Origin of the sequence: uncultured Flavobacterium sp. (genome assembly GCF_963925185.1) — a bacterium.
Taxonomy (GTDB): Bacteria; Bacteroidota; Bacteroidia; order Flavobacteriales; family Flavobacteriaceae; genus Flavobacterium.
The window spans coordinates 57,672-115,342 of record NZ_CAWURC010000008.1 but is presented as its reverse complement, the minus strand read 5'-3'; the positions used below and the strand labels follow the sequence as shown (position 1 = coordinate 115,342).

Genomic DNA, 57,671 nt, shown 5'->3' with positions numbered 1-57,671 from the left:
ATGTGGAGGCAACCACACGTTGCTTTTTTGAATTAATTCGTACCGAAGTTTTTATGAAGACGGAGCTCGAAGTGAAACAGGAATATTTTGAGGATTTCCAATTAAAAAATCCGAAAATTATTCAGCTCATTGGCTTACAACATATCAATTTAAAAGAAGCATCTGATAAAATTCGCCAGCAATTGGGTAGTCAACAAACCGCCACAATATCGAAACAGGAACTTTCAGATAACACCCAAAGTTTAATCGGAACTGATTTTGTGCATTTGCATAATCACACCCAATTTTCGGTTTTGCAATCCACCATTAGCGTTGCAGCATTAGTCAAAGCGGCTTCACAACAAAAAATGCCTGCTGTGGCGATGACAGATCACGCTAATTTAATGGGAGCTTTTCATTTTGTTCGTGATATTTTATTCCATAATAAAGCGGCTGAAGCCAAAAATAAGGAAGTGATTGCAAAGGGCGAAGAACCAACCGAAGTTTCGATGAAACCCATCGTTGGTTGTGAATTTTTCGTTTGCGAAGATCACAAAAATAAGTCGGTAAAAGACAATGGCTATCAAATTGTGCTTTTGGCGAAGACTAAAAAAGGTTACCATAATTTAGCTAAAATGTCTTCGATTGGTTATACCGAAGGTTTTTATTATGTGCCAAGAATTGATCGAAAAATAATTCAAAAATACAAAGAAGACATTATTGTTTTATCGGGAAATCTCTATGGAGAAATTCCAAATAAAATCTTGAATTTAGGTGAAAACCAAGCCGAAGAAGCTTTGCTTTGGTGGAAACAAGAATTTGGTGAAGATTTCTATATCGAGTTAATGCGTCACAATCAAGAAGACGAAAACCGCGTAAACGAAGGCTTAATTTCATTGGCAAGAAAAAACGATGTCAAAATAATTGCCACTAATAATACTTTTTACATCAATAAAGATAACGCTAATGCGCATGATATTTTATTGTGTGTAAAAGAAGGCGAAAAGCAATCCACGCCAATAGGTCGTGGTAGAGGCTATCGATATGGCTTGCCCAATCAGGAATACTATTTCAAGACGGGCGAGGAAATGAAGGAAATCTTCAACGATTTGCCAGAAGCAATTTCGAATATTTCCGAAATTGTGGACAAGATTGAAATTTACAATTTGTCCCGCGAAGTTTTACTTCCGAAATTTGAAATTCCAGCTCAGTTTAATGTACCGCAAGATGTAATAGACGGAGGAGTACGAGGTGAAAATGCGTATTTGAGACATCTTACTTTTGAAGGGGCGAATAGAAGGTATAAAGAAATCACACCCGAAATTCAGGAAAGATTAGATTTTGAATTACTTACCATAGAAAATTCGGGATATCCTGGATATTTCTTAATTGTTCAGGATTTCATTGCCGAAGCACGAAATATGGGTGTTTCAGTAGGACCTGGTCGGGGTTCTGCGGCTGGTTCTGTAGTGGCTTATTGTTTAAAAATAACCAATATCGACCCGCTTTTATACAATCTCCTTTTCGAAAGATTTTTAAATCCCGATCGTGTGTCACTTCCCGATATTGATATCGATTTTGATGACGAAGGCCGAAGCAGCGTAATGGATTATGTGATTCGAAAATACGGTTCGAAACAAGTGGCACAGATTATTACCTATGGCAAAATGGCGACGAAATCAGCGATTCGAGATACGGCTCGCGTACTGGATTTGCCTTTATTCGAAGCAGATAAAATAGCAAAGTTGATCCCGGGAATGATGCCCTCAAAATGGAATTTAGCTCGTTTTTTAAACGAAAAAGAAGACCTAATAAAGAAGGCTGTTCGTCCAGAAGAATTCGATAAAATCAAGGAATTAATTGGTCTTGCCAATGAAGATGATTTGGCTGGAGAAACCATTCAGCAAGCCAAAGTATTAGAAGGAAACCTTAGAAATACTGGGATTCACGCTTGCGGTGTGATTATTACGCCTAGCGATATTACTGATTTTGTTCCTGTGGCAACCGCCAAAGATTCGGATTTGTATGTGACGCAATTCGACAACTCGGTCGTAGAAAGTGCTGGTTTATTAAAGATGGACTTCTTGGGTTTGAAAACCCTGACTTTAATAAAAGACACTGTCAAATTAGTAAAATACAGAAACAATATAGACCTCAATCCCGATGAATTTCCAATTGATGATTTAAAAACATACGAACTTTTTCAGCGTGGAGAAACAGTGGGGATTTTTCAATATGAATCCGCAGGAATGCAGAAATATCTGAAGGAATTAAAGCCAACAGTTTTTCCTGATTTGATTGCGATGAATGCCTTATATCGACCAGGACCTATTGCCTATATCCCAAGTTTTGTCAAACGAAAAAATGGAGAGGAAAAAATTATTTATGACCTTGAAGCCTGTGAAGAATTGCTGAAAGACACCTACGGAATTACCGTTTACCAAGAACAAGTAATGCTATTGTCGCAAAAACTAGCCAATTTTTCAAAAGGGGATGCGGATGTTTTGCGTAAAGCAATGGGAAAAAAACTGATAGATGTTTTGGCAAAAATGAAACCCAAATTCATTAGTCAAGCAATGGAAAATGGTCATCCACAGGACAAACTAGAGAAAATCTGGAAAGACTGGGAGGCCTTTGCGGAATACGCGTTCAACAAATCTCACTCTACTTGCTATGCTTGGATTGCGTATCAAACGGCTTACTTAAAAGCGAATTTTCCGGCTGAATATATGGCAGCGGTTTTGTCGAATAACATGAGTGACATCAAGCAAGTTTCGTTTTTTATGGAAGAATGTAAACGCATGGGATTGCAGGTTTTGGGACCCGATGTGAACGAATCTTTTTATAAATTTACCGTAAATGATGATTATGCGGTTCGTTTTGGAATGGGAGCCGTGAAGGGTGTTGGTTCTGGAGCCGTGGCAACAATTGTCGAAAGCAGAAAGGACGGAAAATACAAATCAATTTTTGATTTAACCAAGCGCATTGATTTGCGTGCCGCCAATAAAAAAGCATTAGAAAATATGGCTTTGTCTGGTGGATTTGATTCGTTTTTGGGAACCACAAGAGCGCAATATTTTCATGATGATGGAGATGGAATTACCTTTTATGAAAAAGCCATTCGGTATGGAGCGAAGTTTCAGGAAAACGAAAATTCGTCGCAGGTCAGTTTATTTGGCGAAAGCAGCGATGTTCAAATAGCAGAACCTGTTGTCCCGCCTTGCGAGGATTGGAGTACGATGGAAAAATTGGCAAAAGAGAAAGAAGTTGTCGGAATTTATATTTCAGGACATCCTTTGGACGATTATAAATTCGAGATGAATTATTTCTGTAATTCGAAATTGGAATCATTGAAAAACTTGGAATTGCACGTGAATAAAAACCTAACTTTTGGTGGAATCATAAATAATGTGCAACACCGTGTGGCAAAGAATGGCAAAGGATGGGGAATATTTTCACTTGAAGGTTATGACGAAAGTTATGAGTTCAGAATTTTTGGTGAAGAATATTTAAAATTTCGCCATTTCTTGATTCAAAACAATTTTACTTTTATCAAAGTAATGGTAAAAGAAGGTTGGACTGACAAGGATACCGGCAAAAAAGGAGAGCCAAGATTACAGTTTATGGTGATCCAATACTTGCAGGATGTTTTACCAAGTTTTGCTAAAAAGTTAATTATTCATATGAATATAAAAGACTTACAGACTAATTTAATTCATGAATTGAGTTCGGTTCTTCAAGCTAATAAAGGAGAAAATCAAGTTACATTTGAAGTTATGGAATTAGAAACTATTAAAAAACAAATTGAGATAATGCCAACAGAAATCGATGTAGACGAAATTATTTTAGATGAAAATGGAGACACTTTCGATCCTGAAATTTCGGAAGAAAACCCTGAAACAATCCTCACTACGGAAATCGAAGAAACAAAAATTATCACGAGATTGTCAATGGCAAGCAGGAAATTAAAAATTAAAATTTCGAATGAGTTATTGGTCGAATTAGAGAAGATGCAGATAAATTTTAAATTGAATTGATAAGTTATAACAATTGAAAAATAGCTAAAAGTGATAAAAGTTACACTTCTTAACCCAAATGTTTCTTTATCTTTGCATTACAAAAACAAATAAATTTAAACAAAAAAATATGGCATTAGTAATAACAGACGCTACTTTTGAGGAGGTAGTTTTGAAATCAGACAAACCAGTAATGGTAGATTTTTGGGCTGCTTGGTGCGGTCCGTGCAGAATGGTTGGACCAATTATTGACCAACTTGGCGAAGAATACGAAGGAAAAGTGGTGGTAGGAAAAGTAGATGTTGACGCAAACCAAGAATTTGCTGCAAAATACGGAGTACGAAATATTCCAACCGTTTTGGTTTTTCACAACGGAGAAGTAGTGGGAAAACAAGTTGGAGTTGCTCCTAAACAAACTTATGCGGATAGTTTAGACGCATTGTTGTAGTTAAAATCATTGTAAGTTCGGTTGATTATCGGAACGAGGCAATCTCACGATATTAAGAAAGGTTTGGCGAAAGTCAAGCCTTTTCTTAATTATAATCCATTAATTTTTTAATCATTCCATCTTGTATTATATTTGAATGATGAAGATCGAATCGCAAATAGAAAAAATTTCCAGTTTCCAGCATCTTGAATTGCTGGCTAATCAAATCGTGGAAGGTTTTATTTCGGGAATGCACAAAAGCCCTTTTCATGGTTTTTCTGCTGAATTTGCCGAGCATAAAGTCTATAATGTTGGCGAAAGTACGAAACACATCGATTGGAAATTGTTTGCCAAAACCGATCGGTTGTTCACTAAGCGATTCGAAGAAGATACTAATTTACGTTGCCACATTATTATTGATAATTCGTCTTCGATGCATTATCCAAAACTCGAAGACAAAGAAAAGTTTTTCCAAAATAAGATTGGATTTGCGGTATTGGCTTCAGCTGTTTTGATGAATCTTTTAAAAAAACAGCGCGATGCCATTGGTTTAAGCGTGTTTTCGGACTCATATGAATATTATACCCCCGAAAAAGGAAGTGATCGCCACCATCGAATGATTTTGAATACTCTAGAAAATCTATTGGAGAAACCAAAAGTCCAAAAAAGTACGGACACAATTACCTTTCTGCATCAAATTGCCGAAAAAATTCATCGCCGATCGATGATTATTCTGTTTACAGATATGTTTCAATCAGGCAATGAGGAAAAATTATTTACGGCTTTGCAACATTTAAAACACAACAAGCACAAAGTAGTTTTGTTTCATGTTATCGATAACAAAACCGAAGTGAATTTCGACTTTGACAATGCCCCAAGGAAGTTTATAGACCTAGAAACTGGAGATGAAATAAATATTTTTGCCAATAATGTGAAGGCCGAATATGAAAAAGGAGTGAATACCTACTTCAAAAAGTTAGCATTAACTTGTGCACAAAACAAGATTAAGTATGTTCCTGTTGGGGTTGGCGATAATTTTGAAAAAGTATTGACCACATATTTAGTTGAAAAACAAAACTTTGGGTAAAACATATAAAATTTATGAAATGTTTTTGGCAGAAACACTTGTAGAAACAAAATTCTATAGTATATTTGCAACCGCAATAAAGCAGAGGTTTGGTAGTTCAGTTGGTTAGAATACATGCCTGTCACGCATGGGGTCGCGGGTTCGAGTCCCGTCCAGACCGCTAAATTGGGGAGAAGCGATTCAGAGATGAATCGCTTTTTTGCCCTTTTAAAGCATTTAAGAAAGTTGTGTTGTTTCGTCACGCCCTTGTAAAGCGTGACACGGTTTAGTAGTTAGACCAATGAAAAGCTTTCCACTTTTGTGGATAGCTTTTTTGATTTTAGTGCTGTTTCTCATCTCCTTTTTTAGCTATTTTTTTTTATTCTCTTCGGTGATATTTGCAAAAAAGGACATCGTTAGATATCCTAAATCAAAAGAAAAAAGCGTCAAAATATTGAAGTTAATTAGAGACTAAAAAAAGTTTAGTTCATACTCTGTTTTTAGAGAATTGATTTGTTCAAAAATCTGGAAGATTGCGCTGCTAGAACCCATCTGAAATTAGAATCAGACAAAACAAACAATCAACAAAAGGGATGTTTTATAAAATCAAAAGATTTTTATACTTTTAAACAAAAAAACCTCATAATGAAAAAACTCCTATTTTTAATCCTATTTTTTTCAGGATTTGTACAAGCCCAAAAAAACGAAACGATGCTTGTAAACGACCTGTTAAACGCTTGGCATAAAGCCGCCTCCGAAGCTAATTATCATACTTATTTTAATTTAATGGCCGAAGAAGCTGTTTTTATTGGGACTGATGCCAATGAAAACTGGAATAAAAAAGACTTTCAAGCATACGCAAAACCTTATTTTGACAAAGGAAAAGCTTGGAATTTCACCCCATTGGAACGCAATGTTTATTTTGACAAAACCTTTAAAATTGCTTGGTTTGATGAATTATTGAACACCCAAATGAAAATTTGTAGAGGTTCCGGGGTACTCGTGAAAATTAATGGACAATGGAAAATTCAACACTACGTTTTGTCGATGACAATCCCAAATGAAAACTCAACCGAAATTATCAAAATCAAGACCCCTATCGAAGAGGGTATTATAAACAAAATTCAGATGAGATAAAGAGGCGGAATCTTCGGGTTTTTTCAAATAAGCCAATTTATTTGAAATCATAAGAAAGCGGCATCTCTTACGAATGCATCTGAGTGAAAATTATTTTTTTAGAATTGTTTTTCTAAGTTGACAAACAGCCTTTGTAGATCCAAATTTTATTTTTTAGGATGTAAATTGGCTCCTTTTCAACTTTCACAACATCATTAATGTAGTCAATAAGCTATTCAGGGACGTTATTTAAAATCAAAATCACTACAGGTTTTGATTGTCAAAAAAGTGACTCAAATTCAATTATTTCTCTTGGTTTTATCAACAAAACAGAATAAACCACTACCCTTGAAAAGGAGTTTAAAATTTATTTTAGGAACAATTAAACGGTCAGTTCTATTAATTATCAAACAACAAGGAAGCTAATTGCTCGTCTCTTTGATACACGCCTTGGTGGAAATGGATATCCTTGTTGCTGTCTGACCAAGCGGTGAAATAACCAATATAAATAGGGTTTTATTTTTGAGGGTGTGCCAAGTTTCTACTCTGCTATTCATGGCGGCATCAATTTTTTCGGATGTCCAATTTTCGTCGTCCCTCAAAATAAGGTTGGCTAATTCTTTAGATTTTCGATTCGAATACAACCGTCGCTAAAGGCTCTTTTTTTCTCATCGAACAAATTTTCAGAAGGCGTGTCGTGCAAGTAAATAGAATTCGAATTGGGAAATAAAATTTAGCTAAACCAAGGGAGTTATAAGGTCCGTGTCTTTGTCTAAGATTATTTCCATTCCATTTGTTGATGTCTAGCAAGATAATAACTGTTTTTAGCAATAGCCGGTAGAATCTATTTTCTAATAATGCTCTTGGGAACATTCATTTGGGCAATATGCTTTGGTGTAATGGAAGAATCGGGATTAAAATTAAACCTTTTTTTAAATTTTAAAATTCCTAATTCCGGTTCAGTGTCATATCGATTACTTTTGGAATCATTAGAAACATCTCCGGCAACATATAACCATTGTCTAATTTAGACAATCGTTCTTGAAGTGTCTCCGGGTTTTAATGATTTTAACTTTTGATTAAAATCTATGGTTTTCCATCCGCCTTTTATTTAATTTTCTATATTCTTGAAGAACCACTTTGAGACGTTAATATTGACTTAACCCTTCTTTTTCATCTTTATTAATTAGAGAAGGAATGACATTAAAAGTGAATCTAAATAATTAACATATGATAGTTTTTTTTCGGGACAAATACCAACCCATTCCCTTAGATTTTTTGGTGTCAAGCCCTTTGTAAACTTTGTCGGCATAAAAAAATAGAGTGATGATATTAAGAGTTCTGGTTCCAGATTTGGTGTTTCGGACTCAGTGGGAAGCTGATAAAGTCAACTAATTTTTGTTTATAAGAACCCAAAATCCCTCCCTCTTGCAAATTGTTGATTTTATCACACAACAAATTCCCCACTTCATTAATGCCATTATCATTAAACCATATTTGTAAACAAAAATCCAAAAATAATGATTAAGGTTGTTACAATTAATTTTTTCATAATTTTTTGATTTCCTAATGAATCACAATATAAAAATACGCAAAAAAGAGATGCTTAGCTATCATATTGCAGCAACCTTTCCCAATTAAGAGCGGAATCGTTGTTCTCCATAAAAAGTTCTAAATTACAGAAATTTAAATTTTCAGAAACGATATCAATTGGTCTTAGATATTTCCTTAATTTTGCCGAAATATTTAAAAAAGCGTGGGAAGTAAAAACAAATTAAAAAGGTTCAGGGAAAACGAAACATTCAATAATGTTTTTCAACCAACAAGGGAAGAAGTAGTAGGCGATTTGTTTCCACTTAAAGGAAAATGGAATACTGATTTTTTTAAAAATGACAATCCATTAGTACTCGAATTGGGTTGTGGGAAAGGCGAATACTCTGTTGGCTTAGCCGAAAAATATCCGAACAAAAATTTCATTGGAATTGACATCAAAGGTGCCCGTTTTTGGCGTGGTGCAAAAACTGCCGTTGATACCGGTTTGAATAATGTAGCTTTCATTCGCACCCAAATTGAATTAGTCGATCATATTTTTGCTGGGAATGAAGTCGACGAGATTTGGATTACTTTTCCAGACCCACAAATCAAATACAAACGTACCAAGCACAGAATGACCAACTCTGAATTTTTGCAATTGTATAAAAAAATTCTTAAGAAAAATGGCGTCGTAAACCTGAAAACTGACAGTGAATTTATGCACGGTTACACGCTAGGATTGCTTCATGGCGAAGGACACGAGGTGTTGTATGCCAATCACAATGTATACGTAAACGAAGGAAGTCCAGAGGAAGTTACTGCTTTTCAGACCTTTTACGAAAAACAATATTTGGAGATTAACAAATCAATTACGTATATTAGATTTAAAATTAAAGAATAATGTTTTTTTTAATCTGATAAGTTGTTAGTTTTTTAAACGCTTGACTCACTATAAATGAATTTTATAACGCCGCTTTTTTTAGGTTTCATTACAGCATTTATAGGCATTACTCCTCCGGGATTAATCAACATGACTGCCGCTAAAGTGAATCTTAAAGAAGGCAAACGACATGCTTTGTGGTTTATTATTGGCGCAGTAGTCGTTATTATTTTTCAAGTTTTTCTTGCCGTATTATTTGCAAAAATCATAAATCGTCGCCCAGATTTAGTCACTTTGTTGCGCGAAGTAGGACTTGGAATTTTTGCAACCCTAACGATTTATTTTTTATGGTTGGCAAAAAAACCAAAAGACAAAACCAAAAAATTTAAAAAAAATAGTAAAACCAATCGATTTTTTCTAGGAATATTACTTTCGGGGCTCAATTTCTTTCCTATTCCTTATTATGTTTTTGTTAGCATAACCCTAGCTTCCTTTAAATTATTTTCTTTTGACATGACTTCTATTTTTGTTTTTATAATTGGAGTTGTTATTGGTTCTTATTCCGCCTTTTATTGTTATATCATTTTCTTCAGCCGGATCGAAAACAAAACGGATTTTGCTTTAAAAAATATGAATACCATAATTGGAATTATTACGGGATTAATTTCAATAATCACGTTGTTGAATATTATAAAATATTATTGGCAATAATAATGACCAATCTAACTGACAATTTTTTCAACAAGGTCTACAACATTGTTCGACAAATCCCATACGGAAAAGTGACTTCTTATGGAGCTATTGCTAAAGCATTAGGAACCGCTCGATCTTCTAGAATGGTAGGTTGGGCAATGAATGCAGCCCACAACATTGATGATATTCCGGCGCATCGAGTCGTTAATAGAAAAGGTCTACTCACAGGAAAACACCATTTCGACGGAACTAATTTGATGCAACAATTACTCGAAAACGAAGGGATTAAAGTGGTAGACAATCAAATTATAGATTTTGAAAAGCATTTTTGGGAGCCTATGATTCAGTTTTGATTTTGTGAAAAGTTTTTATTAACAACACGCGTTTCAAGCAATAAATCATCTCCAAAACCTTTATAATAAGAACTTTTCACAGTATCTTTGCTGTCGATAATTCTTAACTTAATTAGTATAAATAAACACAATAGTTCAATTGATAATCATCAACTGAAAACCATAAATAGAATATGAAATTAGACAGAAAAGAAATTCTTAAAGCATTGGAAACCATAACCATTGCTGGCGAAGGAAAAAACATGGTAGAAAGCGGAGCAATTGCAAACGTATTGACTTTTGGTGAAGAAGTTGTAGTTGATTTAGTACTTCATGTACCTGCTATGCACATCAGAAAACGTGCGGAAGATGATATTAAAAAAACCATTCTCGAGTTAGTTTCACCTGACGCCAAAATAAAAATTAATGTTAAAGTTGAAGCTCCTCAAAGTACAGAAATTAAAGGAAAATCTATTCCTGGAATTAAAAATATTATTGCCGTTGCTTCTGGAAAAGGGGGGGTCGGAAAATCTACGGTTACAGCAAATTTATCAGTAACACTAGCTAAAATGGGGTTTTCGGTTGGAATTCTTGATGCCGATATTTATGGCCCATCAATGCCTATTATGTTTGATGTTGAAAGTGCAAAGCCGCTTTCTGTAGAAATTGATGGCAAATCAAAAATGAAACCTATCGAAAACTATGACGTTAAAATCCTTTCAATAGGCTTTTTTACTTCTCCAAGCCAAGCCATTATATGGAGAGGTCCTATGGCTTCAAAAGCATTAAACCAAATGATTTTTGATGCTGATTGGGGGGAATTAGATTTTTTACTTATTGATCTACCTCCGGGAACTGGAGATATTCACCTTTCGATAGTTCAGGCTTTGCCCATTACTGGCGTAGTCGTTGTAAGCACTCCACAAGCCGTTGCTCTTGCAGATGCCAAAAAAGGGGTGTCTATGTTTATGTCAGAGGCTATAAATGTCCCTGTTCTTGGAATCATTGAAAACATGGCTTATTTTACTCCTGAAGAATTACCTGAATATAAATATTATATTTTTGGAAAAGAAGGCGCTAAAAATCTTGCCGAAGATTTAGCTGTTCCGTTTTTGGGGGAAGTGCCAATAGTACAATCTATTCGTGAAGCGGGTGATTTTGGCCGACCTGCAGCGCTGCAAACCGGATCGATAATAGAAGCTGTTTTCGAAGAAATCACAAGAAATGTAGTTCAGGAAGTGGTAAGCAGAAACGAAAATTTACCCGCTACCGAAGCTGTTAAAATAACTACAATGGCGGGTTGTTCAGCAGTAAAAAAATAATTATTCAATTCGAAAATTTAGAAAAAAAATAAACATTCAAATGATCCCGTTTTCAATCCTCAAATAAAAAAAAATGACAACAGAAGAATTAAATATCGAAGTTCTAAAAGCACTCGAGGAAATTCGTCCTTTTTTGAATGGTGACGGCGGAGACATATCGCTCGTGTCTATTGAAGACGGAAAACACGTAACAGTAAGACTCGAGGGAGCTTGCACTAATTGTAGCGTAAACCAAATGACACTTAAAGCTGGAGTAGAAACGACCATCAAAAAATTTGCTCCTCAAATAGAAACTGTTGTTAATATTGAATAAAAATTATTGTACTAAGCTTTCGAAGAAGTGGCCAAATAGTATATGCAATATCTTTTGTTGCATAACGATCTGACTTAGTTGTATCCATTAGAACATATTAAATGAAGTTTATTTAACTTCAAAAAAAGTGGTATTGTAAAGCAATCCTGTGCACAAATAGCAAAACCCTAGAACTAAATAATGGATATTAAAATTAAAATTACTGACCGAAAAGGGGTAACTCACGAAGTAAAAGTCCCTACCGATATGGGGCTAAATCTAATGCAAGTTGTTCGTGCTTATGAACTTGAACCCAACGGAACAATATGAGTTTGTGGCGGAATGGCAATGTGTTCTACTTGTCAATGTTATGCCATAAAAGATGTTAATCTACCTAGAAAAGGGGAAGCAGAAGAAGTTATGCTTGCAAAATTATTGCATGTAAAACATAACAGTCGTTTGAGTTGTCAAATTTCAATCGTACAAGAATTAGATGGTTTAGAGATAGCAATGGCACCAATGATGTAGTTATTATAATCCCATAAAAAAAGGCTTTTCGGAAACGAAAAGCCTTTTTGTTTTTTTAGAAAGGCAAATCATCTGGTTCGTCTTCGTTTAAGCTAGCCGCAGGCGGGAACGCAGCTGCTGCTGGTATTGGAACAGATTGTGTAGGTTCTGCCTCAGCTTGAGCTTTCCCAATTCTCCAACCTTGGATTGTATTAAAATAAACGGCTTCTCCTTGTGGATTAATCCATTCTCTACCTCTTAAATTAATGTCGATTTTTACAGCATCTCCAACTTGGAAGTTATTCAACAAATCGCATTTATCTTGAACAAACTGTACCAAAATACTTTGTGGGTATTGTTCGTCAGTTGTAACAACAACATCTCTTTTTTTGAAACCTGCTGATCCAACCTCTTTGGTTTGATCAATCATTTTGATTTTTCCTGTAACTTCCATTTTATCTATTTTTATTATTGTTGTTTTATATTTAAATTCCTTTGGCAGAAGCGTTTTATATGTAACGGAACCTCTAAAGGGAAAATTTGATTTACAAATATATCAATTTCTTCAATAGTAGGCAAACTATTAATGTTGTCAATTTTTATCCAATATGGTGCTAATTTTAATTTAAACAAAAGTAGTAAATAGGAATAAGAGTGTGAAATTTTAGAAAAAAAATTATTAAAAAAACGACTGCCCTAGCCCTGATGGAAGGGAAAATACTTTTTTTATCAAACCTCAAAGGTTATAAAAACCTTTGAGGTTTTTTTGATAAAAAAAGATTTGGAATGACAGCGGGAAAAAGCTCCAGAAAAAAAATTCAGCCATACTTCTATAATTTCGTTATATTTATGCCACAAAAATTAACTTATGAAGTTTTCTAAAAGTAGAAACGCAACTCGCTGGATCATCATCTTTGCCTCCTTTTTAATCATTTCATTAATTCTTTGGAATACCTATACTTTTTTCCAAATTTTTAAAAATGAGGAGCGATTGAAAATGGAGGTTTTGGCCGAAAGCATAAAAACCATTAATAGGGCGAATCTTGAAACGGACGATATTGAGTTGCCTAGACAAATCATTAGTAACAATAAAACAATACCTGTTATTGTAACAACCCAAGAGGGAACAATTGTCAATACAGCAAATATTGACGAGGACATTTCCAAAAATCCAATAAAAATAAAATCTCTTTTGTCAAAATTAAAAACTGAAAATAGTCCAATTATTATTGAACTTTCGGGGGAATTTCAATATCTATATTACGGAAATTCTACTTTAATAAAAAAACTTAAATATTATCCTGTGGCATTATTGCTCATCATCGTGCTTTTTACCGGACTGGTTTATAATTTCTACAGAAGTACTAAGATGGCAACCCAAAACAAACTTTGGGCGGGAATGGCGAAGGAAACGGCGCACCAAATAGGAACGCCGCTTTCCTCATTAATAGGTTGGGTAGAACTCCTAAAGGTCGAAAATGTTTACAAAACCATTACTATCGAAATAGAAAGAGACATAGAGCGGCTGAAAACCATAACAGATCGATTTTCAAAAATAGGCTCGGAACCAAAACTAGAAAACAGGGATGTCGTTCAGGAAACGCAAGAATCTTATGATTATTTACAGTCCCGATTTTCTAAACAAGTCGAGTTTTCATTCAAGGCGCCAAACAAACGTATTACTGTTTTGATGAATCCCACTTTGCACGGTTGGACGATTGAAAACCTAGTTAAAAATGCCATTGACGCGATGAAGGGAAGAGGGAAATTAGCGGTTTTCATTGAAGAAGATGGAGAATCCGTAAAAATAAAAGTCTCGGATACTGGATATGGAATTCCCAAAAAACAATTTAAAAACGTTTTTGAACCTGGATTTACAACCAAGAAACGGGGCTGGGGTTTAGGGCTTTCGTTGACAAAAAGAATTGTCGAGGAATATCATAAAGGAACGGTAAAGGTTCTGAGTTCTGAGATTGGAAAAGGAACTACGATGCAGGTTAGTTTTAAGAAAAGTAAAGCGATTGTTTAAAAAAGTTAGCCCCGAATTCACGAATTAAATATTTATTCGTGAATTCGGGGCTATACCTATTTTATGAATTTGAACTTATTGCTTTGGCCAAAGTTTCAAATTCTTCTTTATTCATTGACACTTTTTTCTGAAAACGCATTTCATCCATTTCGTTCAAAGGAATCAAATGAACATGTGCGTGGGGAACTTCAAGTCCAATGACGGTCATACCAATTCTTTTGCAAGGAATTGTTTTTTCGAGTGCCATGGCTATTTTCTTGGAGAACTGCATCAACCCAATATACAAATCGTCTTCAATATCGAAAATCTTGTCGATTTCCTGTTTTGGAACACATAAAGTATGTCCTTTTGCATTTGGATTTACATCCAAAAAAGCAATAAAATTATCATCCTCGGCTATTTTATAGCAAGGGATTTCTCCTTTTATAATTTTTGTAAAAATGCTTGACATTGTGATTTGTGATTTAGCCCTTCGACTGCTCTCAGGGGGACAATTAACAATTAATCGCGAGAAATTTCAAGAATTTCGAATTTCAACACTCCGTTTGGAACCGTAATTTCGGCAATGTCTCCAACGGAACTTCCTAGTAAACCTCTACCAATGGGAGATGTTACTGATATTTTTCCTGTTTTTAAGTCGGCTTCACTTTCGGCAACGAGTGTGTATTTCATTTCCATTCCATTGGAAAGATTCTTTATTTTTACGCTAGACAAAACCAATACTTTGGAAACATCTAATTGTGTTTCGTCAATTAATCTGGCGTTAGAATGTACATCTTCTAGTTTGGCAATTCTCATCTCCAACATACCTTGCGCTTCTTTGGCAGCGTCGTACTCGGCATTCTCGGATAAATCGCCTTTATCCCTTGCTTCTGCTATATCAGCGGATGCTTTTGGACGCATCACACTTTTTAAGTAATCTAATTCTTCTCTTAGTTTTTTTAATCCTTCGGCTGTGTAATAAGATACTGTACTCATAACGTCATCATTTATATAAAATAGAAAAAATCCCATCAGGACGGGATTTGTTTCCACAAAGATATTATTTTTATTTTTTAATTTACAATTTTATGCTAATCATATATAATTCAAAGTTAAATAAATTAAATTTGTTTCGCTAATTCTTTTAATATATTTTAAATAATGAAAAAGTATTTCTTTCTGTTGGTTGTTATTCCTCTTTTTTTTGGATGTACCCCCAATAATTTTAACAATAAAAACCCACATTTACCCAATTACACATTTACAGTAGATATCAATATGAATTTGCCTTCGTATTCCATTCTTCTATATCCAAGTAATGCGATTTATTACTCTAGTCAAGGTGTTCGAGGCTTATTTATTTTCAACACAGGAAGTGGTTACAATGCTTTTGATGCTGCTTGCCCTAATCAAGCTTTGGGAGCTTGTTCTACGATGACTATAAAAGGAATAAATGCTATATGTTCTTGTGATAGTGCTGAATATAGTTTATTTACGGGGCAATCCGCTGGAAAACAATATCCATTAAAACAATATCGTGCAGAGGTTAACGGGAATGTACTTCGGGTGTATAATTAAAAAATCCCGATAGTTAATCAGAATTTTATACAATTTATTACAAAAAGGTTTAGAACTTCAACGTCAATCCTGCCAAGAAATTGATTCCTGCTTGCGGATAATAATAAGGATATACATCCCACATATAGCCATTTGAAATATATTTTTTGTCTAAAATATTATTCACTAATCCTGTTATAAGAATTGATTTAAAGATTAATTTGGGTTTAAATTCATAACCAATATTCAAATCGTTCACAAAATAGCTCTCCAGTTTTGCATCAGCCAATTCAATGTTATTCATATATTGTTCACCAACAAATTTTTGCAAGAGTGAAATTTGCAAGCTTTCTATCGGTTTGTACACCAAAATATTTCCCGCAACAATCGAGGGTGAATAGGCAATAGTTGTGATTCCATAATTTTGACCGGCTACGTCCAAATCACTATTTTTATTTGTGCTTAAAGTAAAATTAGGTCTGATAATAAACTTTTCTGACACTGCAATTGTAGCATCAACTTCTAATCCTAAGCGGTAACTTTTATCGCTGTTAGAGCGAATTGGATTTCCTACATCGTCCAGTTTTCCAGTCAAAATTAGTTGATCTTTATAAGCCATATAATACATATTCGAATTGAATTTTACTTTCTCGGCAACATATCGCCAACCCAATTCAAAATCATTCAATTTTTCTGGTTTTGGACTTCCATTTTCATAGTCTGTTCGATTGGGTTCACGATTGGCTCTGGCATAAGAAAAATACAAAGCATTATTTTTATCAACATCAAAAGTGATTCCTGCTTTTGGATTAAAGAAATTAAACGTGTCATTCACTAAACCGGTATCGCTACTATTGGCCTTGTATTGCACATTTCTTAATTGCAAATCTCCGTAAAAACTTAAATTTTCCAACAATTGATAATTTGCTTTTGCAAATACATTCCCATCGGTTTTTGTTGCAAAGTCATGATAATAATGATCTCCCAACTCACTCTTAAAAGCGAAACGGGCCCAAATTACTTTACCAAAATGGTCGCCTTCATATTTATTATATCCTCCACCCAGGATTAAATCCATTTTCTCTTTTTTGTAAATCGCTGAAAATGTGGTTCCGTAGAAATCATTATCCAACCATTTTTGACGAATTAAATCGGTTGTACTGACTCCTGGTGCAGCTAAAACAGCAACTAATCCATATTTTGAAAATTTCTGGTTTTCTTTATATTCTTCATAATACCCTTTCCCTTTGGTGTAATGAAAGGCTAAATTTGTATTCCAATTCGCTGCGACTTTTTCATTCCAATGCAATTGATAATGATCTTGCTGGTAATTATCGGTTTGATTGTCATAAAACCGATTAGCACCAAATTCATCCGTAAATGCACCTGCAGAATTGAATGTTCTATCACTTTCCAATGTTGCTTTATCAATACCGTACCATGCTTGATAGGTTTTTTCTTTTCCGCCAAAAGCCAATGCTTTTATTAAGGTTGTTTTACCAACATAAGTACCTTGCAAAAAATACGATTTCAAATCAGAACTCGCTCTATCCACATAGCCGTCAGATTTTAAAGCAGACAAACGACCTGCAATTTCAAAATGGTTATTCATAAGTCCCGTACTGAATTTAACCGTATTTTTTTTACTATTAAAACTCCCCAAGGAGTTTGAAATCTCTCCAGTTGAATTATCAGCATAGGAATCCGTAAGCATATTTAGGCTTGCGCCAAAAGCACCCGCACCGTTAGTGGATGTTCCTACACCTCGTTGCAATTGCAAACTTTCTACAGAAGAAGCAAAATCAGGCATATTAACCCAATACGTTCCATGGCTTTCTGAATCATTATACGGAATTCCGTTGATAGTAATATTTACTCTAGTTGCGTCGCTTCCACGAACACGAATTCCTGTATAACCGACTCCATTTCCAGCATCGGAAGTGGTGACTACTGATGGCAAATAATTCATCAAAATGGGAATATCTTGTCCCAAATTTCGCAACTTGATTTCCTTTTTGTCCAAGTTGCTGAAACTAACCGGCATTTTTGAGGTGACACGAACTGCCGAAACCAAAACTTCATCAAGTTGGTTGACTTTTGTTGTGTCTTGTTGTTTCTCTTGCGAAAAAGAGAAAAAAGAAATTAGAAGAAAGAAGCTGATTGCTAAAAATCTACTCGAGTTTTTGGCAATGACTCTTGGCTCTTGGCCTTTTTTGTAAAATAAAATGTTCATCCGTAAAAGTTTTACGAATAAAAGGGGGAATTATTCTTTTGTTAAATTAAATTGATTGTTCCTATGACAAATAGATAGTGTGCACACTATTTTTTATCATTTTTTCCCTTGGCAGCATTACCCGCCCAGGTTCTTTGGGTATAATCTCAGCTCGTTATTTAGAGCACCCCTTTGAGACGGAACAAAAGTAGTTTTTTTCACCATTATAAAAAACAAAAAACACACTATTTTTCATTGCGAGGAATAACAACTAAAAGTCAGGCTTTCTCCGAGTTTTCTTAATTTCCGACAAATTCTTTTTGTCTTTTATCCGTTTTCGGATGACCGATTTTGGGATTTTTGTGGCTTTCCTGATTTTTGGAATCACAAGAGTGGCAGTAATTATATCCAGAAAACGTTTGGTTACAATCGTTTTGTTTTTAAATTGACTTCTATCTTCGTCACAGCTTAAAATCAGAATTTGTTCCGAGGTTAATCTCGAGGATAATTTAGCTTCCAACCTCATTTTTTCCTCATCTGACAAGGATTGGGATTTATTTAGATCAAAAGACAAGACTACTTTCGAGGAAACCTTGTTTACGTTTTGACCACCAGCACCACTGCTGCGAACGGCTTTGAACAGTAATTCGGATATGATTTTATGAGGTTTCAAATCTATTGTGGTTGATGTGCAGGCTTCAATAAATCGTTAACTGTTTTCACGGGACTGAAGGTAATCAACGGGACTTGAATAAAAATGGTTATCCATTTTGCCATTGCTCCATTCCATAAACCAGGTAATTCATAGCCTTTCAACGGTGTGCCATCTTTGTTTTTTTCGACAATAAAACCGCTATTTGGATCAATAAACTGAGTTAAATTGAATCTTTCTTTTTTATAATTTTGAATCCCGCAAACCAAATCCACAGGGTTGAAATGTGTCGCATCAGCAAGGATTTTAGCTTGGTTTGTATTCGTTAAATCTACTTGTGGAGTTTCAACAATTTGCAGGGAAACAACTCCTTTTGAATCTCGAACCCAGTATGGTCCTCCGCCAGGTTCTCCTTCGTTTTTTACCATTCCGCAAACACGAATCGGTCGGTCAAGAATATCTTTTATATAGGTAATTTTATTTTCTAAAGTATATTTCTGGAAATTACCAATTATTTCTATGTTCAAATTGTCTTTGGCGAAAGCGATGATTTCATCCAACTTATCTTCCTTCGTTTTTTCAATTTCTCTCAAATATTTAAAAATTTGTTGTTGTAACTCGACCATAATTCCTGCCAATGCCTTTTTGTACAAAGCGATACTTTCGATGTGATTTTGAATGACGTTGTCAATGTTTTTTATGAAAATAATATCGGCATCCAAATTATTCAGGTTTTCAATCAACGCCCCGTGACCTCCGGGACGAAAAACTAATTTGTTGTTTTCATCTCTAAAGGGATTGTTTAGCATGTCAACCGCAATGGTGTCTGTTGATTTGTTTTGATATGAATAACTAGTATTTATTGTGGTTCCTAATTCTTTTTCTACTTTTATTTTTACCGTATTTATGATGCTTTCAAATTGATTTTGATGTGCTTCCGAAACTGTAAAATGCAAATGAGAGGTGCCGTTTGAACTTGCATAATGAACACATTCATACAAATGTTCTTCGATAGCAGTTGCAATGTGGGTTTTATATATATGAAAAGGAAGGACTCCTTTTGGTTTATTGGCAAAATTAAAATACCCAGATGACAAAAGTAATTTTATAAAATAGTAGTTTTTATAATCTGTTTCCAATTCGTCATAATTGGGAAACGCTTCTTTCAATTTTATATTAACAGACTTATAAAACGGAAATTTTTCCAAGCCAACGATAAAAATAGAGAGTTCGCTATCTTCTTTTCTATTTATATATGCATTGATGCTTTCGTTTTCAACATCAAATTCATTCAAAAACGTACTCAAAAATTGAAACATTCTACTGGCCGCTCCAGAAGCTGGGACGAATTTTTTTAATTTCAAAGTTGATTTATTGGCATCAAAAAAATTTGCTTTTTGTTGAAAATCGTTTTCCGATAGTTTTAAAATTCCTTTGAAACCTTTAGCTGCTTCAACCAATACCACTTTGAAAATTCCATTTTTAAAAAAAGTTAATTGATTTTGTATGTTTACTAATGGGATTCCGTGTTCGTAAATTTGCACAAAATCAATAGAAGAAAATCCCATTTTTTTAGCTTTTTCCAAATCATTTACGATGGAAACAGCCTTGTTTAGACGCAAATTTTTATCTCCGGAAAGCGTAATAAAAGGTTTATTATTATCAATTAACGTTTGTTTAAAAACCGCAAAAACTGATTCCCGGCCTTCTGCTTTATCTCGCAACTCATCCTTTTCCCAAGGAACATCGATGTCTGTAAGAAAAAATAAATCGTATTCGTGTTCTAAAGCAGCTTGTTCTAATAAAGGATCACAAAAGTTGTAATACACTTCCGAAAACACTTTGGTTACCATTAAATTAGTATCGCAAAAAAGAAATTTATTGGCAGTTGATAGAATGTTGTTTTCTAACTTAGTTTGACCATAAGCTATTGGTAACATATCACCAACATCACAAATTTGGGCTGTATTATCCCATTTTTCCTGGAGATAATCCCGCGCAAATTCAGGAATCCAAGCCGTTTTAAAATGCTTGGCAAGTTGTATCGCTAATGTGGTTTTTCCGGTAGATTCGGGACCAAAAAGGACAATTTTTATTATTTTTGAACTTCCAATATTTGGGAGTTGTTTAAGATTTTCTTCCATTCTAAATAAGCTGAAACAGCTAAAATTGTAAAAATTAAATACTGCAAAGATAACATTCCCAGTCCGCGATAAGCATATAATGGGGTAACAATTAAATCACCTAAAATCCAAAGCGTCCAGTTTTCTATTTTTTTCATGGCCATATACCACATTCCTGTGAAAAATATACCCGAAGCTAAAATATCAATATAATTGTCTTTCTGTATTTCGTAATCAAAGAAATTATACACCCCGAAAACTACAAAAATTGTAACAAAAAACAATACGATTCCTATTATTTTTTCTCTGTTATTAGTTCTCGTGATTGAAAGATCACTTTTTTTATCGCCTTTTCGCGCCCAGTTATACCAACCATAAATACTCATTAGGCTAAAATATCCGTTGATCATCATGTCTCCAAGATAGCCTGCAATATAAAGTAAATAAGTCGTGATGATCGTAGCTATCAATCCTGTAGGATATACCAAAATATTTTCTTTTTTAGCAAACCAAACACTTAAAATACCAAATACAAAAGCAATAAATTCCAATACTATTTGGGTTGTTGATACATTTTTATAAGCATTCAAGAAAAATTCTATCATGTTTTTATTTATTAAAAAAATTAATGCTTTTTTCAAAAGCCATTCCAATTACAACTAAATCGACGCCCGAATTATAGGCTTTTTGAATTTCTTGCAAATCTATAATTCCTCCTCCAACAAGCAATGGAATTTCGATGTTTTTAGAAATAAATTGTATCATTCCTAACGGAACAGCTTGTTTTGCGCCACTACCCGCTTCGAGGTAAATAAGTTTGTTGCCTAACATTTCTCCGGCTTGGGCTGTTGCCAATGCCAATTCGTATTGTCTCTTTCTAAAGGTGTTGTTTTGCTTATCCGTTCTACGGCAATTTCCGAACCGCTTTCTACCAAAATATATCCAGTCGAAATGATCTCAAGTTGGATTTTCTTTAAAATGGGTGCGGCATTCACTTGGAGTTCAATTAGAAAACTGGGGTTTCTTCCGGAAATTAAGGAAAGAAATAAAATAGCATCGGCTATATCAGAAATTTGAGATGGATTTTCAGGGAAAAGCACGACTGGAAGAAAACAGTTTTGTTTAATTTTTGAAATTAAATCATCGAGAAAATTTGTTTCTACAAGGCTTCCGCCAATGAAAATGTGTGTGGCTGGCGATTGATTTATTTTTTTAATTAAACGCGCTAAGTTGTTCCAATCGATTTTATCAGGGTCGAGAAGAATCGCGAGTAATTTCTCGTTATTGGCTTTTGATTTTAGGATGTTATTGTAAATACTTGTCATTTTTTTACTTTTCAAAAGCATAAACCAAAGTAAAATTTTCAATTTCTTCAAAATGAAACGTAAATTCTCGTGCTTTATTTTGGAAAGTTAAAGTTGCAATTCCCGATTTGTCTTTCATTTCAAATGCTTTTGTTTGAATGTGATTTTTGAAACTAATCCCGATTTCATTGCAGATTTTAAAAATAGATTCTTTGATTCCCCAAATCACGGTTAGTTTCCTAATATATTTTTCTTGGTTTTGTTTGTTTAAAAATTCAAACTCATAATCCACAAATTTATCTGCGATTCGGAGAATTTTTTCTCTTTGCATTTCGATGTCGATGCCCGCTTTTTGGTCGCTAATAATGATTGTCGAAAATTCGTGAGAATGCGAAATAGAAATGTGTTTCCCGTCTTTAAGATGCGGTTTCCCAAATTCGTCGTATTCCAAATCAAAATCAGTATGGCCTTTTTCTTGTAATAATTTGCGAACGCTCAAGAAAGCACGCTGGTGCAATTCCGACTTCATTCCTTTGAACCGAAGTGTGTTTGTAGCATTTAAAGTTACTTCATTGCTCAATTGCGCTAAGGATTCTGTTATTTTCCAAACGAGAATTTGGGTTGTTGGACTGAAATTTATGGTTTTATAAAGTGGCATAGTAACAACGTGATTTTTAGCCCTGATGGAAACGGCATCCTTTTATGGCGGTGTTCGCCATGAAAGATATAGTGTACAGCAGGAAATTACTTCGAAAAACTCGCAATGACATTATTATTTCGTTATAATTCAAAAGATTAGGCGATTAAACATTTCATAAATATTTACGAAAATTATTAATTTATAAAGTTAATTCGTAAATTTGCAAAAATTTTACAATTACAAATATACTATAAATGAGTACTACAACTATGCCTTATGTGGCTTTCAAAGTAAAAGACATTTCCTTAGCGGCTTGGGGAAGAAAAGAAATTGAATTGGCGGAAGCTGAAATGCCAGGTTTAATGGCGCTTCGTGCGGAATACAAAAACGAACAACCTCTTGCTGGCGCTCGTATCGCGGGATGTTTGCATATGACTATTCAAACTGCGGTTTTGATTGAAACGTTAATCGCTTTGGGAGCAGAAGTTACTTGGAGTTCTTGCAACATTTTCTCTACTCAAGATCAAGCTGCTGCTGCAATTGCTACTGCGGGGATTCAAGTATATGCTTGGAAAGGATTGAACGAGCCAGATTTTGACTGGTGTATTGAGCAAACTTTGTTCTTTGGCGAAGATAGAAAACCATTAAATATGATTTTGGACGATGGTGGAGATTTGACGAATATGGTTATTGACCGTTACCCAGAATTAGTTGCTGGAATTAAAGGATTGTCTGAAGAAACTACCACTGGAGTTCACAGATTATACGAAAGAGTAAAAGCGGGAACGTTGCCAATGCCTGCCATCAACGTAAATGACTCGGTTACTAAATCGAAATTTGACAACAAATACGGTTGTAAAGAATCTGCAGTGGATGCGGTTCGTCGTGCAACTGATATTATGCTTGCTGCAAAAAGAGTAATCGTTTGTGGATATGGCGATGTTGGAAAAGGAACAGCAGCTTCATTTAGAGGTGCTGGGTCTATTGTAACAGTTACGGAAATTGACCCAATTTGTGCGCTTCAAGCGGCAATGGATGGTTTTGAAGTTAAAAAATTAGATACCGTTATTGCAACTGCAGATATTATCATTACAACTACTGGAAATAAAGATATTGTTTTGGGTTCTCATTTCGAAAAAATGAAAGACAAAACTATCGTTTGTAACATTGGACATTTTGATAACGAAATTGATATGGCTTGGTTGAATTCAAACCACGGTGCATCAAAAGTTGAAATCAAACCACAAGTGGACAAATATACTATTGCTGGAAATGACATTATCATTTTGGCCGAAGGTCGTTTGGTAAACCTTGGTTGTGCTACAGGTCACCCAAGTTTTGTAATGAGTAATTCATTCACCAACCAAACTTTAGCTCAAATTGAATTATGGAAAAACAGCACGGCATATAACAATGACGTGTATATGTTACCAAAACATTTGGACGAAAAAGTGGCTATGTTGCACTTAGCCAAATTAGGTGTTGAACTAGAAACTTTACGTGTTGACCAAGCTGATTATATTGGTGTTCCTGTTGAAGGCCCATTCAAACCAGAGTATTACAGATATTAGATTGTTGATTAGCAATTTATGATTTCAGATTTAGAACCCTTGCAGCAATGTGAGGGTTTTTTGTTTAAAAAAGTATAATTAAATTGGATATCGTTATTTAAGAACTAGAGAGATAAAAATACCCATTTCTTTTGAAACAAGTTATCGGGTTTTATGAAAATTCTCTGGATTATCCTTCAATTGGAAGATATAGACACATACGATTCCTAATTATCTCTTTTCTTTTGGAAGTGAACAAGGTACTCTACTCTAGTGTGATGCTTGTGCTTTTTATTCCTTTCCGTTTTTGTTATTTACTTGTTCTTTTCAATAATTATAGGTGTTGCTACAATGTGTTATTTTTTTAGTTTTAGCCCTTCATTTTTAAATAAATCAAAAGCTGTTTGATAATACGAAATAGCTTCGTTTAGAAACAATAAATTGGTTTTTTGGACTGTCAATTCATTAGTCGATGAATTCCATTGATAAAAAGTATGATTCTTATGATTGTCTAAAATAAGAAGTTTATCTCCTTTTAAAAGCCCTAATTTTATGTGATTTGCAATTAAAGCTCTTTCCTCTTTTGGTTTCATTTTACTAATATCTTTACCAAAAAGATTAGATTCATAAGACCAATGTAAATAGCCAAATAATGTAGGGAATAAATCAATTTGCGAACTTAGTTTGTTAACTTCTTCAGGAAGTGTGTTTTGCAAATTGTAAATAAATGCAGGAACATGATAACTCTTTACGTTAATTTCTGATCTCCCTGCACTATAAGCACAATGGTCTGAGACTATTACAAATACGGTGTTTTTAAACCAAGGTTTGTTTTTTGCTTCTTTAAAAAATTTATTAAAAGCCCAATCTGTATATTTTAAGGCGCCATCTCTATTGGTTCCTGAAGGAATGTCAATAATGTCATCTGGATATGTATAAGGTTTGTGGTTACTACTGGTCATTATGAAATTAAAAAAAGGTTTTTGAAGTTTATGTTGTTTATCCGCTTCATTTAAAACCTTATCATATAAGTCTCCATCACAAACGCCCCAAGCATTTTTAAAAGTAACTTCATCATCTGTAATTTGATTTCTATTCGTTGGGAATACTTCATCAAAACGATTTTTGTTTTTTCTGTCAACGATATCAAACCCATTATTTGCAAAGAAAACATTCATATTGTCAAAATGACCATCCCCACCATAAAAAAATGTTCGAGTGTATCCTTTTTGTTTAAAAACTTCACCTATAGTAAATAAATTGTTGTTGTTTTCTCGCTTTACAATGCTTCGCCCAGGAGTTGGTGGAATGCAAAGTGCAATGGCCTCCATTCCTCTAATTGTTCTTGTGCCGGTAGCTTGTAAATTTGTGAAAAATATTGATTTTCTAGCTAACGAATCTATGGTTGGGAGTAGTTTTTTTTCATTTCCAAAGCGTTGCATAAATTCGGCGCTTACACTTTCTAACCCTATGAAAATAACATTTGGAGTTTGTTCTTTACCTTCATTTACAATAGTCCGTTTAATACTTTTTGTATTTCCATTGAAGCTGGAGTTTTCTTCAATAATTAGTGTTCTAATGGTTTTATAAACTGTATCAGAGGGTTGTGTTTCATAAAAATCAATATAATTTAACTCGCCCGCATTATAAGCTGCAAAAAAAGAATAAATACCCGATTTTGTTATTTCATTTTCATATTGATTCAAGAAATTTTCGGCCTGACTATTTTTAACGTTTATATGAAAGCCCACCAGAATTAACATCCAAAAGAGTGTTGGGATTATTTTTGTTGTAAAAGAATTGGAATTAATGAATGTATCGTTAAATGCATTTTTATTTTTTGCAATTTTAATAGCCAAAAAAGTAACAATAATTATAATTCCAACAATAATGGGTAATGAATACGATTGGTTTATGTTTTGAACAACTTCGTAGGTATACAACAAATAATCAACCGCAATAAAATTAAAGCGTTTTTGATATTCTCCCCAAAAAGCAAGTTCAGCTAAAAAAGAAAATATCATAAAAAATAGCAATAAAGCATAGGAGGTATTTGTGAGGATTTTATCTAAAACACTTCCGTGTAATTTACTTGGAAGCACTAATAAATAAATAGAGTAAAATGTTAAAACATAGGAAAGGCAGCCTAGGTCAAATAAGAGCCCTATTCCAAAAATTCTGGTGAAGTTTAGGAAAGAAAAATCAATCTCGCTAAAAGACCAAATATAGAGTGTGACTCTAATACTAAAAGCAAACACTAGAAATGTAGCGGCAAAAGTTTTTACTAAAGAAAATCGTTTGGGGAATAATAATTTTAACATCAACTAAATATTTTAATGGAACTCTAACCGCTTTTTTTCCTAAATCAATCGTTAAAGGAACAGAAAATTAAAAAGCATATCCCATTTCTTGCTCGACAAGAACTTTCAAAAGGCTAGGCACTTTTCTTAAAAACCTTGAAATATAATCATTAATTTCATATCTCGACTCCCTCTTCTTAAGATTGTTTGGTTCGGATAGCTATCGGAATACGTAATGAAAGATCCGGGCAAGGAAAATAAAAAAAACCCGTTTCTCACGAAACGGGTTTTTTAATGAATTGAAAAAATCAATTATGCTTCAACTTCGAATGGAAGTATTGATACATACGATTTATTATCTCTTTTCTTTTGGAAGAAAACAACTCCGTCTACTCTTGCGTGTAGTGTGTGATCTTTACTGATGTAAACGTTTTCACCTGGATTATGTTTTGAACCTCTTTGTCTTACGATGATGTTCCCCGCAATAGCAGCTTGTCCACCAAAAATCTTAACGCCTAAACGTTTTGATTCTGATTCTCTACCATTCTTGGAACTACCGACACCTTTCTTGTGAGCCATGACGTATTGGTTTTATTTTGTTATTATTCTACTGTATCTTCTTTTTTAGCCTTTGGAGCTTTTTTTACTTTTGGAGCGGCAACTTCTTCAGTAGCAACTTCAATAGTTTCTTTTTTGGCAGCGGCTTTTTTAGGAGCTGAAGCTGTAATACCTTCGATTACAATTTGAGTAAGATACTGACGGTGTCCGTTTCTCTTTTTGTAACCTTTTCTTCTTTTCTTTTTGAAAACGATTACTTTATCTCCTTTTAAGTGTTGTAACACTTTGGCTTCTACTGAAGCACCTTCTATAGCTGGGGCGCCTATTGTGATTGTACCGTTATCGTCTAACAAATAAACTTTGTCGAAAGAAACTTTAGTTCCTTCTTCATTTGTCAAACGGTGAACGTAAACCTTTAGGTCTTTGCTAACTTTAAACTGTTGCCCTGCTATCTCTACGATTGCATACATAACAAATTGTTTTATAAATTTTTAAGGTTGCAAATATACAATTAAATATTTATCCTGCAATTAGTTCCTTCAAAAAAATAATTTAATAGTTTTATGGCCTTTCCCCAAAGGCTTTGTGAGGGTTTTTACTGTTTTTCGAAAGCTTTTTTAGAAGAATAAGTTAAACTTTTGACAAAAACAGAATCCTTTACAATTAACAATAAAAAAAAATTAATTTTGTTGTAACAAAAATCTTTTTTTATTACCAATAGTAAATAAAATTTATTAATCCTTATGAAAAATTCATTAATGGCTTTAGGTACAATGCTTATGCTTGGCGGAGTTGCTTCGGCTCAAAAAGTAGCTTTTGAAGAATTTACTTTAGACAATGGTCTTCACGTAATTCTGCACAACGATGCCTCGGCACCCGTAATTATTACTTCGGTAATGTATCATGTAGGTGCAAAAGACGAAAATCCTGAAAGAACAGGTTTTGCTCATTTTTTTGAGCATTTATTATTCGAGGGAACCGCAAATATCAAACGGGGTGAATGGTTCAAAATTGTAACTGCTAATGGCGGAACAAACAATGCTAACACCACCGAAGACAGAACTTATTATTACGAAGTTTTCCCTTCGAATAATCTAGAATTGGGACTTTGGATGGAATCCGAAAGAATGATGCACCCGGTAATCAACAAAATTGGAGTGGACACCCAAAACGAAGTAGTAAAAGAGGAAAAAAGACTGCGTGTTGATAATCAACCTTACGGAAGTTTGATTGCCGAGGTTAAGAAAAACATGTTTGTTAATCATCCGTATCGCTGGGCGCCAATTGGTTCTATGGAACATTTAGATGCCGCCACTTTAGAAGAGTTTCAAGCTTTCAACAAAAAATTCTATACCCCAAACAATTCGGTATTAGTAGTTGCTGGCCAAATCGACATTGCTCAAACAAAAGAATGGATACAAAAATATTTTGGTGCAATTCCGAAGGGTGAAGTCTTGAAAAAAGAAACTTTTACCGAAGAACCGATAACGCAAACGATAAACGCGACCTACCAAGATCCGAATATCCAGCTTCCAATGTTAGTCGCTTCCTACAGAACACCTTCGATGAAAACTAGAGATGCCCGGGTTTTGGATTTAGTTTCTTCTTATTTAAGTGACGGAAAAAGTTCTAAATTATATAAGAAAATCGTGGATCAGAAAAAAATGGCTTTGCAAATTGGAGCCTTCAACTATAGTCAGGAAGATTATGGTATGTATATATTGTATGGTTTGCCAATGGGAACTGTTACTTCTGCAGATTTATTGAAAGAGATTGATGAAGAAATTGTAAATATTCAAACCGATTTGATTTCGGAGAAAGACTATCAAAAACTGCAAAACACATTCGACAATCAATTTGTAAATGCGAATGCCGGTGTAGAAGGAATTGCCGAAAATTTAGCAAAATACTATATGCTCTTCGGTGACGTCAATTTGATTAATTCCGAAATTGAATTGTACCACTCCATTACACGAGAAGAAATTAGAGATGTTGCAAAAAAATATTTGAACCCAAATCAAAGATTAATTTTAGATTACGTTCCTTCTAAAGATCAAGCTCAAAACTAAGACACTCCATATCATGAAAAAAACAAGTATATTATTATTCATTTTGTTCTTAACCGGAATTATGCAAGCACAAGACCGCACCCAACCAAAGCCTGGAAATGCTCCGGTTGTAAATATAAAAAAACCACAAACTTTTGTTTTGGCAAATGGTTTAAAAGTAATGGTTGTAGAGAACCACAAACTCCCGAGAGTTTCATTCAATTTAAGCATTGACAACGCTCCTTATGCCGAAGGTGCTAAAAAAGGAGTTGCCGATTTAACGAGCAGTTTAATTGGAAATGGAAGTATGAAAATTTCTAAAGACGCTTTCAACGAAGAAATTGATTTTCTTGGAGCTGATTTAAATTTCTATTCTTCTGGAGCATCAGCAAGTTGTTTGTCAAAATATTCAGGAAGAATTCTTGAATTAATGGCAGAAGGCGCTTTGAATCCTAACTTTACTCAAGAAGAATTTGACAAAGAAAAAGACAAATTAATTGAAGGCTTAAAAACACAAGAAAAAAGTGTTGCAGCAGTAGCTGGAAGAGTTCAAAATGTTTTGGCCTTTGGGAAAAGTCATCCATCTGGAGAATTTTTGAGCGAAGAAACAATTAAAAATGTAACGCTTACAGATGTTGAAAATAATTACCACACGAATTTTGTTCCTGAAAATGCCTACCTAATAATTATCGGGGATGTAAAATTTAAAGAAACAAAAAAAGCGGTTGAGAAACTTTTTGGCTCTTGGTTAAAAGCATCAGCACCATCATTAACGTATACAGATCCAATAAATGTTCAGTATTCTCAAATTAATTTTGTGGATATGCCAAATGCTGTTCAATCGGAAATTGCCTTGCAAAACACAGTGAATTTGAAAATGAATGACAAAGATTATTTTGCTACAATTGTTGCCAATCAAATTCTTGGTGGTGATTTCAATAGTTATTTAAATATGAATCTACGTGAAGCACACGGTTGGACTTATGGTGCTCGTTCAAGCATTGGCGGAAGCAAATATGTATCCACTTTCAGGGCTTCAACGCAAGTTAGAAATGCTGTTACGGATAGTGCAGTAGTAGAATTTTTCAAGGAAATTAAAAAAATCAGAACTGAAAAAGTTGCTGACGAAATGTTAGCCAATGTAAAAGCCGGATATGTTGGGAAATTTGTAATGCAAATTGAAAAACCACAGACTGTTGCTGGATATGCTTTACGTATCAAAACGCAGGGACTTCCTGAAGATTTTTATGAAAATTACATCAAAAACATCAATGCGGTCACTGCTGATGATGTTTTGGCTGTAGCTAATAAATACTTCCTTGAAGAAAACATTAGAGTTGTAATTGTTGGTAAGGGAAGTGAAGTTATTCCTGGTTTAGAAAAACTAAAAATTCCAATGTTTTATTTTGACAAATATGGCGATCCATTAGAAAAACCTGTTCTTAAAAAAGAAATTCCTGCAGGCTTAACTGCCAAAAGTGTTTTAGAGAATTACATCAAAGCGATTGGTGGTGAAAAAGCAGTTTCTGCAGTAAAAACGATTGCAATGCTTGGGTCTACAAACATTCCACAAGCTCCACAACCATTAACTTTTACAAATAAAGTGGATGACAAAGGAAAAATGATGGTCGAAATTGCCATGGGTCCAATGAGTTTGATGAAACAAGTAGTAAATGAAAAAGGGGCTTACATTGTTCAACAAGGACAAAGAAAAAACTTGGAAGGAAATGATTTGGTTGAAATGAGAGCTAGCGCAACTCCATTCGAAGAATTACAACTTTCTAAAAAAGAAGGTCTCGTTCTTAGCGGTATTGAATCTTTCAACGGAAAAGATGCTTATGGTGTAAAAAACGGCAAAACCACTTTTTATTATGACACTCAATCGGGACTCAAAGTTGCCGAAGCAAAAACGATGGAACAAGGAGGTAAAACGATGACTCAAATCACTAATTATGGAGATTATAAAGAAATAAAGGGTGTAAAAGTCCCTTTTGAAATCATTCAAAATGTAGGCTTTGAATTGGATATAAAAATGTCTGAAGTAAAAATTAACGAAGGAGTAACCGACGCTGATTTTCAATAATAAAAATCTTTAAAAAGGTAAAAAAGGTCGCTCTAAGAGCGACCTTTTTTTTGTAAAATAGTACAACCCTACTTCTTGGCGGACAAATAAACCCCAAATAAAACAATAAAAGCACCCAAAAACTGTACGGGCGTCAGCATTTCGTTATCCAATAAACCCCAACTAAAAGCGACAACAGGAATTAAATACGTCACCGAAGTAGCAAAAATAGGCGATGAAATTTGGATTGTTTTAAAGAAAATAATATTGGCAATTCCAGTTCCCACAACTCCCAAAACTATAATAAACAATATCGAATGCTGTACCTTTACAACGTGGGTAACTTCAAAAAATCCAGAGGAAAATAAAACGAAAAGCGCCGGCAAAAGCAGCACGATAAAATTCCCTGTTGTGATACTCAAAGGACTCAAATTTGATAAATGTTTCTTGATTAAATTGACATTGATTGCATAACAAAACGATGCGATGACAACTAGGATAGCATAATAATAGTTTTGATTCGGATGATTTATGGCTCCGTTGAAAACTAAAAGCATACTTCCAACGAGCCCAATGAAAACACCCCAAAACTGCCTTTTTTGAAAACTTATTCCGAACGCTAAAGCGCCAAATATTAAAGTATTCAATGGTGTCAGTGAATTAAGAATAGAACTGACTGAACTATCGATTTGAGTTTGTGCTATAGCAAAAAGATATGCCGGAATAAAGGTTCCCAAAAAAGCAGTCAAGGCAACATATTTCCATTGTGATTTTGGAATAATCGTCAAGTTTTTATACCCAATTGCCAATAAAAAAATAGCCGCAAATATAATTCGCAAAGACCCTAATTGCATTGGAGTCAAGCCAATCAAGCCTTTTTTTATCAATATAAAAGAACTTCCCCAAATAAACGCAAGGGTAATCAAATAAACCCATTTCAACTGTTTCGAACTCATAAACCAAATTTTGGCTCAAAATTGTAATAATTTTATGAATTACCATTGTTTTTTTTCATTAATTTTATTGCCAATAACAAGATGACAAATCTTTTAAATTTAATTACAATGAATTTTTCCAAATCAATTTTGACATTAACGCTTGCAAGCCTATTGTTTGTAAGCTGTAAAGAAAAAACAAATGAAACTATTTTAGATTCTGCTTCAGAAACAAATGTATTAAAAGTAAAAAAGGAAATAGCAAGCACAAATCTTCAAACTGCAAGTTTCACGATTGAAGGAATGACTTGTGCCATTGGATGTGCTAAAACTATACAAGAAGAATTAAATGGACTTGATGGTGTGCAAAAAGCAGCGGTAGATTTCGAAAAAAATTCAGCAACCATCTCCTTTGACAAAACAATAATAACTACCAAAAACATTACCACAGTAGTTGAAGCTACTGGTAATGGAAAAACATACAAGGTTTCGAATATGAAGCCGTAAAATTGAAAAAATTTATAAAGGTGGTCAAAAGCACACTGTCAGGGTATAAAAAAAGCTTCTCAATAGAGAAGCTTTTTTTGTGCGGGTAATAGGACTCGAACCTACACGCCTTGCGGCACCAGATCCTAAGTCTGGCATGTCTACCAATTTCACCATACCCGCAAACCCGAGCAATTTATTGCGAACAGGCGTTAGCAATTGTGAGTGCAAATATAAGCATATCTTCTAACTTTCAAAGAAAATTATTCAAAAATATTTAGTCTCTTTATTGTACTTTTGAAACTATAAAAAACAACAAATTATGGAAACTATAAAATCATACGTTCAGCAACATAAAGACCGTTTCATCAGCGAATTAATCGCATTATTAAAAATTCCTTCGGTAAGCGCAGATGCTGCTTGCCACAAAGACATTATCAATACGGCCAATGTCGTGAAACTAAGTTTGGAAAAAGCAGGTTGTGATTTTGTCGAAATTTGCGATACTCCCGGAAACCCAATTGTCTATGGTGAAAAAACAATTGACCCTAGTTTACCTACGATTTTAGTTTATGGACATTACGATGTGCAACCAGCAGATCCTATAGAATTATGGACATCCCCTCCTTTTGAACCTGTTATCAAAAAAACCGAAATTCATCCAGAAGGAGCCATTTTTGCTCGCGGTTCTTGCGATGACAAAGGCCAAATGTATATGCACGTAAAAGCTTTGGAATATATGATTCAATCGAATACTTTGCCGTGCAACGTGAAATTTATGATTGAAGGCGAAGAGGAAATTGGTTCCAAAAGTTTGAGTTGGTTTGTAGAACGCAATCAAGAAAAACTAAAATGCGACGTAATTTTAATTTCTGATACAGGAATGATTTCCAATCAACAACCTTCTATCACGACTGGATTACGGGGTCTGAGTTACGTAGAAGTCGAAGTTACAGGCCCCAATCGCGACTTGCATTCCGGATTGTATGGAGGCACTGTAGCAAATCCCATAAATATTTTAGCAAAAATGATTGCTTCCCTTCACGACGAAAACAATCGCATTACCATTCCAGGTTTTTATGACAAAGTACAAGAATTATCTACTGAAGAAAGAGCTGAAATGGCAAAAGCACCTTTCAATTTAGAAGACTACAAAAAGGCATTGGACTTAAATGATGTCTATGGAGAAAAAGGTTATGTAACCAATGAAAGAAATTCCATCAGACCAACACTCGACGTGAACGGAATTTGGGGAGGATACACTGGCGAAGGAGCCAAAACCGTTATTGCAAGTCAGGCTTTCGCCAAAATTTCGATGCGATTAGTTCCAAATCAAGATTGGGTGGAAATCACAGAATTGTTCACCAAACATTTCATCAGCATTGCTCCATCCGGAGTTACCGTGAAAGTAAAACCACATCATGGTGGACAAGGTTATGTAACCCCGACGGACAGCATTGGCTACAAAGCCGCCAACAAAGCCTATACCGAAACCTTTGGAGTTCCTGCCATTCCGGTACGTTCTGGAGGAAGTATTCCAATCGTTGCCTTGTTCGAAAAAGAACTAAAAAGCAAAACCATCTTGATGGGTTTTGGTTTGGATAGCGATGCGATTCACTCACCAAACGAACATTTTGGGATATTTAATTACTTGAAAGGAATAGAAACGATTCCGTTGTTTTACAAATATTTTGTGGAGTTGAGCAAATAATCCAAACCTCAAAGTTTTCTAAAATCTTTGAGGTTTACTATTTTTTAAGCCGTTCGTTTAAAATGAAATGAGCGGATTTTTTGTAAAACATCTTAAACTATTTATCAGGATTATAACCCAAATAAGACACTGCTTCCTCTTTGAAAACAACACCATATTCTTCTAATTCTTTCAAAATAGGCAAGTACACTTCCTCCCGAATTGGGAGTTGAACACCAGGAGTTTTAATCTTGCCGTTCAAGATTAACAATGTTGCCATCGCAACTGGTAAACCAACCGTTTTCGCCATTGCAGTATAGGTTTGATTTTCGCCAAGGCAAACCATTTTGGAATCAATTTGTTCTTTTTTGCCGTTTATTTCATATCCAAATTTGTGATACATTACAATCATATCCTTGTCCTTGGGCTGAAGTGTCCAACTGTCTCCAAGGATTTTTTCAAGAATCTGGGCTGGACTAGCATTTTTTAAACCCACTTTTTTGTTGCGGTTGAATAAATCCAGTTCCAAAAGTTTGTCCCACATAATATCATCTTGGTCAATTTTCAAAATCAAACGCATCTTACTTTCAACAGAATCCGTTGGATGATAGGGCAAGAAAGAATTAACGAATTGTCGGTAACTCATATTCTCGGAATCTTCCATGATGTAGCTGTCATCGGTCATCCCAAGTTGAACAAACATATTCCAAGCTTTAGAAAAACCAACTCTACGAATAGTTCCTCGATATAAAGTAAGGATTTTTTTCAATCCGTAAATATCTAGATATTTTAGCGAATCTCTGTTCGAATAGGCTTCAAATCTGCCATAGCCTTCGACTTCCAAAAATTCGGTTCTGCGAAACAAATTCCAATACGGAATATATTTATACGCTCCTTCTTGAAGGAATTTTGCTGCGCCTCCTTGTCCTGCAAGAACAACATTTCGTGGCGCCCAAGTAAATTTATAATTCCAAAGATTCGTGTCTGATTCCGGGGCTACCAAACCTCCGCAAAAAGATTCGAACAAAAGCATTTTCCCTCCTTTTGCCCTGATTTCATTGATTACTTTCATTGCGCTCATATGGTCAATTCCTGGATCAAGACCAATTTCATTCATAAAAATTAAATTGTTTTCCTTGGCCAAAACATCCAATTCTTGCATTGCATCACTAATATAGGATGCTGTAACCATGTGTTTTTTATATACAATACAATCCTTTGCAACTTCAATATGAAGATGCGCCGGCAACATCGAAATAACAATATCTGCATTTTTAATGGCTATATTTCTTTGATTCTTGTCAAAAACATCTAAAGCTATCGCAGTGGCATTCGGATGATAATTTGTTTTGTTTTGAGCTGAAGCCAATGCTAAATCTCCAATAATAAGATGTAAATTTTCTTTATCTGATTTGTTTAGAAGATATTGAATTAGGGAGGAAGCTGATCTTCCGGCTCCAATGATTAGAATTGTTCTCATAATTATATAAATATAACACAAATATATATAATTGTTGTATTTGTAACAAACGGAAAGTGATTTTAAATTAAAACGATTTCAATTACAGGAAACAAAAAGTAACGTTAAAATTTTTTCTCTTTAATATTAAAGAGATATTTTTGTATAAAATTAAATTACATAATGGACAAAAAAATTATTTTCACAGCTGCAATTTTCGGAATGTTCGCAATCATTTTAGGAGCATTTGGAGCACACGCTTTAAAAAATGTTTTGTCAATAGAAGAACTTTCTACTTTCGAAACTGGAGTAAAATATCAAATGTATCACGCGCTATTTTTATTGTTCATTGGGACGATAAATAAACTTTCTCAAAAAACAATGAAAACCATCTACTATTTAGTAGTTTTTGGAATTTTTTCCTTTTCGGGTTCCATTTATCTATTGGCAACAAATAACATTACAGCATTTGACTTTAGAATTATAGGATTTGCAACTCCTATTGGCGGAGTCTTGTTAATACTGGCTTGGGCCGTTTTATTATTTAATATTGTAAATAAAAAATCATAAAATTAGGATAAATAATTCCTATCCTGAATTATAATTTCTACTTTTGCGCCAAATAAATTAAACACACAACACACAAATTTATGGACAATTACGCTTTGAATACGAAATCGATTTCGTTAAAAAATATTGGAATCGAAAACGCAATCATTAATTATCAATTATCTGCCCAAGAATTACACGAAATCACCTTGAAATCAAATCAAGGAATCGAAAATTCGACAGGAGCTTTAGCAATTAATACTGGGGAATTTACGGGACGATCACCACTGGATCGATTCATAGTAAAAGACAACATTACTGAAGATAAAGTTTGGTGGGGAAAAGTCAACATCCCTTTTGACCCAGAAGCTTTTGAAAAATTATATAATAAAGTTACCACCTATTTGTCCGGAAAAGAAGTGTTTGTAAGAGACTCTTATGTTTGTGCAGACTCGAACTACAAACTTAATATTCGCGTAGTTACTGAAACTGCTTGGGCAAATCTGTTTTGCTTCAATATGTTTTTAAGGCCAAAAACAGAGGAACTGGAAGATTTTTCTCCCGAATGGACATTGATTTGTGTTCCAAGTTTTATTGCAAATCCTGAAGTCGATGGAACACGCCAAGGCAATTTTGCCATATTAGATTTCACCAAAAAAATTGTATTAATTGGCGGGACTGGCTACACTGGAGAAATGAAAAAAGGAATGTTTTCTGGATTGAATTTTATTCTTCCTGTTTTCAAAAACACTTTGCCAATGCATTGCAGTGCAAATGTAGGAGATGAAGGCGATACCGCAATTTTCTTTGGATTATCTGGAACAGGCAAAACAACTTTATCTGCTGATCCTGCCCGTAAACTAATTGGAGATGACGAACATGGCTGGACAAATGAAAATACAGTTTTCAATTTTGAAGGAGGATGCTATGCGAAAGTGGTCAATCTAAGCGAAGAGAACGAACCTGAAATCTTTAGATCCATAAAAAAAGGAGCTGTTTTAGAAAATGTTGTTTTCAAAAAAGGTACTAACGAGGTGGATTTTCAAGACATTTCCATAACTCCAAATACTAGAGTAAGTTATCCAATCAATCATATTGACAACATTCAGAAGGATTCCATTGGAAAAAACCCAAAAAATATATTCTTCCTAACTGCTGATTCTTTTGGGATTTTACCTCCAATATCTAAGTTAACGCCTGGACAAGCTGCATATCATTTTATTTCTGGATATACAGCAAAAGTAGCAGGAACCGAAGCAGGAGTTACTGAACCTCAACCCAATTTTTCGGCTTGTTTTGGAGCGCCTTTTATGCCTTTGCATCCTACGAAATATGCCGAAATGTTAAGTAAAAAAATGAAAGATGCCAATGTGAAAGTTTGGCTCATCAACACTGGGTGGACTGGCGGAGCCTATGGCACCGGAAGTCGGATGAAATTGAAATACACACGAGCAATGATTACGGCAGCATTAAACGGAGCATTAGACCATGTAGAATATGAAAATCATCCCGTATTTGGTATCGCAAAACCACAATCTTGTCCGAATGTTCCCAGCGAAATATTAAACCCAAGAAACACTTGGAAAGATTCCAGCCTATATGATATAAAAGCATTAGAATTAGCTGAAAAGTTCAAAGCTAATTTTGCCAAATTTGAAGAGTTTGCCAATCCAGAAATTATGGAAGGAGCGCCGCTGATTTAGTTATTATTAATTCAAACACAAGAAGAGTCGCGCTAAAAACGGGACCCTTTTTATTAAAAAAGCCCCAACAAATCAAAAATTGTTGGGGCTTATTATTTTAATAAGTCGAACTACATCAAACTTAGTATTTCTTTTTTAAAAGCGTCGTATTCTCCTTGTAAAATTAACCCATTGTCAAGGAGTTTTTTATAGTTTTGAAGTTTATCAAAAAGGTCGTTTTGAGACAATTCACTTAATTTATTTTCGGAAGCTGAGGCTAATTTTTCAATTTTAGTCTCTGAATAGTTTGAATTAATTGGAATAATTTCAGCATAATTTATTACTTCTTCAGTTACAATTTCTTCAATTATTTCGAAAACTGGTGCTTCTTCAATAATTTGAATTTCATTTATTATAACTCCATTTTTCAAAATATCCAATTGTTCTTTGGCATATGTAAAAATTTTTCTGGCTTGAATCTTTGGGATATAATCAATAGAAACTTGCAGATCTGTTTTAGTCGAAAATGAAAACTCAGAGCCTAAGATGTTTTCTTTTACAAATGTTCCTTCAATTTCGTCCCAAGTAAAATCGGTAAAATTCATTGTAAGACCTAGATTTTTTGGCTGACAAATAATAATTCGTTTGTTCGTCATCACAATACTATCCGGAAGAACCGTAATTGCTGGTTTTTCTGCACAGCAATGCACCCTATTTCCTCGTTTTTCATCAATAAATCATTCAGTTTAGAAGTGATTTTTTCAATGGCTTTTGGGTCTTGTTCTTCGTTAAGAAATTTTTTTATTTGATCTTTCATGATTTCTATTAGATAGGTTTTTTCCAGCAAAAGTAATACCTAATTATCTAATTGCTTCGCCTATTCGGTAAATTTTTTACCTCGGGTCAAAAATTTCATTTTGATTTTTTTTGTTAAACTTTTGAATACCGATCCGTAGGAATCATCTATTAATTTTTTAACAAACTACCTTCAACCTCCCTATTTATTGCAACTGTATTCCAAAGAATTTTGCTCATGTGATATCCCGGTTTGATGTCGTCATATTGCGCTCGTAATTCTTGGGCATAATCTGGGTCACATTTTAAATTTACTTTTGGCTCGTCTTTTTCCTATTGGATTAAATGACGATAAAGCAACCATTTTTTTACCTACTTTAAACACCAAAGTGTCCTTGTCGAAAGGAAAATGTTCGGTTACGCCTTTTTTAGATAGGCTATATTCGTAGAAAAATTCTAAATTCATTTAAGTATGTTATTTAAAATTTACCAAAAACAAATCACTCGCAATTCCGTCAGTCAAAAATTTACCTTTTTTAGTGGTTCGTAAAGTCTTCTCGATACGATTTCGCCCAAAAACGAAATCACTCGAAGTAACGATTTCGAGTACGTTATTTTTAATATGTTTGTCGGTTTGATTGTTCAAATAATTCAAATACTCACTTCCGAATTCGTTCTCAATTCTATCCAAAGAAATACCCCAGATGGTTCGCAAACCTGTCATAATATATTCGTTATAACGGTCGGTTTTTGATAAAATTTCAGTTTCATTGGGTAATTTGTTTTCTCCCAAAGTTTTCAAATAAATCGCATTATTCGAAACATTCCACCTTCGTGAAATCCCATCATAACTGTGTGCCGAAGGTCCAATACCAAGATATTTTTTGCCCAACCAATAGGCCGAATTGTTCTTTGAAAAATAATCTTTCTTCCCAAAATTCGACAATTCATAATGGATAAAATCATTCTTTTCAAGAGTTTCAACCAAAATTTGAAAATGTTCCTCAGCAACTTCATCTTTGGGTTTGGCAATTTTTCCGGTTTGAATGAGTTTGCTTAAAGCCGTTTTAGGTTCGACAGTCAAGGCATAACTTGAAATGTGAGGGATACCAAAAGATAAAGCCGTTTCGATATTCTGTTTCCATTTTTTATTGCTCATTTGCTTCGCCTGTTTGCCATTCTGGCTCGAGTCCGGAATTCCGTAAATCAAATCGAGGGAAATATTGTCGAAATATTTTGTTGCTTCTTCCAAGCATTTTTTGGCTTCCGCCGAATTGTGCGCTCGGTTCATCATCGTTAAATCTTCTTCAAAGAAGGATTGAACCCCAATGCTTAAACGATTAATTGGACTTTGAGACAATTTGATTATTCGTTCTTTGGATAAATCATCCGGATTGGCTTCGAGCGTGATTTCGGGATTTTCAGCAACAGGGTAATTTTCATAAACCGCATCAATCAAAAATTTGATTTCGGCAGTTGTTAAGACACTTGGCGTTCCTCCACCGAAATAAATGGTTTCAACAATTTCGTTTTCAAACTCGCTTTTTCGCATCTGCAATTCCTTGGCCAAAGCCAAAATCATCTCGTCCTTCTTCTTCATTGAAGTCGAAAAATGAAAGTCACAGTAATGGCAAGCCTGCTTGCAAAAAGGAATATGGATGTAGATTCCGCTCATTTTTTAACTCGTTCCTCATTCTGCTTCACAAAAGCATCCCAGCCAGTATAACTTTTCTCACCAACCACTTTTCCGGAATTGAAAAAATGACAAACTGCCGCAGCCAATCCATCTGTTGAATCCAGATTTTTGGGCAATTCTTTTAAGCCTAATAATTGTTGGAGCATTTTGGCAACTTGTTCTTTGCTGGCGTTCCCGTTACCGGTAATTGCCATTTTTATTTTCTTGGGTTCATATTCCGTAATAGGAATATCTCTTGAAAGTCCCGCCGCCATTGCCACGCCTTGTGCTCTTCCTAATTTCAACATTGATTGCACATTCTTGCCGAAAAAGGGTGCTTCAATCGCTATTTCATCTGGATTATGGGTGTCGATTAACTCGATGGTGCGTTCGAAAATGATTTTCAGCTTTTGATAATGGTTGTCGTATTTAGACAATTGCAATTCGTTGAGTTGAATAAAATGCATGTTTTTCCCGACTACTTTTATCAAACCAAAACCCATAATGGTAGTTCCGGGGTCAATTCCTAATATGATGCGTTCGTTTGCCAAAAGATTTGTTTAAAGTTTAAAGTTCAAAGTTTAAAGTTTTGTTACTTTGCACTAATGATTTCAATATCTCACAAAGCTAAACAATTCCTTGTACTTCTTATCAAACTTTTGATTGTTGGCGGTGCATTTTATTTTATTTATAGCCAATTGGCGAATAACGCCAAACTCGATTGGGAGAAATTTATTTTTCTATTCCAAAAAAATCAATCCATAATTGGAATCAGTTTTATCTTGTTGTTGAGTGTTTTGAATCGTTTTTTCGAAATTTTGAAATGGCAAAACTTGGTTTCATATCTCCGCGAAATTACTTTACCGGAAGCAACCAAACAAGTTCTTGGCGCACTAACCGCTGGATTATTTACCCCAAACGGAGTGGGTGAATATGCAGGAAAAGTATTGTTTTTCGAAAAAATTTATGCTAAAAAAATTATATTCTTAAATTTAATTTGCAACGGAATCCAACTGATTTTGTCGGTTTTTTTCGGAACAATTGGACTATGGATTTTAGGTTATGGGTTTTGGGTTTTAGTGATTTTGTTTTCAAGTTTCGCTCTTTGGATTTTCGGCTTTGGATTAAAAAAATTTAAAATCAAAGGCTATTCCATCGAAAAACTAATTTATAAGATTAATGAAATTCCAAAATCGATTCATCAAAAAAATATCTTTTTGGCTGTTTGCCGCTACATGGTTTTTTCGCATCAATACTATTTTCTGTTTCTGGCTTTTGATGTTAATTTGCCTTATTTAACAATGATGGCCGCCATTGCAAGTGTCTATTTTTTGGCATCTTCATTACCCACATTTCAGTTTCTAGACTTTGCCGTTAAAGGAAGTGTTGCCGTCTATTTCTTTGGGATTCTGGGCGTCAACGAATGGATTGTAGTTTTCATAAGCACTTTAATGTGGTTTTTAAACGTGGTTTTACCTGTTATTATTGGTAGTTATTATGTGCTGAATTTTAAAATAAAAACAGAACAATGACTTTTGTTTTATACACAATCATAACAATATATTGCATGGCAATAGTTGCTCTTATTTATGGATTTACAAAAGTTAATTCCTTTGATTGTCTTAGACTAAACCCAAAAACCAAGTTTACGATTATCGTTCCTTTTCGGAATGAAGCCGAAAATCTGCCCAATCTTTTAAACAGTTTTTCGAAATTGAATTATCCGATTGATTTGTTTGAGGTTATTCTGGCGGATGATTGTTCTAATGAAGGGCTTAAAGTTTAAAGTTTCGGTCATAAAAAATATTCGTTTTTCGAATTCGCCCAAAAAAGATGCGATTACAACAGCAATGCAATTCGTAAAAACGGACTGGATTATAACGACTGATGCGGATTGTGGGGTCTATGAAAACTGGTTGTTAACTTTAGATAATTACATTCAAAATCACGAAGTATCGATGATTGCTGGCGCGGTGACTTATGATTGTGAGAGGCCCTTTTTGCATCATTTTCAGCAATTGGATTTGGCAAGTTTACAAGGAGCAACGATTGGTAGCTTTGGACTTGAAAAAGGATTTATGTACAATGGTGCCAACTTAGCTTACACGAAATTGCTCTTTGAAAAACTGGGCGGATTTGACGGGAATAATCGTATCGCCAGTGGCGATGATATTTTTATTTTACAAAAAGCCATTGCGAAATTTCCCGAGAAAGTTCATTATTTAAAATCCAAAAATAATATTGTACTCACAAAACCTATGGATGATTGGAAATCCTTATTTCATCAAAGAGTGCGTTGGGCTTCAAAAACAAGTTCTTACAAAAGCAGGTTTGGACTTGGTTTGGGCTTGGTGGTTTTTTTTGGGAATTTATGTTGGGTAATGGGCGTTGGATGTTTGGTATTGGGTTTGCTTTCTTTTCAAAATATAGTTCTACTGTTTCTTTTAAAGTTTTTTGTGGATGCAGTTTTGATTTACAAGGCAAATTGTTTCTTAACTAAAACCCCCCTACATTATTTGATTTTGGGAAGTTTATTGTATCCATTTTTCAGTGTAAGCGTGGCTTTGTATTCCTTGTTTGGAAAATACGAATGGAAGGGAAGACGGTTTTAAATTGCAAAATCCCTAGCCCAGATAGAAGTGGAAATCCTTTATGTTTTTTATTTAAAAACATAAAGATTGCAACGTATAGCTGGAAATAGTTCCATCCTTCGACTGCGCTCAGGATAACAAATAACTACTCTACTTTGAGTATAACGGGGAGAATAAACTGCGTTTTTACTGGGATTCCTCTTTTTATTGCAGGATTTATTTTTGGAAAACCAACCAAGCGGACTTTAAGAATACTGTCAATTTTTACGGTATCATAAGCAACGGAATCTTTGGAAAATAAGGGCTCAAATATAATTCTTGAGTTTGGATAAATAGTAACTTTCACTTGGATTGTATCGAGTTCAGGATAGAGTATCGATAAGGTATCAACACTTAATTTGTGTTGAATTAGCGCCGTCATATATTCAAAAAAACATTGTTGACGTTGGGGTTTGTTTTCAATTTTTTCACAATCAGCAACCGATGGAAATTCGTCGACTTCTTTCCAATTGATGGCTTTCAATTCCTTTTGCAACAATTCCTTTTCCGAAGGTACTTGTTTTTCGAAATACTGACAGGAATTAAAAAGGATAACTACCAAGAAAAGAGAAAATTGCTTCAATGTTGTATTTTTGAATTGGACTACTATTTTATAAAAATACAATTATTATTTTTGATTTTGTTTAGAAAATAAATAATATTTTAGACTTGATAAAAAACCCTTCCCTTTCTTATTGTATTAAATTTACATAAAGACACTAAAAATAGTAAGTGTCTTTAGATCTATATTAAAAATGGATTTTGTAAAAACACTGTTTTTTTATTTTAGGCATGCTAGACTTCATTTGTTTTTTATATTTAGCATAAAAAAAGAAAAAGATCCGGCTAAACAAATGGAACATTAGCGATAGAAAAAATTACCCTAGCAAAACGATAGGGAAAAATTTTTCTATTATTACATTTAATTATAACTTGAATCAGCCTATTAAATTACTACTTTGGCAATTCTTTAAAACCCATATTGTATAGTGTAAATGATTGAATATCTGCATTTTCTTGTATTGTTGCGGCAACTGATTTACCTGCTCCGTGACCTGCATTGACATCAATTCGAATAAGTGTCGGATTAGTTCCTGTTTGTTTTTCTTGCAACTCGGCAGCAAATTTAAAACTATGTGCAGGAACTACCCTGTCATCATGATCCCCCGTAGTTACCATCGTGGCTGGATACTGTGTTCCATTTTTAACATTATTTACTGGTGAATATCCTTTTATATATTCGAACATTTCCTTATTGTCTTGAGAAGTGCCATAATCAAAAGCCCAGCCTGCTCCAGAGGTAAAAGTATGATATCGTAACATGTCCATTACTCCTACTGCAGGCAGCGCCACTTTCATCAAATCTGGACGTTGGGTCATAGTTGCCCCAACCAATAGTCCGCCATTTGAACCACCACGAATTGCAAGAAAATCAGAAGAAGTATATTTTTTGGCGATTAAATATTCTGCAGCAGCAATAAAATCATCAAAAACGTTTTGCTTGTTCATTTTGATTCCAGCATCATGCCATTTTTTACCGTATTCCCCTCCCCCTCTTAAATTAGCAACAGCATATACACCTCCATTTTCCAGCCAAACAGCATTTGCAATACTAAAACTTGGTGTTAGACTGATGTTGAATCCTCCATACCCGTAGAGAATTGTAGGGTTCTTTCCGTTAAGTTTAACTCCTTTTTTGTGAGTGATTATCATTGGGATTTTAGTTCCATCCTTGGAAGCGTAAAAAACCTGAGTTGATATATAATCTTCGCTTTTAAAATCTACTTTTGGTTTTGCATACACTTCAGATTTTCCTGAATTTGGTTCAAAAGCAAATATAGATCCTGGTGTAGTGTAATTAGTAAACGAATAATAAAGTGTGATTTCAGCTTTTTTTGCGCTAAATCCTCCCGCAGTTCCAACTCCAGGTAATTGTATTTCACGAATAAGTTTTCCGGAATAATCATATTGTTTAATGACCGAAATAGCATCTTTCATGTAATTTGCAAAAAAATAACCTCCACCCGTTGTAGGTGAAAGTACGTTTTCTGTTTCGGGAATAAAATCTTTCCAGTTTTCTGTTTTTGGTTTATTTACATCAACGGTAATGATGCGTTTGTTAGGCGCATTTAAGTCGGTTTCAATAAACAAGGTATCTCCCTCATTATCGATTATGTTGCTGTCACTATCAAAATTGTCAACAATGGTAATAATTGGGCTATCGGGTTTAGTTAGGTCTTGAATATACAATTCATTTCCATAAGTAGAATTTGCTGCTGAAATCACTAAGTAATGATTATCTTCAGTAACATTCCCGCTAACATACCTTCTTTTTTGATTTAATCCAAAAATGACCACATCCTCATTTTGAGAGGTTCCTAGTTTATGAAAATACAATTTATGTTGGTCTGTTTTGGCTGATAATTCACTTCCTTTGGGCTTGTCATAACTTGAATAGTAAAAGCCTTCATTTCCCCTCCACGATACCCCACTGAATTTAACATCAAACAATGTGTCTGAAAGAATTTTATTAGAAAGGGCATCCATTAGAATTATTTTTCTCCAATCGCTTCCTCCTTCTGAAATAGAATAGGCAACTTTAGAACCGTCTTTAGAGAAATCTACTCCCCCAAGTGAGGTAGTTCCTTTCTTTGAAAAAGCATTGGGATCTAGAAAAACCGTTTCTATTTCTTTAACGTTTTTTCTATACAAAACAGATTGGTTTTGCAATCCATTATTTTTATAATAATACGTGTAATTTCCTTCTTTAAAAGGCGCACTTATTTTTTCGTAATTCCATAGTTTTTCCAATCTAGATTTTAAAGCCTCTCGGAAAGGGATCTTAGATAAATAATCATACGTTACTTTGTTTTGCGCTATAACCCAAGCTGCCGTTTCAGCAGATTTGTCATCTTCTAACCACCGATAAGGATCCGCAACTTTAGTTTCGAAATAAACGTCAACAGTTTCCCCTTTTTTTGTTTGTGGATATTTTACAGCACTCCCTTTTGAGTTTTGGCCAAACGAAACTACTGATGCAGATACTACCATCATTAAAATTATTTTTTTCATTAGAATTGTTTTAGTTCAAACAAAAATAAACAAAGATTCACAATATTGTGTTGGCGAAAGAATAAATTGATTGAAATGTAAAAACCCTCTTGAAATTCAAAAGGGTTGTAAGCAATTTAATTAAAATGGTGGAGAATATCGGATTCGAACCGACCACCTCTTGCCTGCCAGGCAAGCGCTCTAGCCAAATGAGCTAATCCCCCAAACTAGGCCGCAAATATACCATATTAAAATACTATAATGCAAATTCTAAAAAACAAATCTATCCTATTCGAAAAAAAAGCACAAGCTTTCCTTAATATTTTTAACTTTACATCAAAATTGTTCAAATGACAAATCAAAACCCAAACGGCATTCTCGTAACGACAATCACAAACAAAGTCGCAACCCTTGAATTTGGGCATCCGGCGAGTAATTCTTTTCCATCTGATTTGCTTGACCGCTTAACAAACGAACTTAATAGTTTAAGCCATAACCCTGAAGTTTTGGTGATTGTTTTAAAAAGTAGCGGTTCTGGAGCATTTTGTGCCGGTGCCTCTTTTGACGAACTCAAAGCGATTTTAAATCTAGAAGAAGCCACCAAATTCTTTTCGGGTTTTGCTAATGTGTTAAATGCAATGCGCCGCTGTTCGAAAATAATCATTGGAAGAATTCACGGTAAAGCCGTGGGTGGTGGCGTTGGAATTGCTGCCGCTTGTGATTATGCTTTGGCAACAAGCGGAAGCAACATCAAATTATCGGAACTCGCCATAGGAATTGGACCCTTTGTAATAGAGCCCGCCATTATCCGAAAAATTGGAAAAAGTGCCCTGACTGAAATGACTTTGGAAACCGAATGGAAATCGGCTTCTTGGGCAAATAAAAAAGGATTGTATGCCAAAGTATTTGAAACTACAGCTGAATTAGATATAGAAACTTCGGCTTTCGCAAATAAACTAGCCCATTATAACCCCGAAGCTTTGACCCAAATGAAAAAAATGTTTTGGGAAGGAACCGATAATTGGAACACGCTGCTTTATGAAAGAGCTGAGGTTTCTGGGAAATTATTACTTTCCGATTTTTCTAAGACAGCATTAGGTCAATTTAAAAAATAAAAAATGACGCTCCTCGCCTTGCTTTTAATACAAGTAAACATAACCGAAAAATTAAAGGTCGCGCCAGACAGCAGTTATGAAACCGGAGTCCTCATTGGCTCGTTTCTTCCATTCGTTTTATTGGTTGGAGTTGCCTATTGGATGTATTATAGGGCAAAAAAAGCAGGCGATAAGAAGTAGAATGTATTAAATTTACAGTCAAAATAAAACAGAATGAGCAAAATCAGAATCACAAAAAAATTTAGTTTCGAAACCGGCCACGCCTTATACGGTTATGACGGGAAGTGTAAAAACGTTCACGGACATAGTTATAAATTATCGGTAACGGTAATAGGAACGCCTATTGTAGATAGAAACGATGTGAAATTTGGAATGGTTATCGATTTTACAGATCTAAAAAAAATTGTCAAAGAGGAAATCGTAGACCAGTTTGATCACGCCACTGTTTTCAACGAAACAACGCCACATATCGAATTGGCAAAAGAATTAAAAGCACGCGGACATGACGTAATTTTAGTCGATTACCAACCCACAAGCGAAAATATGGTGGTCGATTTCTCTAAAAGAATCATTAGCCGACTCCCCGAAAACATTAATCTTTTTTCCTTAAAATTGCAAGAAACAGAATCTTCCTTCGCAGAATGGTTTGCAAGTGATAATTTGTAATTCAAAATCCCTACTTTAGCTTTATGCAAATCACTCCCAACAAAAAAATATATTTCGCCTCCGACCAGCATTTTGGAGCGCCAACTCCTGAATTGAGTTTTCCAAGAGAACAAAAGTTTGTGGCTTGGCTCGACGAGGTCAAAGGAGATGCTGAAGCTGTTTTTTTATTAGGCGATTTATTCGATTTTTGGTTCGAATACAAAACCGTCGTTCCCAAAGGTTTTGTGCGGGTTCTTGGAAAACTTGCAGAAATTCGCGACAGCGGAATTCCTATTTACTTCTTCGTGGGTAATCATGATTTATGGATGGACAACTATTTCCAGAAAGAATTGAATATCCCAATTTACAGAGACAATCAGGAATATACTTTCAACGACAAAACCTTCCTCATTGGTCACGGCGACGGAAAGGGCCCGGGCGATATAGGATACAAGCGGATGAAAAAAGTGTTCGCAAATCCGTTTTCAAAATGGCTTTTTCGATGGCTTCATCCTGATATTGGAGTAAGACTGGGACATTACTTTTCAGTACAAAATAAGTTAATTTCTGGAGATGAAGACGTGAAATTCCTTGGCGAAGAGAACGAATGGCTGATTCTTTATGCTAAAAGAAAACTAGAAACCAAACACTATAATTACCTCGTTTTTGGTCACCGCCATTTACCATTAAAAGTTCCTGTCGGAGAAAACTCTGAGTATGTAAATCTGGGCGACTGGATTGGCCATTTCACTTATGGTGTTTTTGATGGAGAGACTTTCGAATTGAAAAAATTTCAATAAAAAAACTACTGCCATTTGATTTTTAGAATTTTTTTTAAATTTCATTTAAACGCCTAACCAAATATGTCCCCAAACGAAAAAAAATTAGACAATCCGGTTTGGTATTCCTTGAATGAAACCCATCAAGGTTTTGGAATTGATTATGGCTATATGAAATTTTTCCATCCTGATTATTGTCCCTTTGGTGGTTTTACAGAAGTTGAAAATACAGCAAATCCAATGGCTGAATATGCCGAATTAACCAACCACTTTTATATCATTGGAGAAAAACCAGATATTCCAAAAAACCTAAAATTGGAAGGCGAATTGATTTGCCTGCAAATGATTATTTACAACAAAATAGACCGCAAAATCGAAGACGAGATTGTGGAATTGGACGAAAGCCATTTAGAAGATTTATTGGGATTAGTCAAAATCGTTTATCCCGAATATTTCAAAAAGAAAACGGCTAAATTGGGTAGATATTTCGGGATTTTCAAAAACAACCAACTCGTTGCTGTGACGGGTGAACGTATGAAAATGGATGAATTCACCGAAGTAAGCGCCGTAATTACGCATCCCGAACATACCGGAAAAGGATATGCAAAACAATTAGTGACTCACACTGTCAATGCTATTTTGGAACAAAAGAAAACACCTTTTTTGCACGTTTCAGAAACCAATATTGGCGCCATTAATTTATATAAAAAGCTAGGTTTTCAAACCAGAACGAAAATCAGCATTTGGAATATATCTAAGAATAGTTAACAAAATACACTCTTAAATATTTGATGAAATACTTTCGAATTGAAAAAGTGTTTATTCCTGATTTTCGTGTTCGTCCAAGTCTTTTTGCAAATCCAAATTCCTAAATGAAGGCAATTTAATTCCTGTAAAAATCACCACTAAAAGTGTCATGCTTCCGCCAAAAACAACCGCAGTAACGGTTCCCATTAATTTTGCTGTCAATCCACTTTCGAAAGCACCCAACTCATTAGACGAACCTACAAATATGGAATTCACTGCCGCCACTCTTCCTCGCATGTGGTCTGGTGTTTTGAGTTGCAAAATCGTTTGACGAATCACCACAGAAAAACCATCGGTAACTCCACTCATAAACAAAGCAAAAACCGATAACCAAAACCATGTGCTTAGTCCAAAAACGATGATGCAAACACCAAATCCAAAAATAGCCGCCAACAATTTGATTCCTGCATTTTTATAAAAAGGAAGATGCGCCGAAACAAACATAGTCAACAACGCACCAACAGCTGGTGCAGCCCTTAAAACCCCGAAACCTTCAGGGCCCACTTTTAAAATATCTTGGGCAAAAATTGGCAAAAGCGCTACTGCTCCTCCAAAAAGTACCGCCACCATATCAAGTGTTAAAGCGCCTAAAATAGATTTGTTGGTATAAACGAATTTTATTCCTTCTTTCAAACTTTCCATTATAGGTTCACCAATTTTTGGATTCAGAATAGGTTTCTTAGAAATTTGTGTCAAAATCAGTAATGCAAAAATAGAACAGGCAAAAATGCCACACATCGACCAATGAACTCCCATCCAAGTGATCGAAAATCCTGCTACTGCAGGCCCAATAACAGCCCCGATTTGCCATACTGAACTACTCCACGTAGCTGCATTTGGATACACTTTTTTAGGAACAATTAATGACATTAGCGAGAATATTGTTGGCCCTAAAAAAGCCCGAACCAAACCACCAAGAAATACCAAGAAATAAATAGAATACAAGATAGTGTTAGTCGATAAATCACTTACAACTCTTGGCCAAGTCAACAAGAATAAACCAAAACTAATTACCGAAAATCCAAGAATACATATAAAAAGCATTCCCTTTTTTTCCTTTTGATCCACAATATGCCCAGCAAACAAAGCCATTCCAATAGCTGGAATTACCTCCATCAATCCAATCATTCCTAAAGAAAGTGCGCTTTTTGTCAAACTATACACTTCCCATTCTATAATTATAAATTGCATTGACCAGGCAAAAACCATAGCAAACCGCAACACTAAAAACATATTAAATTCTCTATAACGCAATGCTGCGTAGGGATCTTTTTTCTTCATTAAATGGGCAAATAATTATTTTATATCTTTCAATCTTAGTTGGATGGAAACTTTTCCGTTCCATTCATTTTCGTCAATACAATACACGGTTTCGAATGATTTTTTATTAGTTGCCAACTCCATTTTATTTCCTAGTCCAAAACCAATGGCGGGAATTCCTTCGGAATTATTTTGCCTTACAAATAGTTTTAAATGTTCGTCATCAGCACCTAGTCTTTTTGGATAACCGGTGTCTTTCACGTTTTTTGTTAAAAAAATTGGAGTCATGTTTTGCGGTCCAAAAGGTTCGAATTGTTTCAGAATCCGAGTTAGTTTGGGTGTAATATTTTCAAAATCAATCTCGGAATCGACCGAAATTTCTGGGGTTAACGAATCTGGATGGATGGTTTGTTCGACTACTTTTTCGAAAGCATCTTTGAACAATTGATAATTTTTTTCCAACAAAGTCATTCCTGCTGCATACATGTGCCCTCCAAATTGTTCCAAATGTTCCGAGCAACTTTCCAATGCATTGTATACATCAAAACCTTTAACAGATCTTGCCGAAGCCGCATATTTATCGCCACTTCGTGTAAAAACCAATGTTGGTCTATAGTAAGTTTCTATCAATCTAGAAGCTACAATTCCTATCACTCCTTTATGCCAATTTTCTTGAAAGACCACAGTCGTAAAACGTTCTTTTTCATCATTATCATGTATTTGACCGAGCGCTTCTTTGGTGATTTGTTTGTCTAACTCTTTCCTTTCGGAATTATACGCTTCAATTTCAGATGCAAATTGTTGCGCTTGTTCAAAATTAAATTCTGAAAGTAATTCCACAGCGTGATTGCCATGTTTGATTCTTCCGGCCGCATTAATTCTTGGAGCAATGATAAAAACTACGTCGGTAATATCTAAAGTTTGTTTTTTTATTTGGTGAATTAGGGCTTTAATTCCAGGTCTTGGATCTGAGTTGATGACTTGCAAACCAAAATAAGCTAAAATCCTGTTTTCACCCGTCATTGGAACAATATCAGCTGCAATTGCAGTTGCAACCAAATCCAAATAAGAAGTCAAATCTTCAATAGTTTGATTTCGGTTTTCACCCAATGCTTGAATCAATTTAAAACCAATGCCACAACCGCACAATTCATCATAAGGATAACTACAATCGTCCCGTTTTGGATCTAAAACCGCAACAGCTTCGGGCAATGAATTCCCAGGGCGGTGGTGGTCGCAAATGATAAAATCGATGGTTTTTTCTTTAGCATAAACCACGTGATCAATAGATTTTATTCCGCAATCCAAAGCAATAATTAATGAAAAACCATTGTCGTCTGCATAATCAATTCCTTTGAAAGAAATGCCGTAACCTTCCTCATAACGATCCGGAATATAGGTGGCAACATTTGGATAATAGGTTTTCAAATAGGAAGAAACCAGCGAAACTGCCGTTGTCCCATCGACATCATAATCGCCAAAAACGAGAATGTTTTCGTCGTTTTTAATAGCCAATTCGATGCGTTCAACCGCTTTATCCATATCTTTCATCAAGTACGGATTGTGCAAATCTTCTAAAGTAGGACGAAAAAACTGTCTGGCTTCTTCATAGGTTTCGATTCCTCGTTGTATCAATAGCGTTGCCACAAATTTCTCAACATTCAAAGCTTTAGCAAGATGTTTTACTTTTTCTTCCGAAGGTTTTGGTTTGATGGTCCAGCGCATAAATAATTACGAATTGAGAATTACGAATTCAGACTTTGTAGGATTGAACAAATTTAGTTTAAAAAAAGTTAACTAATTTGATGTCAAAAAAAATTAGCTACAGATTCACAGATTTTATAAAACCATTTTGAAAAAATCTGTGAATCTGTGGCTAAAAAATTATGCTCTAAAGCAAAATGGCAGTACTTTTGGCTATATTTTTTTTAAAACAAACCAAATGCAAATTCAAGGACAAATCGTCGACATTCAAAATAAACTAATTTATGCAGGTGAAATCACTGTCGAAAACGGAAAAATTACTTCGGTAATCGAAAAAAATCACGAGGTAAAAAGCTTTATTCTTCCCGGATTCATCGATTCCCATATTCATATCGAAAGTTCGATGCTTGTTCCTTCCGAATTTGCAAAAATTGCCGTGCTTCACGGAACGGTGGCTACAATTTCTGATCCACACGAAATCGCCAATGTTTTAGGTACAGCCGGAGTTTATTACATGATTGAAAACAGTAAAAAAGTGCCGTTAAAGTTTCATTTTGGCGCTCCTTCTTGTGTTCCTGCTACTTCTTTCGAAAGTGCTGGAGCTATTATCGATTCGGAGGGAATTAAAGAATTAATGGCTTCGCCCGATATTTATTATCTAGCGGAAATGATGAACTATCCAGGCGTTTTATTTGATGATGTCGAGATTTTGAAGAAAATTGAATGGGCAAAGCATTTCAACAAACCTGTTGATGGTCACGCACCGGGACTAAGAGGGGAAGCGGTTCAAAAATACATTTCGGCGGGAATTTCTACAGACCACGAATGTTTCACCTTTGAAGAAGCAGAAGAAAAATTATCGCTCGGAATGAAAGTGCTAATTCGAGAAGGAAGTGCCGCCAAAAACTTTGAAGCACTCATCGGTTTACTTCCAAAAAATTATGAGAATATGATGTTTTGTTCAGATGACAAACATCCCGACGATTTGATTGTTGGACATATTAATTTACTTTGTGCTCGAGCTGTTGCCAAAGGAATTGACGTTTACAAAATCTTGCAAGTAGCGTGCGTCAATCCTGTAAATCATTACAAAATGAACGTGGGATTATTGAAAGAAAATGATGCCGCCGATTTTATCTTGGTCGAAGATTTAATTGATTTTAAAGTACAACAAACCTATATTAACGGCGAATTAGTTGCTGCAAATGGTGAATCTTTTGTACAACACATTCCTTTTGAAACACCCAATAATTTTAATATTACCGCCAAAGAAATCAGCGATTTTCAAATATTAGGAAAGGGTTCTAAAATTAGAGTAATCGAAGCTTTGGAAGGACAATTAATCACCAATGAAATTCATCACAAATCATTAATTGTCGATGGAAAAATCGTTTCAGACACAGAAAATGATATTCTGAAAATGGCAGTTGTCAATCGCTATCAAAATACAAAACCGGCTATAGCTTTCATTAAGAATTTTGGTCTGAAAAAAGGAGCCATAGCCAGTTCGGTAGCGCATGATTGCCATAATATTGTGGTCGTGGGAACTTCTGATGAAGAAATTTGCAAGGCAGTGAATCTTATCATCGAAAACAGAGGCGGCGTTTGCGCCGTGAATGGTTTCGAAAATAAAATGTTGGCTTTGCCTGTTGCTGGAATTATGAGCGACAAAAATGGTTGGGAAACCGGGAAATTATACCAAGAAATCGATGCTATGGCAAAGGAGTTGGGCAGCAATTTGAAAGCGCCTTTTATGACACTTTCGTTTATGGCGTTGTTAGTAATTCCAGATTTGAAATTATCAGATAAAGGATTATTTAGCGGAAATACCTTTTCGTTTGTTGATTTAGAAGTGGAATAGCTTAGGCGCTATTTTTTTAAACACATAGAAACATAGTTTTATTATGATATTCAAGAAGCTTCGCTTTTATATAGAATTCATAGCTATGTGAAAAAAATATTTTTCTATACTTATCTTTTTACAAAATCTAGCCTATGTTTCTATGTGTTTAAAATCAAAAAAATATTATGATTTCAAAAACAAAGCTTCTCCTTTAAATTGAATTCCATCCCATCCAAATTTTATAAAATTACGAATGTTTTGGTGATTTTTTCCTTCTAGATCTCCCAGTACTTCTTCAAAATAATAGGCTCCAAAACAAGCTAATGTTTCCGCTTGAGATAGGTTTTGCAATTGGGCAAAAGCAAATAATTTACAAGAACCTGAGTTTTCTCCCGCAGCATTATGCAATGTTCCATTATCGAAAGATGTTGGGGTAAAATTGTAATTTTCCTCAATAACGGCGATACTTTCAGGAAATATAATGGAGTTTGGTGTTTGTTTTAATCTTTCTAAAAAATATTCTATTGTCATCGATTGCTTTTTTATTCTCTTTCTTTTTTATTCTCTTTAACCGTTATTTTCCCTCCAACCACAACCACAATTTCTCCTTTTGGAGGTTTATTTTCAAAATGTGTTAGCACTTCGCGAACGGTTCCTCTAATGTTTTCTTCGTGTAATTTTGATAGTTCTCGTGAAACGCAAATGGATCGGTCTTCGCCAAAATAAGTGATAAATTCGGCCAAAGTTTTTACTAATTTATGGGGTGAAACATACAAAATCATTGTGCGGGTTTCTTCGGCAAGTGCCAAATATCGGGTTTGCTTTCCTTTTTTGTCAGGCAAAAAACCTTCGAAAACGAATTTATCATTGGGCAAACCACTATTAACTAAAGCCGGTACAAAAGCCGTTGCGCCAGGCAAGCATTCTACCGTAATCCCGTTTTCGACACAAGCACGTGTCAGCAAAAATCCAGGGTCAGAAATGGCCGGAGTTCCGGCATCCGAAATCAAGGCAATGGTTTCTCCTGCTTTTAAACGTGATATTAAATTCTCGACCGTTTTGTGTTCGTTATGCATGTGATGGCTATACATGTGCGTGCCAATTTCGAAATGCTTCAATAATTTTCCGCTGGTGCGAGTATCTTCGGCGAGAATCAAATCGACTTCTTTAAGAATTCGAATCGCCCGAATAGTCATGTCTTCGAGATTTCCTATTGGCGTTGGAACGATATATAATTTACCCATTTAAGCGAATTTTTTTTCAATGATTTCGATAAACCGTTGCGCATAATCCTCTTTTCCTTCCCAACTATTATAATCTGGCTTTACCATGTCTTCGATAAAATCTTGAGCTTCATCAAAACTATCGTAAGTAATTAACTGATTCAACACTCGGTTATAATCCTCGTCACTATTGCCAAAAAGGTGTTTTACGAAAGCGATTCTGTCATTCAAATCTATGTTTATTCCTTTGGAAAGTTTATCATTTAAGGAAACTGATCTTAATTCACTGTTTTCTGTGTTTTCTTCAATACTGATTTCTGTTTTTTCCTCTTCAAAAAAATATGCTGCTGGGATATCAACATCGTTTTCAGAAGACAATTCTTCACTTGAATCTACTTTAACAAAAGTAGCTTCTCTATAATCATCTCCTAATAAATCAAAGAATGAAATTTGAAGTTCTTCCTTTTCTTTTGGAGCTTCCTCTTGATTCTCTTCGTCGTCTTCGTCCAATTCAAATGCGGGGTGAAATTCATTTTTATTGGATTCCTCTTCTGAAGTTTCAGCTATTGCTTGTTTCTTTTCTTCTAATTCGAATTCCTCCTCTAAAACAACTTCAAATTCCTCCTCTGTGATTTCTTCGTCCTTAATGATTTCATTAACAGCAATCTTCTCTTCGACTTCTTCTAAAACATTCTCAATTTCTTCTTCAACAATTTCCTCTGTGATGATTTTCTCAACATCAATTTCTTCTTCAAGTTGCATTGGTATCAACTCTGATAAATAATTTTCTTCGAAAAAATGTTTCATTTTTTCTACTATTTCGGCTTGACCAATAGTTGGTTTTGCATCACCAAAATATTCCTCAACAAATCGTAAAACAGAAAGTTTCTCGTATAATTTCTGTGTTTCAAGGTATAATTTATTCACATCAGATTTGTTTTTAATTTGCAATACCCTGTGAGCAATGCTCATTAAGTCGGCTTCCAATTTTTTCTTCATAACTTTTGAAATTATAGTGAGTAAGGTCTAACTTTTTTAATAAATTTGTTTTCGTTACAAAGTAATAAAAACTATTCATTTTAAGCACAAGAAAAATACAAAATGTTTCTCGAAAACACAGTAAATCATAAAGAACAATTTGGTTGGATTGAAGTAATTTCTGGTTCAATGTTCTCGGGCAAAACCGAGGAGCTCATTCGCAGACTAAAAAGGGCGCAATTTGCCAAACAAAAAGTCGAAATATTTAAACCGGCAATCGACACGCGTTATCACGACGAAATGGTGGTATCGCATGATTCCAATGAAATTCGATCCACTCCAGTTCCGGCCGCTGCAAATATTGCAATTCTAGCTCAAGGTTGCGACGTTGTTGGTATTGACGAGGCTCAGTTTTTTGATGATGAAATAGTAAAAATTTGCAATGATTTGGCCAACCAAGGAATCCGAGTTATTGTTGCCGGATTAGATATGGATTTCAAAGGCAATCCTTTTGGTCCCATGCCTGCATTAATGGCGACAGCCGAATATGTTACAAAAGTACACGCCGTTTGCACTCGCACAGGAAATCTGGCTAATTACAGTTTTAGAAAAACAGACAATGACAAACTCGTTATGCTTGGTGAAACTGAAGAATACGAACCATTAAGTCGCGCCGCTTATTTTTATGCGATGAGAAAGAATGAGGAAGAGCATAAAACGGAAAACAATAAAACCACTAAAAATAAAGATTAATTTTTGAAATTAAGCACTCTAAATATCATCCCAATACTTCATGCTAAATTATTTGGTAGCAATTCTGACACAACAATCGAACATATTTCGATCGATAGTCGCTCCATGCAAAATGGAAATCAAACGTTGTTTTTTGCATTGATTGGTCCCAATAACGATGCCCATAATTATATTTCGGCATTAATAGAAAAGGGGGTTCGAAATTTTGTTGTTACTCATATTCCAAAAGATTGTGAAACCAAAGCCAGTTTTCTAGTTGTGAAAAATACCTTGGAGGCCTTACAACAATTTGCTGCCTATCATCGAAATCTTTTTAAATTTCCAGTTATTGGGTTGACGGGAAGTAACGGAAAAACTATTGTCAAGGAATGGTTGAACTTTCTTTTAAGTCCAGATTTTAATGTCATCCGAAGTCCAAAAAGCTACAATTCG

The 57,671-nt window shown here is 34.8% G+C and carries 53 protein-coding genes, 3 tRNA genes, 3 pseudogenes and 1 riboswitch (2 of these 60 cut by a window edge); of the genes and pseudogenes, 31 read left to right on the top strand and 28 right to left on the bottom strand.

The window, feature by feature from the left end; translation table 11 throughout:
* The 11 genes and pseudogenes from dnaE to AABM59_RS02455 form a co-directional block, all read left to right on the top strand.
* Window positions 1-4,016: the 3' portion of a DNA polymerase III subunit alpha gene (dnaE, locus tag AABM59_RS02505; RefSeq protein ID WP_338407400.1), read on the top strand. The gene continues 523 nt to the left of window position 1, outside the view; only the last 4,016 of its 4,539 coding nucleotides appear in the window; its start codon lies off the left edge, out of view; its stop codon occupies window positions 4,014-4,016.
* Between the two features lie 58 nt (window positions 4,017-4,074).
* A complete protein-coding gene (gene trxA, locus AABM59_RS02500; protein ID WP_338407399.1) occupies window positions 4,075-4,443 on the top strand; it encodes a thioredoxin in 369 nt (122 codons plus the stop codon).
* 139 nt (window positions 4,444-4,582) lie between these two features.
* On the top strand, window positions 4,583-5,509 hold the full coding sequence (locus AABM59_RS02495; RefSeq protein ID WP_338407485.1) for a DUF58 domain-containing protein: 927 nt from the start codon (window positions 4,583-4,585) through the stop codon (window positions 5,507-5,509).
* 86 nt (window positions 5,510-5,595) lie between these two features.
* A tRNA-Asp gene (locus tag AABM59_RS02490) sits at window positions 5,596-5,669 on the top strand.
* 464 nt (window positions 5,670-6,133) lie between these two features.
* The gene (locus AABM59_RS02485) at window positions 6,134-6,625 is read left to right on the top strand and encodes a nuclear transport factor 2 family protein (protein ID WP_338407398.1); all 492 of its coding nucleotides are present in this window, start codon (window positions 6,134-6,136) and stop codon (window positions 6,623-6,625) included.
* 1,735 nt (window positions 6,626-8,360) lie between these two features.
* Complete coding sequence (trmB, locus tag AABM59_RS02480) at window positions 8,361-9,038, top strand: tRNA (guanosine(46)-N7)-methyltransferase TrmB (protein WP_338407397.1); 678 nt, start codon at window positions 8,361-8,363, stop codon at window positions 9,036-9,038.
* A 54-nt stretch (window positions 9,039-9,092) separates the two neighbouring features.
* The gene (locus tag AABM59_RS02475) at window positions 9,093-9,728 is read left to right on the top strand and encodes a LysE family transporter (protein WP_338407396.1); all 636 of its coding nucleotides are present in this window, start codon (window positions 9,093-9,095) and stop codon (window positions 9,726-9,728) included.
* A gap of 2 nt (window positions 9,729-9,730) precedes the next feature.
* On the top strand, window positions 9,731-10,063 hold the full coding sequence (locus AABM59_RS02470) for an MGMT family protein (protein ID WP_338407395.1): 333 nt from the start codon (window positions 9,731-9,733) through the stop codon (window positions 10,061-10,063).
* Between the two features lie 173 nt (window positions 10,064-10,236).
* Window positions 10,237-11,364 (top strand): Mrp/NBP35 family ATP-binding protein, encoded by a 1,128-nt coding sequence (locus AABM59_RS02465; protein ID WP_338407394.1) that lies wholly within the window; start codon window positions 10,237-10,239, stop codon window positions 11,362-11,364.
* A gap of 73 nt (window positions 11,365-11,437) precedes the next feature.
* The gene (locus tag AABM59_RS02460) at window positions 11,438-11,677 is read left to right on the top strand and encodes a NifU family protein (protein WP_338407393.1); all 240 of its coding nucleotides are present in this window, start codon (window positions 11,438-11,440) and stop codon (window positions 11,675-11,677) included.
* A gap of 177 nt (window positions 11,678-11,854) precedes the next feature.
* A pseudogene (locus AABM59_RS02455) lies at window positions 11,855-12,184 on the top strand (ferredoxin).
* Between the two features lie 55 nt (window positions 12,185-12,239).
* On the opposite strand, the gene AABM59_RS02450 reads toward AABM59_RS02455, so the two are convergent.
* On the bottom strand, window positions 12,240-12,617 hold the full coding sequence (locus AABM59_RS02450; protein WP_338407392.1) for a DUF3127 domain-containing protein: 378 nt from the start codon (window positions 12,615-12,617) through the stop codon (window positions 12,240-12,242).
* A 414-nt stretch (window positions 12,618-13,031) separates the two neighbouring features.
* Here AABM59_RS02450 and AABM59_RS02445 point away from each other — a divergent pair, with 414 nt between their 5' ends.
* Window positions 13,032-14,192 (top strand): HAMP domain-containing sensor histidine kinase, encoded by a 1,161-nt coding sequence (locus AABM59_RS02445; protein ID WP_338407391.1) that lies wholly within the window; start codon window positions 13,032-13,034, stop codon window positions 14,190-14,192.
* A 61-nt stretch (window positions 14,193-14,253) separates the two neighbouring features.
* On the opposite strand, the gene AABM59_RS02440 is transcribed toward AABM59_RS02445, so the two are convergent.
* Window positions 14,254-14,643 carry an HIT family protein gene (locus AABM59_RS02440; RefSeq protein WP_338407390.1) on the bottom strand — a complete coding sequence of 130 codons (390 nt, stop codon included), beginning with the start codon at window positions 14,641-14,643 and terminating at the stop codon, window positions 14,254-14,256.
* A 50-nt stretch (window positions 14,644-14,693) separates the two neighbouring features.
* Window positions 14,694-15,170 carry a transcription elongation factor GreA gene (gene greA, locus AABM59_RS02435; RefSeq protein ID WP_338407389.1) on the bottom strand — a complete coding sequence of 159 codons (477 nt, stop codon included), beginning with the start codon at window positions 15,168-15,170 and terminating at the stop codon, window positions 14,694-14,696.
* A gap of 165 nt (window positions 15,171-15,335) precedes the next feature.
* Here greA and AABM59_RS02430 point away from each other — a divergent pair, with 165 nt between their 5' ends.
* Window positions 15,336-15,752, top strand: coding sequence for a hypothetical protein (locus AABM59_RS02430; RefSeq protein WP_338407388.1), 417 nt, complete (start codon window positions 15,336-15,338; stop codon window positions 15,750-15,752).
* Window positions 15,753-15,801: 49 nt separating this feature from the next.
* Here AABM59_RS02430 and AABM59_RS02425 read toward each other — a convergent pair whose 3' ends face one another.
* The 7 genes from AABM59_RS02425 to AABM59_RS02395 form a co-directional block, all read right to left on the bottom strand.
* Window positions 15,802-17,964 carry a TonB-dependent receptor gene (locus AABM59_RS02425; protein ID WP_338407387.1) on the bottom strand — a complete coding sequence of 721 codons (2,163 nt, stop codon included), beginning with the start codon at window positions 17,962-17,964 and terminating at the stop codon, window positions 15,802-15,804.
* A gap of 87 nt (window positions 17,965-18,051) precedes the next feature.
* Window positions 18,052-18,145, bottom strand: a riboswitch (TPP riboswitch).
* 69 nt (window positions 18,146-18,214) lie between these two features.
* Window positions 18,215-18,616, bottom strand: a complete 402-nt coding sequence (gene arfB, locus AABM59_RS02420; RefSeq protein ID WP_338407386.1) for an alternative ribosome rescue aminoacyl-tRNA hydrolase ArfB — start codon at window positions 18,614-18,616, stop codon at window positions 18,215-18,217.
* Between the two features lie 2 nt (window positions 18,617-18,618).
* Entirely contained in the window at window positions 18,619-20,739 is a 2,121-nt protein-coding gene (locus AABM59_RS02415) for a DUF4301 family protein (RefSeq protein ID WP_338407385.1), read from the bottom strand.
* Window positions 20,691-21,323, bottom strand: a complete 633-nt coding sequence (pnuC, locus tag AABM59_RS02410) for a nicotinamide riboside transporter PnuC (RefSeq protein ID WP_338407384.1) — start codon at window positions 21,321-21,323, stop codon at window positions 20,691-20,693. The genes AABM59_RS02415 and pnuC overlap by 49 nt, the downstream gene beginning before the upstream one ends.
* Before the next feature lie 4 nt (window positions 21,324-21,327).
* Window positions 21,328-21,573: a geranylgeranylglyceryl/heptaprenylglyceryl phosphate synthase gene (locus AABM59_RS02405; RefSeq protein WP_338407383.1), complete on the bottom strand. Its 246-nt coding sequence runs from the start codon at window positions 21,571-21,573 to the stop codon at window positions 21,328-21,330.
* Window positions 21,543-22,043: a geranylgeranylglyceryl/heptaprenylglyceryl phosphate synthase gene (locus tag AABM59_RS02400; protein ID WP_338407382.1), complete on the bottom strand. Its 501-nt coding sequence runs from the start codon at window positions 22,041-22,043 to the stop codon at window positions 21,543-21,545. Before AABM59_RS02400 ends, AABM59_RS02405 begins: the two co-directional genes overlap by 31 nt.
* 4 nt (window positions 22,044-22,047) lie before the next feature.
* A complete protein-coding gene (locus AABM59_RS02395) occupies window positions 22,048-22,680 on the bottom strand; it encodes a 4'-phosphopantetheinyl transferase superfamily protein (RefSeq protein ID WP_338407381.1) in 633 nt (210 codons plus the stop codon).
* A gap of 236 nt (window positions 22,681-22,916) precedes the next feature.
* Here AABM59_RS02395 and ahcY point away from each other — a divergent pair, with 236 nt between their 5' ends.
* The gene (gene ahcY / locus AABM59_RS02390) at window positions 22,917-24,233 is read left to right on the top strand and encodes an adenosylhomocysteinase (protein WP_338407380.1); all 1,317 of its coding nucleotides are present in this window, start codon (window positions 22,917-22,919) and stop codon (window positions 24,231-24,233) included.
* Between the two features lie 335 nt (window positions 24,234-24,568).
* Here ahcY and AABM59_RS02385 read toward each other — a convergent pair whose 3' ends face one another.
* The 3 genes from AABM59_RS02385 to rplU form a co-directional block, all read right to left on the bottom strand.
* The gene (locus AABM59_RS02385) at window positions 24,569-26,533 is read right to left on the bottom strand and encodes a sulfatase-like hydrolase/transferase (RefSeq protein ID WP_338407379.1); all 1,965 of its coding nucleotides are present in this window, start codon (window positions 26,531-26,533) and stop codon (window positions 24,569-24,571) included.
* A 291-nt stretch (window positions 26,534-26,824) separates the two neighbouring features.
* Window positions 26,825-27,091, bottom strand: coding sequence for a 50S ribosomal protein L27 (gene rpmA / locus AABM59_RS02380; protein WP_035669638.1), 267 nt, complete (start codon window positions 27,089-27,091; stop codon window positions 26,825-26,827).
* Window positions 27,092-27,114: 23 nt separating this feature from the next.
* Window positions 27,115-27,540: a 50S ribosomal protein L21 gene (rplU, locus tag AABM59_RS02375; protein ID WP_338407378.1), complete on the bottom strand. Its 426-nt coding sequence runs from the start codon at window positions 27,538-27,540 to the stop codon at window positions 27,115-27,117.
* A gap of 273 nt (window positions 27,541-27,813) precedes the next feature.
* Between rplU and AABM59_RS02370 the strand changes: the two genes are divergently transcribed.
* Window positions 27,814-29,139 (top strand): pitrilysin family protein, encoded by a 1,326-nt coding sequence (locus tag AABM59_RS02370; RefSeq protein ID WP_338407377.1) that lies wholly within the window; start codon window positions 27,814-27,816, stop codon window positions 29,137-29,139.
* 13 nt (window positions 29,140-29,152) lie between these two features.
* Complete coding sequence (locus AABM59_RS02365; RefSeq protein WP_338407376.1) at window positions 29,153-31,201, top strand: pitrilysin family protein; 2,049 nt, start codon at window positions 29,153-29,155, stop codon at window positions 31,199-31,201.
* Between the two features lie 68 nt (window positions 31,202-31,269).
* Here the strand turns inward: AABM59_RS02365 and AABM59_RS02360 are convergent, their stop codons facing one another.
* Window positions 31,270-32,136 (bottom strand): DMT family transporter, encoded by an 867-nt coding sequence (locus tag AABM59_RS02360; protein ID WP_338407375.1) that lies wholly within the window; start codon window positions 32,134-32,136, stop codon window positions 31,270-31,272.
* Window positions 32,137-32,244: 108 nt separating this feature from the next.
* On the opposite strand from AABM59_RS02360, the gene AABM59_RS02355 reads away from it, so the two are divergent.
* Entirely contained in the window at window positions 32,245-32,622 is a 378-nt protein-coding gene (locus tag AABM59_RS02355; protein ID WP_338407374.1) for a heavy metal-associated domain-containing protein, read from the top strand.
* A gap of 80 nt (window positions 32,623-32,702) precedes the next feature.
* Here AABM59_RS02355 and AABM59_RS02350 read toward each other — a convergent pair.
* Window positions 32,703-32,784: transfer RNA gene (locus tag AABM59_RS02350), tRNA-Leu, on the bottom strand.
* A 139-nt stretch (window positions 32,785-32,923) separates the two neighbouring features.
* Here AABM59_RS02350 and AABM59_RS02345 point away from each other — a divergent pair.
* Window positions 32,924-34,312 (top strand): dipeptidase, encoded by a 1,389-nt coding sequence (locus AABM59_RS02345; protein WP_338407373.1) that lies wholly within the window; start codon window positions 32,924-32,926, stop codon window positions 34,310-34,312.
* A 97-nt stretch (window positions 34,313-34,409) separates the two neighbouring features.
* On the opposite strand, the gene AABM59_RS02340 is transcribed toward AABM59_RS02345, so the two are convergent.
* Window positions 34,410-35,771 (bottom strand): saccharopine dehydrogenase C-terminal domain-containing protein, encoded by a 1,362-nt coding sequence (locus AABM59_RS02340; RefSeq protein WP_338407372.1) that lies wholly within the window; start codon window positions 35,769-35,771, stop codon window positions 34,410-34,412.
* A 162-nt stretch (window positions 35,772-35,933) separates the two neighbouring features.
* On the opposite strand from AABM59_RS02340, the gene AABM59_RS02335 reads away from it, so the two are divergent.
* Together AABM59_RS02335 and pckA are read left to right on the top strand one after the other, a co-directional pair.
* Entirely contained in the window at window positions 35,934-36,320 is a 387-nt protein-coding gene (locus tag AABM59_RS02335) for a DUF423 domain-containing protein (protein ID WP_338407371.1), read from the top strand.
* A gap of 80 nt (window positions 36,321-36,400) precedes the next feature.
* A complete protein-coding gene (gene pckA, locus AABM59_RS02330; RefSeq protein WP_338407370.1) occupies window positions 36,401-38,002 on the top strand; it encodes a phosphoenolpyruvate carboxykinase (ATP) in 1,602 nt (533 codons plus the stop codon).
* A gap of 110 nt (window positions 38,003-38,112) precedes the next feature.
* Here pckA and AABM59_RS02325 read toward each other — a convergent pair.
* The 4 genes and pseudogenes from AABM59_RS02325 to ruvC form a co-directional block, all read right to left on the bottom strand.
* Window positions 38,113-38,798 (bottom strand): annotated as a pseudogene (locus tag AABM59_RS02325) (PH domain-containing protein).
* Window positions 38,799-38,858: 60 nt separating this feature from the next.
* Window positions 38,859-39,242: pseudogene (locus AABM59_RS02320) on the bottom strand (MmcQ/YjbR family DNA-binding protein).
* Window positions 39,243-39,251: 9 nt separating this feature from the next.
* Window positions 39,252-40,451, bottom strand: coding sequence for a radical SAM family heme chaperone HemW (hemW, locus tag AABM59_RS02315; protein WP_338407369.1), 1,200 nt, complete (start codon window positions 40,449-40,451; stop codon window positions 39,252-39,254).
* Window positions 40,448-41,002 carry a crossover junction endodeoxyribonuclease RuvC gene (gene ruvC, locus AABM59_RS02310; protein WP_338407368.1) on the bottom strand — a complete coding sequence of 185 codons (555 nt, stop codon included), beginning with the start codon at window positions 41,000-41,002 and terminating at the stop codon, window positions 40,448-40,450. The genes hemW and ruvC overlap by 4 nt, the downstream gene beginning before the upstream one ends.
* 54 nt (window positions 41,003-41,056) lie before the next feature.
* Here ruvC and AABM59_RS02305 point away from each other — a divergent pair, with 54 nt between their 5' ends.
* From AABM59_RS02305 to AABM59_RS02295, 3 genes are all read left to right on the top strand, one after another.
* Complete coding sequence (locus AABM59_RS02305; protein ID WP_338407367.1) at window positions 41,057-41,983, top strand: hypothetical protein; 927 nt, start codon at window positions 41,057-41,059, stop codon at window positions 41,981-41,983.
* A gap of 35 nt (window positions 41,984-42,018) precedes the next feature.
* Entirely contained in the window at window positions 42,019-42,237 is a 219-nt protein-coding gene (locus AABM59_RS02300; RefSeq protein WP_338407366.1) for a glycosyltransferase, read from the top strand.
* Window positions 42,238-42,301: 64 nt separating this feature from the next.
* Window positions 42,302-43,063, top strand: coding sequence for a glycosyltransferase family 2 protein (locus tag AABM59_RS02295; RefSeq protein ID WP_338407365.1), 762 nt, complete (start codon window positions 42,302-42,304; stop codon window positions 43,061-43,063).
* A 124-nt stretch (window positions 43,064-43,187) separates the two neighbouring features.
* On the opposite strand, the gene AABM59_RS02290 is transcribed toward AABM59_RS02295, so the two are convergent.
* The 3 genes from AABM59_RS02290 to AABM59_RS02280 form a co-directional block, all read right to left on the bottom strand.
* The gene (locus AABM59_RS02290; protein WP_338407364.1) at window positions 43,188-43,664 is read right to left on the bottom strand and encodes a hypothetical protein; all 477 of its coding nucleotides are present in this window, start codon (window positions 43,662-43,664) and stop codon (window positions 43,188-43,190) included.
* A 371-nt stretch (window positions 43,665-44,035) separates the two neighbouring features.
* Window positions 44,036-46,153: a prolyl oligopeptidase family serine peptidase gene (locus tag AABM59_RS02285; protein ID WP_338407363.1), complete on the bottom strand. Its 2,118-nt coding sequence runs from the start codon at window positions 46,151-46,153 to the stop codon at window positions 44,036-44,038.
* A 126-nt stretch (window positions 46,154-46,279) separates the two neighbouring features.
* Window positions 46,280-46,356: transfer RNA gene (locus AABM59_RS02280), tRNA-Ala, on the bottom strand.
* Between the two features lie 126 nt (window positions 46,357-46,482).
* Between AABM59_RS02280 and AABM59_RS02275 the strand changes: the two genes are divergently transcribed.
* The 5 genes from AABM59_RS02275 (at window position 46,483) to AABM59_RS02255 (ending at window position 49,439) form a co-directional block, all read left to right on the top strand.
* Window positions 46,483-47,247 (top strand): enoyl-CoA hydratase/isomerase family protein, encoded by a 765-nt coding sequence (locus AABM59_RS02275; RefSeq protein WP_338407362.1) that lies wholly within the window; start codon window positions 46,483-46,485, stop codon window positions 47,245-47,247.
* A 3-nt stretch (window positions 47,248-47,250) separates the two neighbouring features.
* Window positions 47,251-47,427: a hypothetical protein gene (locus tag AABM59_RS02270; protein ID WP_338407361.1), complete on the top strand. Its 177-nt coding sequence runs from the start codon at window positions 47,251-47,253 to the stop codon at window positions 47,425-47,427.
* A gap of 33 nt (window positions 47,428-47,460) precedes the next feature.
* Window positions 47,461-47,913: a 6-carboxytetrahydropterin synthase gene (locus tag AABM59_RS02265; protein WP_338407360.1), complete on the top strand. Its 453-nt coding sequence runs from the start codon at window positions 47,461-47,463 to the stop codon at window positions 47,911-47,913.
* Window positions 47,914-47,936: 23 nt separating this feature from the next.
* Window positions 47,937-48,692 carry a UDP-2,3-diacylglucosamine diphosphatase gene (locus tag AABM59_RS02260; RefSeq protein ID WP_338407359.1) on the top strand — a complete coding sequence of 252 codons (756 nt, stop codon included), beginning with the start codon at window positions 47,937-47,939 and terminating at the stop codon, window positions 48,690-48,692.
* 63 nt (window positions 48,693-48,755) lie between these two features.
* The gene (locus AABM59_RS02255; RefSeq protein WP_338407358.1) at window positions 48,756-49,439 is read left to right on the top strand and encodes a GNAT family N-acetyltransferase; all 684 of its coding nucleotides are present in this window, start codon (window positions 48,756-48,758) and stop codon (window positions 49,437-49,439) included.
* A 51-nt stretch (window positions 49,440-49,490) separates the two neighbouring features.
* Here the strand turns inward: AABM59_RS02255 and AABM59_RS02250 are convergent, their stop codons facing one another.
* Together AABM59_RS02250 and recJ are read right to left on the bottom strand one after the other, a co-directional pair.
* Window positions 49,491-50,759 (bottom strand): MFS transporter, encoded by a 1,269-nt coding sequence (locus AABM59_RS02250; protein ID WP_338407357.1) that lies wholly within the window; start codon window positions 50,757-50,759, stop codon window positions 49,491-49,493.
* A gap of 15 nt (window positions 50,760-50,774) precedes the next feature.
* Window positions 50,775-52,463: a single-stranded-DNA-specific exonuclease RecJ gene (gene recJ / locus AABM59_RS02245; RefSeq protein ID WP_338407356.1), complete on the bottom strand. Its 1,689-nt coding sequence runs from the start codon at window positions 52,461-52,463 to the stop codon at window positions 50,775-50,777.
* 217 nt (window positions 52,464-52,680) lie between these two features.
* Between recJ and ade the strand changes: the two genes are divergently transcribed.
* Window positions 52,681-54,303 carry an adenine deaminase gene (ade, locus tag AABM59_RS02240; RefSeq protein WP_338407355.1) on the top strand — a complete coding sequence of 541 codons (1,623 nt, stop codon included), beginning with the start codon at window positions 52,681-52,683 and terminating at the stop codon, window positions 54,301-54,303.
* Between the two features lie 165 nt (window positions 54,304-54,468).
* Here ade and AABM59_RS02235 read toward each other — a convergent pair whose 3' ends face one another.
* From AABM59_RS02235 to AABM59_RS02225, 3 genes are read right to left on the bottom strand one after another with little or no spacing between them, the layout of a single operon-like run.
* Complete coding sequence (locus AABM59_RS02235) at window positions 54,469-54,816, bottom strand: HopJ type III effector protein (RefSeq protein ID WP_338407354.1); 348 nt, start codon at window positions 54,814-54,816, stop codon at window positions 54,469-54,471.
* An 11-nt stretch (window positions 54,817-54,827) separates the two neighbouring features.
* Complete coding sequence (rsmI, locus tag AABM59_RS02230) at window positions 54,828-55,529, bottom strand: 16S rRNA (cytidine(1402)-2'-O)-methyltransferase (protein ID WP_338407353.1); 702 nt, start codon at window positions 55,527-55,529, stop codon at window positions 54,828-54,830.
* Entirely contained in the window at window positions 55,530-56,507 is a 978-nt protein-coding gene (locus AABM59_RS02225; RefSeq protein WP_338407352.1) for a hypothetical protein, read from the bottom strand. It abuts the gene before it with no gap.
* A gap of 102 nt (window positions 56,508-56,609) precedes the next feature.
* On the opposite strand from AABM59_RS02225, the gene AABM59_RS02220 reads away from it, so the two are divergent.
* Both AABM59_RS02220 and AABM59_RS02215 read left to right on the top strand, forming a co-directional pair.
* Complete coding sequence (locus tag AABM59_RS02220) at window positions 56,610-57,239, top strand: thymidine kinase (protein ID WP_338407351.1); 630 nt, start codon at window positions 56,610-56,612, stop codon at window positions 57,237-57,239.
* A 3-nt stretch (window positions 57,240-57,242) separates the two neighbouring features.
* A protein-coding gene (locus AABM59_RS02215) for a bifunctional UDP-N-acetylmuramoyl-tripeptide:D-alanyl-D-alanine ligase/alanine racemase (protein WP_338407350.1) crosses the window boundary here: on the top strand, window positions 57,243-57,671 show its beginning. Its footprint extends 2,016 nt past the window's final position; 429 of the gene's 2,445 nt are visible here — the first part of the coding sequence; its start codon is at window positions 57,243-57,245; its stop codon lies beyond the right edge, outside the window.

Bases quoted from the DNA above. Each gene is read 5' to 3' on its own strand.
- trxA (WP_338407399.1), top strand. From the start codon at position 4,075: ATGTTTCTTTATCTTTGCATTACAAAAACAAATAAATTTAAACAAAAA.
- AABM59_RS02495 (WP_338407485.1), top strand. From the start codon at position 4,583: ATGAAGATCGAATCGCAAATAGAAAAAATTTCCAGTTTCCAGCATCTT.
- AABM59_RS02485 (WP_338407398.1), top strand. From the start codon at position 6,134: ATGAAAAAACTCCTATTTTTAATCCTATTTTTTTCAGGATTTGTACAA.
- AABM59_RS02475 (WP_338407396.1), top strand. From the start codon at position 9,093: ATGAATTTTATAACGCCGCTTTTTTTAGGTTTCATTACAGCATTTATA.
- AABM59_RS02470 (WP_338407395.1), top strand. From the start codon at position 9,731: ATGACCAATCTAACTGACAATTTTTTCAACAAGGTCTACAACATTGTT.
- AABM59_RS02465 (WP_338407394.1), top strand. From the start codon at position 10,237: ATGAAATTAGACAGAAAAGAAATTCTTAAAGCATTGGAAACCATAACC.
- AABM59_RS02460 (WP_338407393.1), top strand. From the start codon at position 11,438: ATGACAACAGAAGAATTAAATATCGAAGTTCTAAAAGCACTCGAGGAA.
- AABM59_RS02450 (WP_338407392.1), bottom strand. From the start codon at position 12,617: ATGGAAGTTACAGGAAAAATCAAAATGATTGATCAAACCAAAGAGGTT.
- AABM59_RS02445 (WP_338407391.1), top strand. From the start codon at position 13,032: ATGAAGTTTTCTAAAAGTAGAAACGCAACTCGCTGGATCATCATCTTT.
- AABM59_RS02440 (WP_338407390.1), bottom strand. From the start codon at position 14,643: ATGTCAAGCATTTTTACAAAAATTATAAAAGGAGAAATCCCTTGCTAT.
- greA (WP_338407389.1), bottom strand. From the start codon at position 15,170: ATGAGTACAGTATCTTATTACACAGCCGAAGGATTAAAAAAACTAAGA.
- AABM59_RS02430 (WP_338407388.1), top strand. From the start codon at position 15,336: ATGAAAAAGTATTTCTTTCTGTTGGTTGTTATTCCTCTTTTTTTTGGA.
- AABM59_RS02425 (WP_338407387.1), bottom strand. From the start codon at position 17,964: ATGAACATTTTATTTTACAAAAAAGGCCAAGAGCCAAGAGTCATTGCC.
- AABM59_RS02415 (WP_338407385.1), bottom strand. From the start codon at position 20,739: ATGGAAGAAAATCTTAAACAACTCCCAAATATTGGAAGTTCAAAAATA.
- pnuC (WP_338407384.1), bottom strand. From the start codon at position 21,323: ATGATAGAATTTTTCTTGAATGCTTATAAAAATGTATCAACAACCCAA.
- AABM59_RS02400 (WP_338407382.1), bottom strand. From the start codon at position 22,043: ATGACAAGTATTTACAATAACATCCTAAAATCAAAAGCCAATAACGAG.
- AABM59_RS02395 (WP_338407381.1), bottom strand. From the start codon at position 22,680: ATGCCACTTTATAAAACCATAAATTTCAGTCCAACAACCCAAATTCTC.
- ahcY (WP_338407380.1), top strand. From the start codon at position 22,917: ATGAGTACTACAACTATGCCTTATGTGGCTTTCAAAGTAAAAGACATT.
- AABM59_RS02385 (WP_338407379.1), bottom strand. From the start codon at position 26,533: ATGTTAAAATTATTATTCCCCAAACGATTTTCTTTAGTAAAAACTTTT.
- rpmA (WP_035669638.1), bottom strand. From the start codon at position 27,091: ATGGCTCACAAGAAAGGTGTCGGTAGTTCCAAGAATGGTAGAGAATCA.
- rplU (WP_338407378.1), bottom strand. From the start codon at position 27,540: ATGTATGCAATCGTAGAGATAGCAGGGCAACAGTTTAAAGTTAGCAAA.
- AABM59_RS02370 (WP_338407377.1), top strand. From the start codon at position 27,814: ATGAAAAATTCATTAATGGCTTTAGGTACAATGCTTATGCTTGGCGGA.
- AABM59_RS02365 (WP_338407376.1), top strand. From the start codon at position 29,153: ATGAAAAAAACAAGTATATTATTATTCATTTTGTTCTTAACCGGAATT.
- AABM59_RS02360 (WP_338407375.1), bottom strand. From the start codon at position 32,136: ATGAGTTCGAAACAGTTGAAATGGGTTTATTTGATTACCCTTGCGTTT.
- AABM59_RS02355 (WP_338407374.1), top strand. From the start codon at position 32,245: ATGAATTTTTCCAAATCAATTTTGACATTAACGCTTGCAAGCCTATTG.
- AABM59_RS02345 (WP_338407373.1), top strand. From the start codon at position 32,924: ATGGAAACTATAAAATCATACGTTCAGCAACATAAAGACCGTTTCATC.
- AABM59_RS02340 (WP_338407372.1), bottom strand. From the start codon at position 35,771: ATGAGAACAATTCTAATCATTGGAGCCGGAAGATCAGCTTCCTCCCTA.
- AABM59_RS02335 (WP_338407371.1), top strand. From the start codon at position 35,934: ATGGACAAAAAAATTATTTTCACAGCTGCAATTTTCGGAATGTTCGCA.
- pckA (WP_338407370.1), top strand. From the start codon at position 36,401: ATGGACAATTACGCTTTGAATACGAAATCGATTTCGTTAAAAAATATT.
- hemW (WP_338407369.1), bottom strand. From the start codon at position 40,451: ATGAGCGGAATCTACATCCATATTCCTTTTTGCAAGCAGGCTTGCCAT.
- AABM59_RS02305 (WP_338407367.1), top strand. From the start codon at position 41,057: ATGATTTCAATATCTCACAAAGCTAAACAATTCCTTGTACTTCTTATC.
- AABM59_RS02300 (WP_338407366.1), top strand. From the start codon at position 42,019: ATGGCAATAGTTGCTCTTATTTATGGATTTACAAAAGTTAATTCCTTT.
- AABM59_RS02295 (WP_338407365.1), top strand. From the start codon at position 42,302: ATGCAATTCGTAAAAACGGACTGGATTATAACGACTGATGCGGATTGT.
- AABM59_RS02285 (WP_338407363.1), bottom strand. From the start codon at position 46,153: ATGAAAAAAATAATTTTAATGATGGTAGTATCTGCATCAGTAGTTTCG.
- AABM59_RS02275 (WP_338407362.1), top strand. From the start codon at position 46,483: ATGACAAATCAAAACCCAAACGGCATTCTCGTAACGACAATCACAAAC.
- AABM59_RS02270 (WP_338407361.1), top strand. From the start codon at position 47,251: ATGACGCTCCTCGCCTTGCTTTTAATACAAGTAAACATAACCGAAAAA.
- AABM59_RS02265 (WP_338407360.1), top strand. From the start codon at position 47,461: ATGAGCAAAATCAGAATCACAAAAAAATTTAGTTTCGAAACCGGCCAC.
- AABM59_RS02260 (WP_338407359.1), top strand. From the start codon at position 47,937: ATGCAAATCACTCCCAACAAAAAAATATATTTCGCCTCCGACCAGCAT.
- AABM59_RS02255 (WP_338407358.1), top strand. From the start codon at position 48,756: ATGTCCCCAAACGAAAAAAAATTAGACAATCCGGTTTGGTATTCCTTG.
- AABM59_RS02250 (WP_338407357.1), bottom strand. From the start codon at position 50,759: ATGAAGAAAAAAGATCCCTACGCAGCATTGCGTTATAGAGAATTTAAT.
- recJ (WP_338407356.1), bottom strand. From the start codon at position 52,463: ATGCGCTGGACCATCAAACCAAAACCTTCGGAAGAAAAAGTAAAACAT.
- ade (WP_338407355.1), top strand. From the start codon at position 52,681: ATGCAAATTCAAGGACAAATCGTCGACATTCAAAATAAACTAATTTAT.
- AABM59_RS02235 (WP_338407354.1), bottom strand. From the start codon at position 54,816: ATGACAATAGAATATTTTTTAGAAAGATTAAAACAAACACCAAACTCC.
- rsmI (WP_338407353.1), bottom strand. From the start codon at position 55,529: ATGGGTAAATTATATATCGTTCCAACGCCAATAGGAAATCTCGAAGAC.
- AABM59_RS02225 (WP_338407352.1), bottom strand. From the start codon at position 56,507: ATGAAGAAAAAATTGGAAGCCGACTTAATGAGCATTGCTCACAGGGTA.
- AABM59_RS02220 (WP_338407351.1), top strand. From the start codon at position 56,610: ATGTTTCTCGAAAACACAGTAAATCATAAAGAACAATTTGGTTGGATT.